Below are 56,501 nucleotides of genomic sequence, written 5' to 3'. Positions count from 1 at the left end.
CATAATGATTATGGGAAAGGCGAGACATTCGCCTTTCCTGCACTATTTTCCCCAGAGCGGATGACACAATGGATCAGGCAAACTTTCGACCGATGACGATATTTCCCCCGGAACCGAAAGACCACGACACGTTCATCGACCTCGACAAGCTGTGGTCTGCGGCCATGCGCCGGTTGGGTGTGATCGGTGCCTGCGTTGCTGCAATGGTCGTTCTGGCCGGGCTTTATCTGGTTTTTGCCCAGCCGATGTATACGTCGATGACGAATATTCTCATGGACGACAATCTGTCCCGTTACGCGGAAGAAAACGCGTCGGACAATCAGTCCGCGCAGATGCTCGACAACCGCATGTCCAGTGCTGTGGAAATCCTGAAGTCGAAGGAACTGGCACTCAGCGTCGTTGACAAGGCGAAGCTCGACCAGAATGCCTTGATCGTCGACCCGCCAAAGTCGCCTGTCGATCTTGTGAAGGGCATGCTGCGCGGTGTCACATCGATTTTTTCCGCCGATACTCCGGCCTTGACCGAAGAGCAGATCGCAGCAGGTCGCCGTGAAAAGGCCGCCGCGATCATCCAGCAGTGGCTGACCGTCGAACGCGTCGGTCGCAGCTCCGTCATCGCTGTTTCCGTGCGCTCGCCGGACAAGCTTCTCTCGGCGCAGATCACCAGGACCTATGCCGAATCCTATCTGACGGAACAGCTCAACGCCAATTTCGACGCCACCGAACGCGCCAGCATCTGGCTGCAGGAACGTCTGAACGATCTGAATACCCGTTCGCAGCAGGCGTCGCTCGCCGTCGAACAGTTCAAGCGCGACAAGGGGCTGATTTCTCCGCGCGGCGAACTTCTGTCAGCGCAGCAGCTCTCCGATTTGAACAGCCAGTTGATCGTGGCTCAGGCTGATGCGGCAACCGCCGCCGCCCGGTACAACCAGTACAAGGCAATCATCGAAAAGGGGCCGGAAGCGGCCGTGCACAATGCGGTCGTCTCCAACCGCGACACCGACAACACGGTGATGCAGGATCTGCGCAAGCGCTATATCGGCATCAACGATCGCGAACAGGCGATCATCCAGCAGTTCGGCGCCGATCATCCGCAGGCGATTGCGATGAAGGCCGAGAAGCAGGACGTGACCAACCAGATGTTCCGCGAATTGCAGCAGCTGACGGGCAGCTTCAAGAACGAGCTGGACGTGTCCCAGTCGCGCGTGGAATCGATGCGGGAAAATATCCAGCGCGTCGCAGGCAACAATTCCGATGCCAACGTGAACATGGTTCAGCTGCAGGAGCTGGAACAGAAAGCTTCGGCCCTCAGAACGCTTTACGAGTCCTACCTGCAGCGTTTCGAACAGGCCTCGCAACAGCAGTCCCTGCCGATCGCCAAGGCGCGCGTGATTTCCGATGCCGGTGTGCCTGTCTCGCCGTCCAGCCCGCGCAAGACGTTGACCATAGCGCTGTCGGTCATTCTCGGTCTTTTGATCGGCTGTGCCGCCGCCGCCGTTCTGGAACTGCGTGAACGCTTCTTCCGCACCGGCGAAGACGTGCAGCAGAAGCTTGGCATGCGCTTCCTCGGCTACCTGCCGCGCATTGCCGGTGCCGCGCGTGAAGACGCGCCGAAGCCGAGCGCCGTGCCGGAACAGGGCGAAGCCGCCAACCAGCCGGTTGGCGATCCGATCTCCTTCCGCCGCATGATGCGTGTTGCGGTCGAGGCTCCGCGTTCGCAGTTTGCCGAAACGCTGCGCAACACCAAGCTTGCCTGCGATATCGTGCTTCAGGGCAAGAAATGCGCCGTCATCGGTGTCGTTTCCTGCCTGCCGGGCGAGGGCAAGTCGACGGTTGCCGCAAACTTTGCGGGTCTCATCGCATCGAGCGGTGCCCGCACGCTGGTCATAGACGCCGACCTTCGCAATCCGGGTCTTTCGAAGATGCTGGCAAGCGAACCGGAAGTCGGTCTTGTCGACGTCATCCTCAACAAGACGTCGTGGACCAGCGTTGCCCGTGTCGACCGCCGCTCGCGCCTCACCATCCTGCCGATGACGACGCGTGGCCGTCAGGTTACCCATACGAGCGAGCTTCTGGCTTCCAGCGGCATGAGCCAGTTCCTGGAAAGCATCAAGGATACGTTCGACGTCATCGTCGTCGACCTTGCGCCGCTTATCCCGGTCATCGATGCCAAGGCGTTCGAGCCTTACGCGGATGCCTTCGTGTTCGTCACCGAATGGGGCGCGACGCCGGCCAAGGCCGTGCAGAGCGTGCTGCAGTCGGAACCGCAGATCGCCGCAAAGACGATCGGTGTCATCCTCAACAAGACGGATCTTTCCGAACTGCACAAATATGCAGATCCGGGTGCACCGGAGCGTCTGCGCAGCAACTACCTGTCCTATTACCGGGACTACAAGGAAGTCGCCGCCGAATAACGGCGCGACGATCTCCATCAAAGAGAAGCGGCCCGGTTTTCCGGGCCGTTTTTGTATCTCGATTATGGTTCAGCGCTGAACGCGCAATCCGTCCATCAGGAGGCCGATCAGGCGATTGGCGCTGTCGCGCCATTCGGGCGTGTCGGGGATGGAATAGATGCTGGACATGGCGTGCATCAGGTCCGACTGGCCGATATCCTTGCGGATGAGGTTCTGCTCCTGCGCGGCCGTCAAAAGCTTGTCGAAGGATGAGCGGATCCGCCCGAACCCTTCAGCGAACATGGTGGAGTTGGAGCTGGCGATGATTTTCAGGCTGCTCGCCATGCCGCGCTTGGTCGCCATGTAATTGACGAAGCGGCGCATCCATTGTTCGAGCGCGATGTCGGCGGCTTCGGTGCGCGACAGTTCGTCGGCCGCATCCGCCAGATTCTGCAGCTCTCGCCGATAAACGACCTCGACCAAATGTTCGCGTGTCGGAAAATGCCTGTAAAGCGTGCCGATGCCGACACCGGCCTTGCGGGCGATATGTTCCAGCGAGGTCTCTACACCATTGTCGGCAAAGGCCTGAGCGGCGATTTCAATCAGCTTGTCGCGATTGCGGCGTGCATCCGCACGCAGTTTCGGCGGCGTCTGATCTGCATTTTCCGGCGTGGCCGAGGCCAAAGTCATGCTCCTGCGCGATCGTCACCTGACGCTTGGCATCAAGTCACTGGTTTGAATGGAGGAGCCTCCGAATTGGAAGTCCTCTTCGTTTTAAACCGGAAGCAGGGTGAATGTCATGCGTGAAATGCGATATGTCGAGCGAGCAGGAAATAAGGGCTTGTTCACGCGACTTAAGGCGGAAAAACCAGTCCGTAGATGACAGCATAGATTTCCGCGGTTCTCATCTCCCTAGCTGGCGCCAGGCAATGACATTTCCCGAAGTGACGCTGGGATCTCCGTGGACTGGGTAGGTGTATCCCGTATTGGGTTTGGCATTCGGCATCCGAGAAGGAAATGTCGTTCGCGCATACTGCATGTACCGTGCATCGGCTTTGGGATTGCCCGTTGAATCCCGCATGGATACGGATGCCATTTTGCCATTCGCGTCGGTTCTGACCAGTACGGTTCCTATACGTTTGGACAGGGGACTGCAGCCCGCGACAAACAGGCTCAGGAGGAAAACCACAATCAGGCGCATAAATAGCTTTCTGGAAATAGACTGAATTATCTATGGTGTTGATCTGTAATGGCTCTCGTGAAAATTGCAATCTGCTGAGACGTCGCGACTGCATCCTCTGATGCCATAACGCGACCGGCTTTCAATCCTCCGAATACCGCTCTTCCGCCCACGGATCACCGCGCATGTGATAGCCGTTTTTCTCCCAGAAGCCGGCATGATCCATGCCGTTGAAATCGATCCTTTTCAGCCATTTGGCGCTTTTCCAGAAATAGAGATGCGGCACGACGAGGCGCACGGGGCCGCCGTGTTCTTCCGTCAGCGGCGCGCCTTCCCAGTCGGTGACGATGATCGCATCGGGCGAGGAAAAGTCCGAAAGCAGAAGGTTCGTCGTGTAGCCGTCGTAGCTCGTCAGCATCACCGAATGAGCCTCCTCCCTCGGATCGACGAGATCGAGGAAATCGCGGGTGGAGACACCCTTCCAGTTGTTGTCGTAGCGCGACCATGTGGTCACGCAGTGGATATCGGAGAGCATGTCCGACTGCGGCAGGGCCCGGAATGCGGCCCAGTCGAGCGTCACAGGATTGTTGACGAAGCCGTGGACCTCAAGTTTCCATTGAGCCGTGGAAATGCTTGGCTGCTGACCGAGATCAAGCACCGGCCAGTTTTTCACCAGATGCTGGCCGGGCGGCAGCCTGTCGGTTTCCGGCCGGGCATGGTGGCCGGTGAGGAATTTTCCTTCATCGGCCCATTTGCGCTTGGTGATGGTCAGCTTGGAATCTTGCTGTGCCGGGGTGTCGTCGGCCATTTGCGGTTCTCTCGTGGGTGCCGGAGGCGATGTTCAATGCGGTTCCGCTTGCGTCATCGGATAATCTGATGAAGAAGAAGAGCAATTCAATTGCCTGTCTTTTAAAATCTTCTCCGGAACATCATGCTCGCCTCAAATTCCCGCTTCAATCCGCTCGTCGACAAGCTTTCGCTTCCGCCCGTTCCTTCGGTTGCCGCATGGGGCCGCGCCTATGATGGCGCGAAAGGGCCGCTGATCGATCTTTCGCAGGCCGTGCCCGGTTATCCGGCGCATCCCGAGATGCTGCGGCTGCTCGGCGAGACGGCTTCGTCCATCACCTATACCGGTTATGGTCCGATCGAAGGCGACCAATCGCTGCGTGACGCCTATGGTGCGCATGTCGCCGATGTCTATGGGGCTCCGCTCGCGGCTGCCAATACGCATGTCACTTCCGGCTGTAACCAGGCCTTTGTCTGCGCCGCGATGACGGTGGCAGGTCCCGGCAATACGGTGCTGATGACCGAGCCCTTCTATTTCAACCACGAAACCACTTTGGCGATGATGGGCATCAAGACCGCCTTCGTGCCCTGCAAGGCGGAAGACGGTTTCCTGCCCGAGCTTTCCGCGATCGAGGCGGCGATCACGTCCGAGGTGAAGGCGCTCGCGCTCGTTTCGCCCAACAATCCGACCGGTGCGATCTATCCGCCGGCGCTGCTCGAGACGATCTTCAAGCTCTGCCAGCAGAAAGGCATCTGGCTGATCCTCGACGAAACATATCGCGATTTCCTTCCCGAGGCGGGCCAGAAGCCGCACGGCCTGTTCAATCTCGCAGGCTGGGAAGAGACGCTGATCAGCCTCTACAGTTTCTCGAAATCCTTCTGCATTCCCGGCCACCGCCTCGGTGCGATCACGGCGAGCGAAGCGGTGATCGGGCAGGTCGCCAAGATCATGGACAACCTGCAGATCTGCGCGCCGCGTGCTGCCCAGGGCGCCGTTGCCGCAGCATTGCCGCTGCTCGCCGGATGGCGTGAGGAAAACCGGCAGGAAATCGGCCGCCGCGCCGAGGCTTTGAAGGCCGTCATGCAGCAGCTTCCCGATTGGAAGCTCGATGCGATCGGCGCCTATTTTGCCTTCGTCCGTCATCCTTTCGCGGGTGCCGGTTCTGCGGAAGTCGCCGAAAAGCTCGCCAAACGTGCCGGCGTCACCTGCATTCCCGGAGTCTATTTCGGCGAGGGCCAGCAGAATTATCTGCGCTTTGCCTTTGCCAATGCGGACGCGGAAACGATCGGTCGACTGACGGAACGTTTGAAGAACTTTTCGCTGTCGTAATCCGCACGGCGCGCCTATAACGGGGCATGGCTCAACGTTCAGGCAGTGCCGATCTTCCGCTTCACAGCGGCCGGGTTCCCCGGTGGCTCGGCGAACGCATGACCCGGCTCGGTGCGGTGATCACCGAAGCGATCGTCATCCACTACGGCCGTGACGAATTGCTGGCGCGGATGGCGCATCCCTTCTGGTTCCAGTCTTTCGGGGCGGTGATGGGTATGGATTGGCATTCGTCGGGCATTACCACCAGCGTCATCGGCGCGTTGAAGCGCGGGCTGACGCCGATGTCGGGCGAACTCGGCATCCATGTCTGCGGCGGGCGCGGCAAGAACTCGCGCCAGACGCCGGAGGAGCTGATCGCCATCGGCAATCGCGTCGGCATCGACGGCGGAGCCCTCGCCCAGACCAGCAAGCTCGTCGCCAAGGTGGACAGTGCCGCCGTGCAGGACGGGTTCGACCTCTATCTGCACGGTTTCATCGTCACCGACGACGGAAAATGGGTGGTCGTGCAGCAGGGCATGAACGATGCGCGGCGACAGGCGCGGCGGTATCACTGGCATTCCGAAGGGCTGAAGAGCTTTCTCGATTCACCCCATGCGGCCATCGAAGGCAGAGGGCAAGGCGAGATCGTCAATCTGGCGGATCATCGGGCGCTTGCCTCGCGCAGCGGCCAGCTCGATCTGCTTGCCTCGCTCGGGCCGGACAGAATAGTCCGCGAAGTCATTACGCTCGATCCCTCGCGGATGAGGAAACCCTCAGCGCAGCCGATGTTGCCGCATATGATCATGCCGGAGCATCACGATGTGCGCGAAGAGGATGTCAACATGCGACGCCTTCACGGTACGCTCGCCGCCGCTGCCGATCGTGGGCCGAAGGATTTCGAGGATCTGCTGATGACGCCCGGTGTCGGCGCCCGCACCGTTTCGGCGCTCGCCATGGTGGCGGAAGTCGTGCATGGCGCGCCCTGCCGTTTTTCCGATCCCGCGCGTTTCTCGCTCGCCCATGGCGGCAAGGACCGGCATCCGTTTCCGGTGCCGCTTAAAGTCTATGACGAGACGATCAGGGTTATGAAATCCGCCGTCGGCAAGGCAAGGCTCGGCCGCGAAGAAGAGCTGCAGGCTTTGCGTCGCCTAGACGACCAGGCGCGGAGCCTCGAACGCTACGTCACCGGTCCGGATTTCAAGGAAATCATCGCCGGCGAGTTTCGCCATTCGCATGAATGGGGCGGCCGCAGCGTTTTTGGCTGGGAGCCGCCGGAGGAGGAGAGCGACAGGCCGGAGCAGGGCGGAAAGCTCGCCCCTTAAGACCTTTCCCGATATTTGACAGCAATCACTTTGGCCTCCGACACAGTGTCGCGGCATGGGCTTTACTGCGGCCCTGCGGCATGTCGGCCGCTTGTCACAATCCGGCTACTCCCTAGGCTGCACATCAGGAGTCATGTGAAAGGGAGTAATCATCATCATGCCAGCCTTATTGGATCGCCGTCAGCTTCTCACCGCCGTCGCAGCCTCTGCGCTTTTGCCGGTCGCCGCACTTGCACAGAATTCCGGCACAACGCCGGTTGCTGTTGCGGGAAAGCCGGGTGAGATACCGCAGGGGATGAAGCTTCCGCTTCTGCCGCAGCTCGAAAGTTTTCCGATCTGGCCGGAGGGCAAGGTTCCGGGCAGCGCGGGAGTGGCGGCGAAGGAGGAGTGGATCCTGCGCAATCCGAAGGACGGTGATCCGAACGATACGGCCGCCATGCATGTCACCAATCCGATCCTGATGGTACAGCGGCCAGCCAAGCCGGATGGCTCGGCCATCCTGATGATTCCCGGCGGCAGCTATACGCGTGTCGCGGTGACCCGTTCCGGCAGCAGTATCGACAAGACCTTTGCCAGCCTGGGCTCGACGGTCTTCATCATGACCTACCGCCTGCCGCATGACAGCTGGGCTGCCGGCCCGGAAGCGCCGCTGCAGGATGCCCAGCGCGCAATCCGGTTGATCCGCCACCGCGCCAAGGAATTCGGCATCGATCCCGCCCGCGTCGGCGTTGCCGGTTTCTCTGCAGGCGGGCATCTGGCCGGCTGGCTGACGGAAAGCTTCGGCCGCGAAACCTATGCGCCGGTCGATGAGGCCGACAAGCTCCCGACCAAGCCGCTCGTCACCGGCATGTTCTTCCCCGTGATGACGATGATGTCGCCCTATGCGCATGAGACCTCGGTCAAGAACATGTTCCCCAAGGGCGGTACGGATGAGGAGAAGCGCAAGATTTCGCTGGAATTCAACCTTCCCGCCGACATGCCGCCAACCTTCCTGGCCCATGCGGGTGACGACCCGGCCGTTGCGCCGGAAAACAGCCTGATCCTGTTCAATGCCCTGCGCGCCCAAAAGACGCCGACCGAACTGCATCTCTTCGAAGTCGGTGGGCATGGGCTGATCGAAAATGGCAAGGATCTTCCGCATCTGGCGCTGTTCGAGACTTTCGCGAAACGCCATGGCTTGTGGAAGTAAGACAAGCCGCAGCCGCCGGACAGTCTGCAAAAACTCCCGCGGGGCATCCGCGGGAGTATTGGCGCATGCCGTGCGGCCGACATTGGAACCCTCTGCCGGCCTGCGGTGTTATCGCATTAGCCTGGAGGAGGACATGATGACCCGTGAAAGCACATCGGAAGAAGCCACCCGCTTCGGCAGCAGCCAGCCAAGTGTCGCCCGCAGTTGCGGCACCGGCGAGGCCATGCTCAAGACAAGACCGAGCGCAGAGAGTATCGAACTCAACAAGGCCCGCAAGGCATGCGGCGTCGGGGCCGATTCTGTCGAGCGCGACGAGCGTGTCGCCGATGCCGGTGATGCGGGCTGACACGGTTTGACGTGATGGCCGGAACAGGCGTTAGGTCGGCGCTCCTCTTGGAAATGTGCGCCTCACTGGGCTAACCTTGCCGCATGACGAATCCGGTTTTCATTGGTGCTGCTTCGCCACTTTTTGCAGCGGCGGGCATTTATCTGCTCGTCCGCTGTATTTCGAGACTGTGGAAGATCATTTCTCCGAAGGTGAAATACCGCTTCCCGGCAGGAAGCACGCGGTACCGCATGAACCTGCCGATCGCGGGGCGGTATGTGGTCAGCGTAGTCATTCCGGCAATGACGTTCATCACCGGGGTTTCCTATTTTTCGGCCCGCTTTTCTATCACGCAGCAGCCGTCAGGTGTCGAGCTTGACTATCGCTCCTATGGCCGTTCGCTGTTTCGAACCGAGCGCACGGATATGAGCGGTCGCAAATCGTTTCCGCTGGGAGCATTCGAATGCCCCACGCCCGGTGATTTCGAGATCGCCTGCGTCAATCCGGAGACGATACGGGAGAGTTTCCAGCTGGAAGTCTCGCCGTATGTACCGGCGCTCTATCTCGTCTCCCTGATCCTGACGACAATCCTGTCTTCATTCATGGCAATCGGCGGAGCGATCATCTCCATCTTATGGCTGGCGGGCAAACTGTGAGGCGCCCGCCGCCATCAGGTTTCGATCAGCGGATATGCAGCGGCGCTTCCTTATGCGCAACGATGCGTCCGGCCAGTTCGCCGATCCGCTTCATCGCGGTTTCCAGCACGTCTTCCGGCACGGTCAGCGAGATGCGCAGAAAACCTGCGGCCTGATCGCCGAAGGAAGTGCCCGGCATGACCGCGACCTTTTCCTCGCGCAGCAGTTCCCAGGCGAATTCCTCGCCGTTGAGGCCCGTTGCCGTCACGTCGAGCAGGATGAACATGCCGCCTTCGGGAGGCATGGGTTTTACCAGATTGCTGCCGGCAAACGCCTTTTCGACGATTGCGGCGCGGCGGGCGTAATTCTGGCGCATCACGTCGGCGGTATCGAAATGCTGAGAAAGCGCCAGCGCCGTCATGTCGGAGATGAAGGGCTGCACGCCGAAGAGCATGGTTTCGGAGACAGGCAGAAGCCGTTCGCAGAATTCTTCCGGACCGGCGGCCCAACCGGAGCGGAAACCGGGGGCCGCATGGGACTTCGAAATCGAGGAGACGGCAATCGTCCGCTCGGCCAGTTCCGGCATGTCGAAGGGCGAGGCGAATTCGGTGCCGTCGAAGATCAGCTGTTCATACACTTCGTCGGAAATGATCCAGAGGTCGTGCTTGCGGCAGACCTCGCCGATCGCGGCGATTTCGGCTTTGGTCAGCACGGCCCCCGTCGGGTTATGCGGCGTGTTCAGAAGCAGCACGCGGGCTTCCGGGGTGATGGCGCGCTCCAGATCTTCGGCCTGAAGGTGGAATTTGTTCTCGGGCCTGAGCGGCACCGGGATCATGTGGGCGCCGGTCGAGGCGATCACGCCTTCATAGGTCGCATAAAGCGGATCGCCGACCAGCACGCCGTCGCCGGCCTCGACCAGTCCGGTCATCACGCCATAAAGCGCCGTCTGGGTACCGGGGAAGCAGAGGAAATTCTTTTCAGTTACGCCCTTGCGGCGCTTCGAATATTTTTCGACCAGTGCTTTCAGAACTGCGGGTTCGCCGCGGCCGTTGGAATAACGGGTGCGGCCGGCATACATGGCGCGTGAGGCTTCATCCAGCAGTGCGGTGTCGGGCGCTACATCCGGCTCGCCGATCGTCAGTTCGATGATCTCTTCCCCCTCGGCCTTCATCCGCCGGGCGGTGAGATGCAGGGCCCAGCGGCCGGAGCCGAGATGGGCAAGGCGGTCGGTGATCGAAGCATAACGCATGCGTGGTTTCCTTACTTTTCCAAGGCCAGTTCGCCCGGGGTCAATCTCAACAGCGCCTCAACGGAGGCAAGCGCCGCATCGGCGAGTTCGTGTTCGTCAAACAGATCGGCGGCAAGCGTGCCTTCCAGCCACAATCCATCGATCAGCGCGTTTAGCGAGATAGCGAAGCTGCGGCATTGTTTTGGCGAAAGCGCGGTGCCGCGTTCATCGAAGAATGCCGACAGAAGTGTTTCGACTTCCCGCAAAAACGCGAGATAGTTGTCACGGTGAATGGCGGCAAAACTCGGGTCTATCTGGATGTGGTTGATGAAGGCGGCCCAGAGCGATAGTGTTCGGCTGTCGGTTACAGGCGGCGTCAGGTTGGCGATGATGAAACGGCGAAGCCGTGCCCTTGGCGCCTCGTCCTCACGGGCGGCCTCGATCGCTGTCTGTGTCATGCCGCTCATCACTGCGCGGTATGCCGCCTCCAGCATCTGGTCCTTGCCGGTGAAGTAATGCCGGATGAGGCCAGCTGTCACACCGGCGCGGTTGGCGATCTGGCGCACCGTGGCACCCTGAATGCCGACTTCCGCTATGCAGTCGAGCGTCGCCAGGATCAGGTCTTCGCGGCGCTCAGCCTCGCTGGCGCGGGTATAGGAGCGGCGGGCTGGTGCCATATCGTCCTCACGCTCTTTTTCTTGCTGCCGATCCTGCCGTTATTATACGACTGAATAATTTCCGTATAGCAGCAACTCGGTGGTCTTGTCCTTTCGTTGCGGAAGTCGCTTGTCTCCTATATGAGCTGAAGGTCTACTATCTGAGACGGTTCGGATGCATGGAGCTTTGGTGAAATGGAGCGTGATCCTGCGGACGCGATAGCTTTCATGCTTAAGCAGGAGAGGGAAGCGCGCAAATGGTCGCTTGCCGATCTCGCCCAGCGATCGGGCGTATCCAAGGCAATGATCAGCAAGATCGAGCGCCGGGAGGCAAGCCCGACTGCGACAGTGCTCGGCAGGCTTTCCGGTGCTTTCGGTGTGCCCCTGTCGGTTCTGATCGCATCGGCCGAAAAGGCTGCCGAAAGGTTGAGCCTTTCGGAAAGGCAATCGATCTGGACGGATCCCGAGACGGGTTATCTCAGAAGAGCGATTTCGCCCGCCGGTGCGCCGGCAGAGCTGATAGAAGTCCAGCTACCTGCAGGTGCCTGCATCACCTATCCCGCCTCGGCATTCGCCTTTCAGCGGCAACAGATCTGGATACTCGAAGGGTGTCTCGATTTTTCCGAAGGCGGTGTCGAACATGAACTGAAAGCGGGCGATTGCCTTCTACTCGGCCCTCCCAGCGATTGCGCTTTCTCGAACCGTGGTCCGTCGCCGGCACGATATCTGGTCGTCCTTTCTCGCAGCTAGATCCCGTTTTCGTGTTATGCTGTCGGAACAATCGGCTGATGTTACCGCTTTGTCCTTGAGAATACGAAAAACTCTGGGAGGAGGAATTTCATGCAGGCTGAGCCCCATCCATCCGGTCTTACCGGGCGTAACTTGGCGGGACGCGAGCTGGCTGACCAGCTTTCGGCGCTTTCTCTGGAGCGTATCGTGCTTGTGGCACTTTCTCCCGAAAGCGTCGATCTTGCCTTCAATGCCGCGCAGCGTCTCGGTTGCGAGCTGGACCTTCTGCTTGTCGGGCGAATTCCTGCGCCGGGTCACCCCGAAAAGACGATCGGCGCGGTTCTCGATTTCGAAGTGCCGCAGGTCGTGATCGATGAGGATCTGGCGCGCGCGTCGCATGTGCCTCCGGGTTATCTCAATACCGAGCGCCAACGACAGCTGTGGGATCTCGAACGCCGCCACGTCATGTATCTCGGCGATAATGATGGCCCCTGCCACGATCATGCCGGAAAACACGTGGTGATCGTCGATCATGGGGTTGAGGCATCCATTCTCCAGCTGGTGCTGAAGCGGCTCGGCGAGATTGGTGCACATTCCGTTCGCGTCGCCCGGGTTGCTTCAGCCGGCGAGCCGCCGGACGATCGGGCAGTTACGCAGTTCCTGAAACAGGCGCGACGGCTTCAGAAGCTGCTGCACTAGATTTCGATTGTCGCCAGAAGCGGCAGATGGTCCGAAGCGAGCCTTGCGAGAGGGTTGGCAATGATCTCTACCCCTGTCACCGAAACTTCCTTCGATGCGAATATGTGGTCGAGCCTTAGCAGCGGAAAGCGTGATGGGAAGGTCGGGCGCAATTGCCCGGCCATATGGGTGCGCACATCCCTCAAGGCACCGGCGAGCCGTTTGTAGGGCGGGCTGGAGGGGATCGAGTTGAAATCGCCGAGCATAACGACCGGCTGGTCGGACATACGGTCACTGCCCAGCCATTCCGGACCGAGCAGGATTTCCGCCTGACGCATCCGGTCGATGCGTCTCAGGCCCAGATGGGTATTGATGACCTGCAGGCGCGTTTCACCGACCTCGACTTCGATCCAGATTGCGCCACGCTGTTCCCCCACCGAAGGCAGAGGACCTGCCTTGACCAGTTCCGCCGGCAGGGCAGTCAGGATCGCATCGCCGTAGCGTTCTTCCTCGACATCGAGGGCAGCGTGGAAATGATGCTTCATCTTGAGGATTTCGGCGATCGTGTGGGCCTGATCGATACCGCCGGTTCGTCTCCGTCCGACATCGAGTTCCTGCAGGCCGATGATATCCGGTTGTGCCGCGGCGATTACTTCGGCAACGCGCTCCGGCGCAAGCCGGCGATCGGTGCCGATACAACTGTGCACATTATAGGTCAGAACTTTCAGGCGACGGGAAGCCGGCGATCTGGCGGGTGGTGATTGCATAGGGCTGGGAACACCTGTCGCACGTTTTCGTTCCCCACCTGTAAGAAGGCAGGAGGCATAATGATCGGCAGGAAGCATATTTTACAACTGGGTGTCCTTGCTGCTGTCTGCATTGCTGCCTTTCTCGTCTATCGCAGCCTTGGTCGCTATACGTTCGATGAAGTGGCGGATGCGGCGCAAGCGATCCCTCTCGACAGGCTTGGCGCTGCACTGATCTTCGTCGCGGCATCCTATTTATGCCTTACCGGCTTCGACACGCTTGCGGTCCGCTATGTCAAAAGACCACTCGTCTGGAGGCAGGCGGCGCTTGCATCCTTCTGTGCTCTGTCGATTGGTCATAATGTCGGCATGGCGGCGCTCAGCAGCGGTGCGGTGCGTTACCGGTTCTATTCTCGCTGGGGGCTGACGGGTGGGGAGATCGCCAAGGTCATCGGCTTTTGCGGAATTACCGTGGGGCTGGGGCTTTCGAGCCTTGCCGCGATCGTCCTGCTTTTCGATCTCGGACCGGATACGGATCTTTTCGGTATTGGTCAGGAGACGAGGGTGGCCGCAGGTCTTGCCTGCCTCGCCGGTCCGGTTGCCTATCTGCTTGTCTGCCTCTTCAGGATCCCGGTGCGATTCCGCAAATGGCGTCTCGATCCGCCGTCGCCCGGTCTGGCGATGGCGCAGATCAGTATCGGCACGCTGAATTTCGCCTGTGTCGCGGCAGCCATCCATCAGCTCATGGCGGTGTTTGGCGAGATCACCTATTTTGAGGTCGCCGGCGCCTATGTCACGGCCAATGTCGCTTCACTCATCAGCCATGTTCCGGGCGGGCTCGGCGTGCTGGAGGCGACGATGCTCGGCATTATTCCCGGGGCCAAGATCATCGGTGCGCTCGTCGCCTTCCGGGTACTCTATTTCTTCGTGCCGCTGATGATCGGCCTGCCGACATTTCTTGCCAGCGAGGCCTATTATCGACGCCGCCCGGACAGCTTTTCAAAACATTCGATGGGGTGAGAAACGCGAGACGAGGCGGCGGAAACCGGCCTGAATCTGCGGGACCGGCCAGAAGGGCTGTTTCGGATCGATGATGCTGGTGCCGGGGATGGATTCGGTCTCGCCCTTTTCTACATCGACGTCGAAGGGCTTCAGATGCCGGCCATTGACGTTCAGCATCTCGATCGTGCGGATCAGCGATCCTGTCTCTTCGAAATGCTGGCGCACCAGCGCCGGATCGGCCGCCAGGTGTTCGGCAAGCAGATCGATCCGCAGTTCCGCAATGGCGGCGCGGCCGGCGGCATCCTGCGGTTCCATCGCCAAGTCGCTCTCGGTGTCTAGACCTTCTGAGCGGTTGTTGAGGTTGGAAGATCCGACACGGACGAAATGGTCGTCGGCGATGATCAGCTTGGAATGGACGATAATTTCCCGCTCGCCACCCTTTTCGTCCGGCGTCACCGCATAAAAGACCCTCAGCCGGTCATATCGGTCGGCGCGCTTCAGCCGGCGGATCAGCCGTGTGCGGTTATGGCCCATCATCAGCTTTTCGAGAAAGCCGTGGGATTCGCGGGTGACGAGCACGACGATCTCGGGGCCGTTCTGTTTGCGCAGGCGCCGTGCGAGCGTTCGCGCGACACCGAAGGAGGCTAGATATTGTGTCTCGATGTAGAGATGCTTTTCGGCAGCCTTCAGCGCATCGTGGGTCAGGCGGATAGCCTCGCGATGACCGCGGCGGCCTTTCCACTTCCATGGCTCGGTCAGCGCCAGGCCGGTCGGGCAATGGGTGAGTGCTGGCACGAGATCGGACGGCCAAGGCGCGGGGCCGGGTACGTCAACGGATGCAAGTTCCTCGCCATGAGTCTTCCTCCACCGGCGGCGCGCGACATCGCCGATCAGCTTTGCCATGTCACCGGTAACGATGGTCTGCATGTCGTGGACAGGGCCATAGGAGGTGCCATCCGGCGAGACGCGATCAGGATTGACGATCGTGTGCTGTCTATCGTCCCAGCGGCGTGCGGTCAGGTCAATGCCGCCGAGAAAGGCGGTCTTGTCGTCTATCGCGACGATCTTCTGGTGGTGGCTTGCCCTTAAAGGGTGGCGGAAGTCGAAGCGCAGATCGATGCGCGGATGATCCGCCCAGTCAATCTTGCCGAACATCCGAAAACTCTTGCCGGAATAGATCGGTCCCATGCCCCAGACGAGAATGCGGATTTCGAGTTCCGGCTTCTCCTCGACCATGCGGCGCAGCAGCGTGCCGATCGTTTCCGAACCCTCATCCCGCGGGCGCAAGCGGATGTCAGGATTAAAGTCCCAGCCCACGATGAAGATCGATCTTTGCGCCTGACGCAACACGTCGTCGAGACGGAGGAAATAGTCTTCGCCGTCTATCAGGAACGCAACGCGTTCCGCTTTCGCCGAGCGCCAGACGTTTCTGCCGGGCTTTATGACCCGCGTGCGATGAAGCACCGGATCAATCAGATCAGAATTGGAAAAATTGCTCACGTCCACCTTGCGCCACCTCGTCATTTCTGACGGATGAACGCCACGATTTCGGTTTTTGTTCCCGCTCCCGCTTCCTGAGCGCTCTTCAAAAGGCTTAGCCGGCCTTCTGGGTCTGCTGCGTGGAGACCTTGGTATCGAACGAACCGACATAGGTGTCGTCGACCATCTGCATGGCAACGAATACGGAGGCCAGGATACCGGCGGTCACTACCAGCAGCTTCCAAAGGCACGGTTTGAACTCGGCTGGCTGCTGGGACCGAGCTGCAACGCTGCTCGGCATGCTCTTACTCGATACTGTCATGTCGTTCTCTTCTATGCCGCCGGTTACACCGCATTTCCTGGCGGCATGTATACGGGCGGTCTGTTTGTCTCATACGGATTGGGGACTGGCGCCTCATCGGGCAGCCTGTCGGGTTCCGGCTCGTTGATCGGTGGATCTGGAGCCCATCCTGGCGCCGGCATGGGCGGCTGCTCTGTTGGCTCTCTTGGATCTTCGATCATCGGCGCCTCCATTAATGCATCGGTAACCCCGGGCGCAAGTGATGGTTCCCATCTTTTTAACAAGTGCTGATATGCCGCAGATGCATCCCTTGAGGGCATCTCGAGGCAATTTCGCGTTCAATGTCAGGGAACTTCCCGTTATGGTTCGGGGTTGCCATTGGCGATCACGAGCCCGTGTATTATCTGTGGATGAGACGAGGGAGGAGCTGCATGACCCATGCGAAGGACAATTTCATTGCCTGGCTGAAAAGCGCCCATGCGATGGAGGAGCAGGCGATCACCTCTTTGACCGCGCAGACACGGCGACTGGAAAACTACCCGGACCTCAAGGCACGCATGCTCGAACATCTTGAGGAAACGCGCAGCCAGGCGGACGCGCTGCAGAGCCTTCTCAACGATTTTTCCGGTGCGCCGTCGACGCTCAAGGACATTGCCGGGCGCATCGCCGCGACCGTGCACGGAATTCCGGCGCTGGTGATGAATGACGAGGTGGTGAAGTTCACTGCTCAGGCCTATGCGTTCGAACATCTGGAGATCGCGACCTATCGCATGCTGATCGCGGCTGCAGACGAGCTGGGAGAAACCGAAGCCCAGGCCGTGTTCGAACGCATCCTTGCGGAAGAGATGTCGATGGCAAGCTGGCTGGAAGACAATCTCGATCCCATCACCCGGGTTTTCCTGATGCGCGATGAACGGGATTTGCAGGCGAAGCGTTAGCCTTGTTCAACCATAGAAGCTGTGCCCATCGAAGTGACGATGAAGGCTCTTTTCGTCCTTCACGCCGCGCTGATAAAGCTGAATCATCTCAACCGCCACATTGCTTGCCGCAGCACTGCTGCCGGGCAGGCCGTGTTCCATGCAAACGTCATCGAACACGCGCTTCAGGAACGCAAGCTCGTTAGGGTCGAACGTATGTGTTGCTACTGCGGGTATCATGTCTTGCCTCCATCATGGGGGCGAAAGAACTTCAGTGACGACCTGTCGTCTTTCAGTCGCCGGCGCCCTACACATCAGCCAGCGATGGGGTGAGATTACTACCTTCTGTGGCCGTTTCAAGCGGGGTCAGGTTAAATCGAAGTAATGATTCGGTGACCGGATTTTATCTGCTGTTCACGGCTCTGCAGGCTGGCTTGCAGCAAGTCGGATTACGGGTTCCGGTTGCACAATCGGGCTTAAATCAGGGCTCAGCGGGCGCTCGTTGCCATGGCGGTATCATAAGCATCCGTGGCTTGATCGGCATCGCGGCTCACTTCCGCATCGGGTTCGCCGAGAAGCCGGCTTTCGATCCAGGAACGCGGGTTGCGGCGTGGCGTGATGTAGCCGACCGGCAGGGCGATCGCCTGAAGAAAGCGGACGATCACCGTATAAAGACCTGTCTTCAGCCGTCCGGTGCGCAAGGACGTGACGGCCACGACAAAACCAAGGCCTGCGGCGATGATCAGAGCGGGCATGGTGACGCCGGGCATTGTTGCGACAAGCAGCATTGAGCCGAACATGAAGCTCCAGGCAAGCGCCAGGACGCCAAGCTCTGGCAGAGCGCGCAGCAGCCGATAGAAATAGGGCTTGCCGGTTGCTGCCCGCAAGAGCTCTCCGATGCCGAAAGGCTCCTTGGTTTTCACCTGTTGCAGAAGCAGGTCACGAGAGCGAGCATCATGGCCGTGATGGCGGGCAAAACGGCGATCCAGCCGATGCAGTTTCCAGCCGGCACTGCGCAGGCGAATGCCGAGGTTCAATTCCTCGTAGCCATGCAGGTTGCGGTCGGCCATATAGTCGATCTCTTCGATCGCGCGGCGGCGATAAAGCCCGCCTCCGGCCAACTGGTCCACGGCGCCGATACGCCGATCGGGCAGGAAGCCGTTGCCGGATGCCGCTCCGGTTTCGATATGGCCGGTAACACCGCCGGTACGCGTATGGCGCTCCAGAAAAGCAATCGCTTCCGGCAGAAATGCCGGATCGAGTTCCATGTCGGCGTCGATCAGGCAGATGAAGTCGTGGCGGGCATATTGATAACCGAGCTGCGAGCCGGCACCGCTGCGAAAACGCGCGGGACGGGCGATCTGGGTCAGCCGCACGGGATAGGTCGACGCGATCTCGATCGTGCGGTCGCGGGAACCGAGGTCGGTGACGATGATTTCGCCCTCACCATCCGGCAGAGCTTTCAGCGCGCACTCGATCGTGCGAGCAATGCGCTTTTCGTCATCCAGTGTCTTGATGATGATCGATACGGTCATGGTGGTGAAACTCCCTGACTTGGTAGCGACTGACTGGGTCGCGATTTGTGCCCACGGGTCCCGATCGTGGCGCGGCGTGCTGGAAGGCTTAAAGGCAGGCTCTTCCGATCCTCATAAAGACAATACTAAAATTTTATCGATCACGCGAGCGTGAGAGGCAAAACCGCGTATTTTCGGCCTTAAAGCGAGCTTTTGGACAGTGCCGATATTTTTGTAACCAATTGTTTTTTGGCAAAATTCTCGGCCCATAACTGGGTTGAAAGAATTCCGACAAACGCGGCATTATCGCGAAAACCGGCGACAGTTTGCTTGCGGCATTTTCCGTGAAGCCTTGAAACCGCCACCGGATCGAACAGTCCGGTTGCCGAGACGGCACGTTCGGACAGCATCTCGGAGACGTAAGCCTGCTCATCGGTGCCCGGGCCGGTAAAGGAACTGCTGTCAGGTGCGCGGTATGGCTGTTTCTGACGCTCGATGACGCTGTCGGGTAACAGACCTTTCGCCGCTTCACGCAGGATATGTTTTTCACGCAGGCCCTTGAGCTTCGCATCGGGCGAAAGTTTCGTGGCAAACTCCACCAGCCGGTGATCGAGGAAGGGGAAACGGCCTTCTATGCCATGCGCCATCGCCATCCGGTCGCCCTGGCTGGAGAGGATGTAGCCCGGCAGAAGAAGACGGGTTTCGAGATATTGTGCCTGATGCAGTGGATGCCAGCGGCGGAAACGCTCCGGTAGCCGCGTGCTCAGCTCTTCGGCGGCATCGTAGTGGCCGAGCGTTTCTCGCAGGTCTGCGGAATAGAAGATTTTCGTCGCCGCCGTGCTTTTCATCCGCGGTCGGTGCGAGAAAAGCGGATCGGACGGATCGGTGCCGGAGACGTTGAAGAAGGCCGAAAGATATTCCGCCGACTGCTGCTTCAGCCCGGGCAGATAAGGATAGAGCTTGCGGAAGAGATGCGGCCTGATCTTCGAGCCGGGCTGGCGGGCGCAGAAACGGCGCACCTTCGCTTCCCGAAAAATGTCGTAACCGGCAAATACTTCGTCTGCGCCTTCGCCGGTCAGGACCACCTTCATGCCGGTTTCTCGAACGAGACCGGCCAAAGTGTAAAGCGGGGCAGGGGCGGTGCGCAGGATCGGGCGTTCGGTAAACCGGATGATGTCAGGGAAGGCGGTCGCGATCGTTTCAGGCGATGAGGCGATCGAGTTATGACGGGTGCCGAGCACCGAGGCTACCTGCTGCTGAAAGCTGCTTTCGTCGTGTTCGGTGCTATCGAAGGTCACGGAGAAGGTGTTCAATCCGCTCGGCGCCATCGGGGCGGCGAGCGCCGAGATCAACGAGGAATCGAGACCGCCGGAAAGATAGGAGCCGACCGGCACATCGGCGCGCATTCTCAGCCGCACGGCATCGGCCAGCAAGGCGCGCAATTCCTCGGTGTGATCTTCATCTGTCGCCCCATGCTCGCCGACATCGGGGAAGTCGAGCGTCCAATAGGGTTTCAACCGGTTCGCTCCGTTCTCGCGAACCAGCATCTGGCCGGGTTCCAGCTCGAAAATGTTGCGAAAGGCTGTGCGCGGCGCGATCGGCGCCCATAGGGTGAATATCTGGTCCAGCGCGACAGCATCGAGTTCGGCCTCGATGCCGGGCACGGTCAAAAGCGCCTTCACCTCTGATGCGAAATAGAGCGTGCCTTTGTGCTCTGTGTAAAAGAGAGGCCGCACGCCCATGCGGTCTCGCGCCAGCAGCAATTTTCGCTCCGTCGCGTCCCAGATGGCGAAGGCGAAATCGCCGTTGAGCTTTTGCAGGCAGGCCTCGCCGTCATGGGCGTAAAGCTGCAGCAGCACTTCCGTATCCGAGCCGGTACGGAACGTCGCGTCGCGCGCCTTCAGTTCATCGCGCAGTTCGACATAGTTGAAGATCTCGCCGTTGAAGGCGATCGTGTAGCGCCCGTCGGGTGTCGTCATAGGCTGCTGGCCATCGGAGAGCCCGACGATCGACAGACGGACATGCGACAGGCCTATGCCGGAGCCGGTCCAGATGCCGCTGCCATCCGGGCCGCGATGGGCGATCGCCTGTCCCATGGCAGAGAGAAGAGAAGGCGCGCGTTCCGCACCCAATCCTTCTCCCGCGTAACCTGCAAATCCGCACATCTCTTCCATCCCGACAGGATCATCCGATCCCGTTGATAAGCGGAAAAGCTTGCCGATCCCCTTATGCGGGCTTCATAGATAGGACGACTGTCGGCCAGAGTTCGGAAACTGTCGGGTGGATCGGCACCGCCCAGCGCAGATCGTCGTAAGTCGCACCGACATTCATCAGGTCCAGCACGCCGTGGATCGCCTCGTCACCACCGGTGCCGAGCAGGGCCGCGCCGAGGATTTTTTTCGTCTTTGCGTCGGCGACGATCTTCATGAAACCCTTGGTCTCGCCCTTTTCGACCGCACGTCCGACATTCGTCATCGGCCGTGTGCCGACCAGAACCTCATGGCCCGCCTTGCGTGCCTCTTCCTCGCCCATACCGACCCGGCCAAGCGGCGGATCGATGAACAGCGCATAGCCCAGCAGTCGTTGCGATACTTTTCGGTCCTCGCCGTCGAACAGGTTGGCGGCGACGATCTCGAAGTCGTTATAGGCGGTGTGGGTGAAAGCGCCTTTACCATTGCAGTCGCCCATCGCCCATATTCCGCCGACATTGGTGGCAAGCCGCTCGTCCACCTTGATGAAGCCGCGCGCGTCGAGTTCGATGCCGGCCTTCTCCAGGCCAAGATCGTCGGTATTGGGCCGCCGGCCGACTGCCAGAAGCACATCCGAGCCGATCACTTCGGGTTCGCCTTCGTCGCAATTCACGCCGACTGCTATGCCGTCTTCATGCTTGCGGAAACGGATACATTCGGCATTGGTGCGGATATGGATGCCTTCCGCCTCAAGGATCTCGCGAACCGCTGCGGAAATGTCCTCGTCCTCGCGGCCGATCAACCGCGTGCCTTTTTCGACGACCGTTACCTCTGCACCGAAGCGGCGATAGATCTGGGCGTATTCCAGGCCGATATAACTGCCGCCGACAATCACCAGATGTTTCGGCAGTCGGTCGAGCATGACGATATCGGTATTGGTCATGTAGGGAATGTCGCCCACACCGGCGAAATCCGGGATTGTTGCGCGCGAACCGACATTCAGAAAGATCTGCGGCGCGGTCAGCAATTCATCACCGACGCGAATGACATCCCTGCTTTCGAAACGGGCGTGGCCACGGATCAGGCTGCAGTTCGGCATGCCCTCCAGCCAGTTCTCGTTGCCGCGGCGGCTGTCGAGCGTGACCTTGTGAGAGCGGCGCATCACCGCCTGCATGTCGACCGAAATGTCGCCGCGGATGCCGACACCATAATCGGCGGCGCGGCGGGCAAGGTGGGCGGCATAGGCGCTGGCGACAAGCGTCTTGGTCGGCTTGCAGCCGGTGTTGACGCAGGTGCCGCCAACATGTTTGCGCTCGATGATCGCGACCGTCTTTCCCGCATCATTGAACCGGCCGGCAAGCGAGGGGCCTGCCTGGCCGGCACCGATGATGATCGCGTCGAAACGCTTCATATCGTTGCGGCCGCGGGGAGAGACAAAATGATGATAAAGGCCACGACGAAGGCCACGCCATCCTCGATGAAGGCGGCCGGTGCATCCTTGCCGAAAATCTCGGCCAGCTTGGCGCGTGCCCAGGCCCCGCCATAGGTGCCGGCCACGGCGCCGAGAACGCCGGAAACGAGGCCGGCCAGCCACAGGTCGTAAGGAATGCCGATCGCGGCGCCCGCCACGCCGCCGGTGACCAGCCGGGTGATGAACTGCTGCGGCACCTTGCGGCTCGGCGTGTTCGGCAACTGGTCGGTCACCAGTTCGAACACGGCGAGAATTGTGAAGATGAGCACGGCCCACTTGGAACCGAGGAAGGACAGCCAGGAGCCGGACAGATCAAGCCAACCGAGCGCTGCCGCCCAGGTGACGAGGGCCGGGGCCATCATCGCCCTGAGACCGGCGACGCCGCCCATGAATAGCGCAAGCAAGGAAACCATCTGAACCCCTATTTCCGCCCGAAGCGGTCTGCCCTCATTGATTGCACAACGACGTGATATCCTACCGCAAGTCAAGCGTCTTGCACGGGATTGCTGCCTGTGACGGTGCTACATAGCAGTCTTCGCTTTCGCCAAAATATCCAAACGCACCCGTCATACGAGAAGTCATTGGAAAATTCCGCGGCGCTCCGTAAGATATGCGCGTTATGGTCGAGGGAGGAGGAGCCCTTCGGACGTGAAATATCGTATCGCGGCAGTGTCTGTCCTCTGTCTTGTGCTCGGCCTTGTGCTGACATGGAAGGTGCATGGGTTCGTGGCGCGCAGCGCCATGGACGAAGCGGAGCTGCAGGCAGGCACCACGCTGAGGCTGGCGGTTTCGGCGCTTGACGGGCATCTGAAGCGCTATGAGGCGCTGCCGGCGCTGACTGCCGATGACGAGATCATCGAGGTTCTCATAGAAGACCCCGGCAACGAGGCGCTGCGGCTTTCCGCCAACCGGTATCTGAAATCCGTCAATGCGCTGCTGAAGTCTTCGGACATCTACATCATGACCATGGACGGCACGACGATTGCCGCCAGCAATTACGATTCCCCCGTCAGTTTCGTCGGCGAGAATTTCAGCTATCGGCCCTATTTCCAGGAAGCGGCGCGGGGCGAAAGGTCGCGTTTCTTCGCGGTCGGTACGACATCGGCCAAGCGCGGTTATTATTTCAGTTCGCCGATCGTGATGGATGGAAAAATCCTCGGGGTGATCGTCTTCAAGGTCGATCTCGATACGATCGAGGCCTCCTGGGCCGGCGGCGACGACCGGATCTTCGTCTCCGATCCGGAAGGCATCATCTTCATGACCGGCAGCGACGAATGGCGTTTCGCCGCCATCCTACCGCTGACGCCGGATCGCGTGGCCCGGACAGAAACCTCAAGGCGATATGCGGATGTGAAGCTGCATCAGCTGCCGCTCGCCTATGGCAGTTTCGCAGGCCATGAAACCATGCTGATCCGGAACGGCAATACGGAGCGGGAATATCTCTACGTCTCGCAATCCATGCCGGAGGCCGGATGGACGGTGAATGTGCTGATGGACACAGCCTCGGTGCGCTGGCAGGCGCAGACGATGATGGCCGCCGTGTTTCTGGCGCTCTGCCTTGCCGGGCTGGTTTCGGCAATCGTCTTCCAGCGCCGGGCGCGGATGACTGAGCGCATGCAGCTGCAGGCCGAGGCGCAGAACGAGCTGGAGCGGCGGGTAGACGAGCGCACCGCAGCCCTTGCCCGCGTCAACAGCCGTATCGAGAAGGAGATCGCCGAGCGCCGCCTGACCGAGCGCCGGTTGCGCAAGACACAGGCCGATCTGGTGCAGGCCGGAAAACTCGCCGGCCTCGGCCAGATGTCGGCAGCGCTCTCCCACGAACTCAACCAGCCGCTTGCCGCGGCGAAGACCTATGCGGAGACGACCGGCCTTCTGATCGAGCGCGGCCGCGTTGAAGATGCGAGCGACAATCTCAAGCGCATCTCGGCGCTGATCGACCGAATGGCGTCGATCAGCCGGCACCTGCGCAATTTCGCCCGCAAGCCGAATGAAAAACTCGGCGCGGTCAGCGTCGAGGATGTCATCCGCGATACGATCGAGATCGTTTCCGCCCGGCTCAAGGCGGCGGATGCGGAGCTTTCCATCATGGTAGAGCCGGGCCTGCCGCGGGTGATGGCAGGCGCCGTGCGTCTGCAGCAGGTGCTGGTCAATATCGTTACCAATGCCGCTGATGCGGTGGAGGGACTGGAGGACAGGCGTATCGATGTGTCTGCCTCCGGTGCGGCCGAGAAGGTGATGATTATCGTGCGCGATCGCGGGCCGGGTGTTCCGGCCGCCATCCGCGAACGCATTTTCGACCCGTTCTTCACCACCAAGGGTGTGGGCAAGGGGCTGGGGCTTGGCCTGTCGATCTCCTACAATATCGTCAAGGATTTCGGCGGCAGCCTTTCGGTCACCGATCATCCGGAAGGCGGGGCCGTGTTTGCCATCGAACTCGATGTCGCCGATGCAAGCGTAATGGAGGCGGCCGAATGACGCTTGCGCAACGGGTACTGCTTGTCGATGACGAGGAGGAACTGCGCCGCTCCACCGCGCAGGCGCTGGAGCTGTTCGATCTCACCGTCGACACGTTTCCGAATGCGGAAAACGTTCTGGAGCTTTCCGGCTTCGGCTTCGATGGCGTGATCGTCAGCGATATTCGCATGCCGGGGCTGGACGGGATGACGCTTCTGCACCGGGTGCGCGAACTCGATGCGGAAATCCCGGTCATTCTCGTCACCGGCCATGGCGATGTGCAGCTTGCCGTGAAGGCAATGCGCGAGGGCGCATACGATTTTCTCGAAAAGCCGTTCACCCCGCAGCATCTCGCCGGCGTCATCCGCCGTGCGCTGGAGCGGCGCGCGCTGATCCTTGAAAACCGGCGGCTTCGGGCCGTTGCGGGAAAACGTGACGATGTGGAAGCCCGCATGCCGGGCCGCACGCAGGTGATGGTCGATCTGCGCTACCGCATTCGTGCGATCGGCGCGACGGATGCCGATACGCTGGTCATCGGCGATACCGGCGTCGGCAAGGAAGTGGTGGCTCGCGCCCTGCACGATATCAGCCCGCGCGCCAACCGGCCGCTGATCGCCATCAATTGCGCCGCTCTTCCCGAAACGCTGATCGAAAGCGAGCTTTTCGGCCACGAAGCCGGTGCCTTTCCCGGCGCGCTTCGGCCGCGATACGGCAAGTTCGAGCATGCGCGGGGAGGGACGATCCTGCTCGACGAAATCAGCTCCATGCCCTTCGACCTTCAGGCGAAATTCCTGCGGGTGCTGCAGGAACGGGTCATTACCCGGCTCGGATCGAATGAGACGGTCCCGCTCGACGTGCGTTTTATTGCCACCAGCAAGGTGGATCTGGAGGCGGAAGTGGCGGCTGGTCGCTTCCGTGCCGATCTTCTCTACCGGCTGAATGTCGCGACGGTGCATGTCCCGGCGCTTTCGCAAAGACGGGCGGATATTCCGCTGCTCTTCCTCCAGCTCGTGCGCGAGGCGGCGGCGCGTTACGGCCGCGAGGATATTATCGTGCCTCCGGATATCCTTTCGCTGATCGCCCAGCGGGACTGGCCGGGCAATGTGCGCGAGCTGCGCAATGCCGCTGACCGGCTGGTGCTGGGTCTCGATCCGGGTTCGGGAGAGCCGGGCGGGGCTGCAAAGGAAAACGGCGGCCGGCTGGCGGAAAAGGTTGCCGCCTTCGAGCGCAATCTCATCGCCACCGAGATTGCTGCCCATGGCGGGGCGCTGAAGCCGGTCTATGAAACACTCGGCATTTCGCGCAAGACTCTCTACGAGAAGATGCAGAAATACGGTCTCGACAAGAAGATGCTGAAGTCCTCCCAAGTTGGCGATGAAGACGAGTCGGGAGCGTTCGCCGACTTTTCCTGAGTTGAATTGGCGGATATTTTGCCGCTGCGTCACTATTACTCAAGGCAGTTGGGTGGATTTCCACCCATGCCGGACGCCCGTTGTTCCCAAATCCACCCATGCTGCGCTGCGGTTAAGGAAATATCCTGCCTTCGCTTGCCGTTAGCCAATTGCCAGCGTTTCCGCGCCGCCCGCTAATGGATCCCAAGCAGGTGCCGGAGGAGATGTGCATCTGCAGCTACAGGCTGGATATTGTCCTTGGAGGAGGAAATTCATGAAACTGTTTAACGCCGTTCTCGGCGCAACGGCGCTTGCCGCCATCTCGATGTTTTCCGCACAGGCGAGTGCTCAGGGCTATCCCGAGCGCCAGATCACTATGGTCGTGCCGTTTGCCGCCGGTGGCCCGACCGATACGGTTGCCCGTCTCGTTGCCGAATCCATGTCGAAGGATCTCGGCCAGCAGATCGTCGTCGAAAATGTCGGCGGTGCCGGCGGAACACTCGGTGCCGGCCGTGTCGCTGCAGCCGAGGCGGATGGTTACACGGTTCTGCTCCACCATATCGGCATGGCGACCAGCGCCACGCTTTACCGCAAGCTTGCCTATGACACGCTGAATGCCTTCGAATATGTCGGTCTCGTCACCGACGTGCCGATGACGATCGTCGCCCGCAAGGACATGGAAGCAACTGACCTCAAGGGTCTCGTCGAATATGCCAAGGCGAATGCCGACAAGGTGACCGTCGCCAATGCCGGCATCGGGGCTGCCTCGCATCTTTGCGGCATGCTGTTCATGAGCGCCATCCAGACCCCGCTCGTTACCGTTCCCTACAAGGGCACGGGACCTGCGATGACCGATCTTCTCGGCGGCCAGGTCGATATCATGTGCGACCAGACCACCAACACGACGAAGCAGATCCAGGGCGGCACGATCAAGGCTTACGCCGTCACTTCGCCGGAACGGCTTGCGATCTTCAAGGACCTGCCGACGGTGAAGGAAGCCGGGCTTGAAAGCATGACGGTCGGTATCTGGCACGGCATCTATACGCCGAAGGACACGCCGGCCGAGATCAATGAACGCCTGTCGAAGTCCCTTCAGGGCGCGCTGAAGGACGAGAATATCGTCAAGCGTTTCGCCGAACTGGGCACCGCGCCCTCGCCGGAAGGTGATGCAACGCCGGCAGCCCTGAAAACCAAGCTGGAGACCGAAATCGCCCGCTGGAAGCCGATCATCGAGTCTGCCGGGCAGTATGCGGACTAACGCCTGACGCTCCTGCGTATCAATCTGCCCCTCACCCTAACCCTCTCCCCGCGCGCGGGGAGAGGGGACGCGTTTGCCGCTACTCTTTCCAATTCTCTTTGATGTGGAGAGTGGGCGAGTGGGTGCGGCAATGGTCCTTCGCCCCGCCTGCGGGGAGAAGGTGCCGGCAGGCGGATGAGCGGCCGAGGCCGTGGCAAGTGGCAAGGCAGAGGGGGCCGAACGTGCTCCAGCCATCAACGCTAGACCATCTCCCACTCAAACGGAGACACCATGAATTCCAAGTCATTCGACAAAGCCAATCTGATCTGCGGCATCCTGCTGATCCTGACCGGCATCTTCTTCGCCTATCAGTCGATCGAACTCGAACTCGGCACGGCGTTTCGCATGGGGCCGGGTTATTTCCCGTTCATCCTGGCGCTGGCGCTCATCCTGTTCGGCGCCATCATCCTGTTTCAGGCATTTCGCGTGGAAGGAGAGCCGATCGGGCCTATTGCCTGGCGCGGTATCATCTTCATTCTTGCCGCCCCGATCTTCTTCGGCATCACGGTGCGCGGCCTCGGTTTCGTGCCGTCGCTGTTCTTCGCCGCGCTGATCGCCTCTTTCGCCTCCCACAAGATGAAGCCGCTGACGGCCGTTATTCTCGCTGTGCTGCTGACCGCCTTTTCCGTGCTGGTTTTCAGCTATGGCCTCGGGCTGCCCTTCCAGCGCTTCGGACCCTGGGTTCGCTTCTAGGATTTGACTGATGGATCTTTTCAATAATCTTCTTCTCGGCTTCCAGACCGCAGGATCGATCGAGAACCTGTTCTTCTGCCTGATCGGGGTGCTGCTCGGCACGCTGATCGGCGTGCTTCCCGGCATCGGCGCCACCGCGACGATCGCCATGCTGTTGCCGATCACTTTCCAGCTCGAACCCGTTTCGTCGCTGATCATGCTCGCCGGCATCTATTACGGCGCGCAATATGGCGGCTCGACCACGGCGATCCTGATCAACATGCCGGGCGAATCCTCGTCCGCCGTCACCGCGATCGACGGTTACCAGATGGCCCGCAAGGGCAAGGCCGGGGCGGCACTTGCGATCGCCGCGATCGGCTCGTTCTTCGCCGGCACGGTGTCCACCTTCCTCGTCGCCATCTTCGCGCCGCCGCTCACCGCCATCGCGCTGCAATTCGGCGCCGCCGAATACTTTTCGCTGATGGTCGTCGGCCTGGTCTCATCGATCGCGCTGGCACATGGCTCGGTCATCAAGGCGCTGGCCATGGTGGTGCTCGGCCTGCTGCTCGGGCTTGTCGGCACCGATATCTATACCGGCGCGCCGCGCTTCACGCTCGGTATCCGTGAATATGCGGACGGTCTGAATTTCGTCGCGGTCGCGGTTGGCGTGTTCGGTATCGCGGAAATCCTGCGTAATCTCGAAAACGAACGGACGCGGGAAGTGCTGATGGCGAAGGTTTCCGGCCTTCTGCCGAGCCGCGAGGATTTTCGGGCGATGATCGCACCGGTGCTGCGCGGCACGGCGATCGGCTCGGTGCTCGGCATTCTGCCGGGCGGCGGAGCGATCCTTGCCTCCTTCGCCTCTTATACGGTTGAAAAGAAGGTTTCGAAAAACCCGCAGGAATTCGGCCATGGCGCGGTTGCTGGCGTGGCGGGGCCGGAATCGGCAAACAATGCCGGTGCCCAGACCTCGTTCATTCCGCTTCTGACGCTCGGTATTCCGGCCAACCCGGTGATGGCGTTGATGGTCGGAGCGATGATTATCCAGGGCATCGTGCCGGGGCCGAATGTGGCGGCCGAACAGCCAGCGCTGTTCTGGGGCATCATCGCCTCGATGTGGATCGGCAACCTGATGCTCGTCATCCTCAACCTGCCGCTGATCGGGCTGTGGGTGAAATTGCTGACGATCCCCTATTACCTGCTCTTCCCGATCATCATGGCCTTCTGCTCGATCGGCGTCTACAGCGTCAACTCGAACGTCTACGACCTCTACGCTGTCGCATTCTTCGGCCTGCTCGGTTACCTGCTCCTGAAGCTCCGCTGCGAGCCGGCACCGCTTCTGCTCGGCTTCGTGCTTGGACCGTTGCTCGAAGAAAACCTGCGGCGGGCGATGATTTTGTCGCGCGGTGATCCGAGCACGTTCGTCACGCGGCCGATCAGTGCCACGCTGCTGTTCATTGCCGTTGTCGTTCTCATCGTCGTCTTCCTTCCAAGTGTAAGGAAGAAGCGCGAAGAGGTGTTTGTCGAAGAGGATTGAGATGAGGGTAGGGGGGCCGTCGGCGCGTGCTGGCCCCCCTCTGGCCTGCCGGCCATCTCCCCCACAGGTGGGGAGATCACACACGGCGCTACCTTCGCTTCCTGTTGAGCGTAGAATGGTAGCGGCGCCAAAAATGAAGTTTGCTTGAGGCGAGGAGCTGGCGCCCAGCTGATCTCCCCTCTTGTGGGGGAGATGCCCGGCAGGGCAGAGAGGGGCCTCCACGATAGCAGCCTCACACCTCCAGCACCGCCTGCAATTCACTCACCGGCGTCGCCCCCGCGATTCGTTTTAACAGCAGCCCGGCCATCAGCCTTCCGGCTTCCGATAGGTCCTCGTAGATCGTCTCGATCCGCGGCCGTACCTGATCGAACAGGCCGGATGTCTGTTTTGCCACCAACCTCACATCCCGCCCGATCTCAAGCCCGAGATCATGGGTTGCCGACATCACTGCCATGGCCGAAACTTCGCCGCCGCAGATGAAACCGTCTGGCGGATCGGATTTCGCCAGCCTTGCCGCAACATGATCGCGAACCGCATCGGCCTTGCTGTCGAGCGTGATGCCCTGAGCTATCTCGAAGGCTACCCCTTCTTCGCGCACGGCGGTCATGAAGCCGTGGCGCATGTGGTGGTGGAAGGTGAAGCGTTCGGGGGGAAGGATGATGAACAGCCGCCGACAGCCCGAGGCGATCAGCTTTTTCGCCGCCTGATAGGTGAAACGGTAATTGTCGTAGTCGACATAAGGATGCGGCGTCGCAAGCTCCGTCCTGCCGTGGCAGACGAAGGGAAAGCCTGTTTCCAGCAGGAATTTCACCCGCTCGTCGGAAGGTTCGGTGCGGCTGAACAGGATGCCGTCGGCCATGCGGTTGCGGACGATATGGCGGACTGGATCGATCTGCGGCGTATCGGAAAAATGCGGGGTGATGACGAGGTGATAAGGCGTGCCGCGCAGCGTCGCCGTCATGCCCCTGATCATCGAGGTGCCGTAGCCGAGGATTTCCTCATGCGGATCCAGAACGAGGCTGATGACGTTGGTGCGGCCGGTGCGCAGGCGCTGAGCGGCCCGATCGGGCAGGTAACCGACCTGGGCTGCCGCTGCCTGAACACGCTGGCGGGTTTCTCGGGCAATCAGCGGATCGTCGCCCAGAGCGCGCGACACGGTGGTCACCGCAAGCCCGGTCAATTCGGCGATCGTCTTCAGCGTCGGCTTTCGGTGGGGGCCGGGAGTTGAAGTCGAAGAGCCAGCCGTGTTCGGTTGGCGTCCGTCCTCTGCATCGTCCAGCGGCATGTCTCATCCTCCATCCGGCGGCTTAACCGCTGCCGGAGCTCCATATATATCGTTGCAAATTCCGTGACGATTTCCAGAATTTTCTTTCAAGTGGACGAACATTCCTCTGAAAATCGATATTTGTCGAGCCGGATCAATACTTTAAAAAATTGATCACGAGCAATTCGAAAACCTTCATCCATGGGTTGACACTTGCTCGGGTTATAACGTTATAAATTGCCTATCCGGAGAGGAGCCCGGATTTGGAGGAGATCATCAATGAATATTCGTGCCATTACAAAACTGGCCGCCGGTGCCGCGTTGATCGCGATGACAGCCGGCGCCGCCAAGGCCGCTGAAGTCGAAGTCCTGCACTGGTGGACGTCGGGCGGTGAAGCTGCAGCACTCAACGTGCTGAAGGAAAACCTCGCCAAGGAAGGCGTCACCTGGAAGGATATGCCGGTTGCTGGTGGTGCCGGTTCCGCCGCCATGACCGCACTTCGCGCCCGCGTCACTGCAGGCGATCCGCCGACTGCGGTTCAGCTGCTCGGCTTCGACCTGCGCGACTGGTCGGAAATGGGCGTTGCCGCCAACCTTGACGATCTCGCCGCCAAGGAAGGCTGGGACAAGGTCATTCCGCCGGCTCTGCAGGAATTCTCCAAATATGACGGTCACTGGGTGGCCGCACCGGTCAACATTCACTCGACCAACTGGCTGTGGCTGAACAAGGCCGCACTCTACAAGGCGGGCGGCAAGGTTCCGACCAATATCGACGAGCTGTTCGCGCTGCTCGACAAATTCAAGGCTAACGGCATCGTCCCGCTCGCCCATGGCGGCGTTCCGTGGCAGGATGGCACGCTCTGGGAAGCCGTGGTTCTTTCCCGCGGTGGCCCGGATTTCTACAAGAAGGCGGTGCTCGAAGCCGATCCGGAAGCACTTTCCAGCGACACGATGAAGAAGGTCTTCGACGACATGTCGAAACTTCGCACCTATTTCGACCCGAACTTCTCCGGCCGCGAATGGAACCTGTCGACGGCGCTCGTCATCGAAGGCAAGGCTGGCGCGCAGGAAATGGGCGACTGGTCTAAGGGCGAATGGCTGCGCGCCAAGAAGGAGCCGGGCAAAGATTTCGTCTGCATCCGCTTCCCCGGCACGCAAGGCTCGGTTCTGTTCAACGCCGACCAGTTCATGATGTTCGACGTGGGCGGTGATGCCGCCGCCGCGCAGATGAAGATGGCATCCGCCGTCGAAAACCCGGCCTTCCAGATCGCCTTCAACAAGGTGAAGGGTTCGGTTCCGGCCCGTACCGACATCCCGGATACGGATTTCGACGATTGCGCCAAGAAGGGCATGAAGGATCTGGCTGAAGCCTCGTCCAAGGGCACGCTGATGGGCTCGCTGGCTCACGGCTACGCCCAGCCGGCCGCCATCAAGGAAGCCATGCTCGACGTCATCACCCAGCATCTCAACGGCCAGCTGACGACGGATGCGGCGCTGAAGCGCCTGCCGGAAGCGGTTGCTGCGGCGAAGTGATTGTCTGACGCTGGAGTGCGGGATTTGTCCATGTGGCGGGTCACGCACTCCCTCATTCCTGTGCTTGTCACAGGAATCCAGCCACGCGAAGTCTTTTGCGTGAAAAGACTCTTCCGCACCGCAGACGCGGCGCTGCTGGATCCCTGTGACAAGCACAGGGATGAGGGTGGAAATGGCAGCGTCCGCCTCCAAACAACTGGCATTGGCGACCGTGAGGTAATTCTCGGTTCCTAATTTTTCTATTCAGCTCCGACCGGAGACCCCCATGACGACAATCGAACCGATGCCGGTCATCACCCCGGAACGGCCGCGGAAATCCTTAGGCGACACGTTGCGCAACGGCCTGCCGAAACTTGTTCTGGCGCCGTCCTTCGCCGTCATCCTGATTTTCGTCTACGGCTTCATCCTCTGGACGATCACGCTTTCCTTCACCACGTCGCGCATCCTGCCGGTCTATAAATGGGGCGGGTTTGATGCCTATTTCCGGCTCTGGTCGCAGCCGAACTGGTATGTGGCGATGCAGAACCTCGCCATTTTCGGCATTCTCTACATCGCGCTCTGCACCGCGATCGGGCTTTTCATCGCCATCCTTATGGACCAGCGCATCCGCGCCGAAGGCGTTCTGCGGCCGATCTTTCTTTATCCGATGGCGCTCTCCTTCGTCGTCACCGGTACGGCGTGGAAATGGTTCCTCAATCCCGGCCTCGGGCTGGAACACACGATGCGCAATCTCGGCTGGGAGAGCTTTACCTTCGACTGGCTGGTAAACCCGAACATGGCGATCTACACCGTCGTCATCGCCGGCGTCTGGCAGGCGTCGGGCTTCATCATGGCGATGTTTCTGGCCGGTCTTCGCGGCATCGATGGCGAAATCATCAAGGCGGCGCAGATCGACGGGGCATCGACGGTATCCATCTATCGCCGTATCATCATTCCGCTGCTGCGGCCGGTATTCCTCTCGGCCTTCATCGTGCTCGCCCATATGGCGATCAAGTCCTACGATCTCGTAATCGCACTCACCGGCGGCGGGCCGGGCAATGCCACCGAGTTGCCGTCCACTTTCATGTATTCCTACACGTTCAATCGCAACCAGATGAATGTCGGTTCGGCCAGCGCCGTGATGATGCTGATGGGCATTACCGCGATCATCGTGCCCTATCTCTATTCGGAACTGCGGGAGAAGAAGCAATGAGCGCCGCGCCCGAAACTATCAGCGCCGGCTCGGCGCGCTTCACCCGCTATTTCATCTATGCGGCGCTGATCATCCTTGCGGTGGTCTATCTTCTGCCGCTCTACGTAATGCTGTCGACCTCGCTGAAATCGCTGGACGAGATCCGCGGCGGAGACATGCTGGCGCTGCCGACCGACCCGTCGATCGCCGCCTGGACGAAGGCCTGGGGCGAGGCCTGCATCGGCGTTTCCTGCGTTGGTATCAAGGGTTACTTCTGGAATTCGATCAAGATGGTGGTGCCGGCCGTCATCATCTCAACGCTGCTCGGCGCGCTCAACGGTTACGTGCTGACCAAATGGCGGTTTCCGGGCCACAAGATCGTTTTCGGCATGATGCTGTTTGCCTGCTTCATCCCGTTCCAGGCGGTGCTGATCCCGATGGCGCGGCTGCTGGGACTGATGGGCCTGTCGAACTCGACGACCGGGCTCGTTATGGTCCATGTGATCTACGGTCTCGGCTTCACCACGCTGTTTTTCCGCAATTATTACGAAGCCTTTCCGGACGAACTGGTGAAGGCCGCGATGATCGATGGCGCAGGGTTCTTCAAGATCTTCTGGCGCATTCTTCTGCCCAGTTCGGGGCCGATCATCGTTGTCACCGTCATCTACCAGTTCACCAATATCTGGAACGACTTTCTGTTTGGCGTCTCCTTCTCGTCCGGCGAAGCCTCGCCGATGACGGTGGCGCTCAACAACCTCGTTTCGTCCTCCACCGGCGTGAAAGAATACAATGTCGACATGGCCGCGGCCGTCTTTGCCGCGCTGCCGACATTGTTCGTCTATGTCGTCGCCGGACGCTATTTCGTGCGCGGCCTGATGGCCGGCGCCGTCAAGGGATAAATCTTCATGAGCTTTCTTCAGATCAAGAACATCCGCAAGAAGATCGGCAGCGTCGAGATCCTCAAGGGTATCGATATCGAGCTGGAAAAGGGCGGCTTCCTCGTGCTGGTCGGCCCGTCCGGTTGCGGCAAGTCCACGCTTCTGAATGCGATCGCCGGTCTTCTGCCGCCGTCCTCGGGTGACATTGTCATCGACGGCCAGGTGGTGACAGACCTGCACCCATCGAAGCGCGATATCGCCATGGTCTTCCAGTCCTATGCGCTTTATCCGAACATGACTGTCGAAGAGAACATCGCCTTTGCGCTGGAAATGCGCGGCGTCGACAAAACTGAGCGTGCAAAGGCTGTGGCGCAGGTGGCGAAAACCCTGCAGATCGAGCATCTCCTGACCCGTCGCCCGAGCCAGCTTTCCGGCGGTCAGCGCCAGCGTGTGGCGATGGGCCGTGCGCTGGTGCGCAAGCCGCGCGTCTTCCTGTTCGACGAGCCGCTTTCGAACCTCGATGCCAAGCTGCGCGTCGAAGTGCGTGCCGAGATAAAGGCGCTGCATCAGAACACGCATGCGACGATCGTTTATGTCACCCACGACCAGATCGAGGCTATGACGCTCGCCACCAAGATCGTCGTGCTGAAGGAAGGTATCGTCCAGCAGGTCGGCACGCCGGCGGAAATCTACAACCGTCCGGCCAATCTCTTCGTCGCGGATTTCATGGGATCGCCGGCGATGAACATGTTGAAGGGCAGGGCGGTTTCAGGCGGTATCCAGCTGTTCGGCGCCGGTGGCCAAGGCGTGACCGTCAGGGTTCCGCCTTCGGTCACGACACCGCTCGCCGAGGGGAAGGAGGTCATCGTCGGTCTACGCCCTGAGGCGATTTCCGACGAAGGCTCTGCCGATGCCGCTGCCTTGGCCAGTGCGCAGATCGATGCGGAGGTCACCATCGTCGAACCGACCGGATCGGATACGTTCGTAACCGGAAAACTCGACGGCACGACGTTTACCGGTCGCGCCCGCGCGGAAACCGTTGTCGAACCCGGCCAGACATTCCGCTTCGTCTTCAATCTCGACAAGGCAGTGGTTTTCGATCCCCAAAGCGGGCAGCGGATTGGCTGATCTTCGTCGGGCAGGCTAAGTTCCACACATTTGTCGATTGTCCCGAAACGATACGGCAGACACGTTTTCGCAACATTGTGGGGCAACGCACAGCTCAGTTGTTCCAAACACATGTTGGCGCGATCTGCAAAAGCAGTTAGAACCGTTTTGGCTAAGATGTATTAGCGTAGGGCGGGACGACTGATGATCAGTGACAGCGGGCGGGCTTCTGCCTGCAGCTTTATTATTGGCTTAAGATAGCGGAATGTTTAAGTTTTCGCGTCTTTTCCCCACAGCCTCGATCGGCGCCTATCTGATGGCGCTGGTGATTGTCGTCGCCTTGCCGTTGCTGGCTTTTGTCGGTTTTCTTGTCCTGCAACTCGAGGGGCAGGAACGCGAAGGACTAGCCAACGAGACCGCCGAGGATGCGCAGCTGATTGCGCGCTCCGTCGATCGCGAATTGCAGGACATGGCGACGACGCTTCGCCTTCTGATTACCTCGCCGGAGCTTGAAGCCGGTGACCTGAGAGCCTTCCACGACCGCACCCAGCGCAGCCTGCGCTCCAATTCGCTTTATGTCATCGTCGTCGACAAGGATGGCCAGCAGCGGCTCAACACCCGTTCGCCCTTCGGTGATCCGCTGCCCAGCATGTCGAACATGCCGGCACTGGAATCGGTGCTCAGGTCGGGCATTACCGAAGTCTCCAGCGTGTTTTACGGCAAGACGAGCAACAGGTGGGTGTTCAACGTTGCCATGCCGCTGCCGGATGCGCTTTCGCATTCCGGTTCTGCGATCATCATGACGCAGAATGCCGAAGACATGGAAAAGCTGATTTCCATCGAGGGACTTCCTGCAGGCTGGTCGGCTGCGGTCATCGACGGACAGGGGCAGGTCGTGGCTTCTGGTGGGGCCGACAGAATAGCATCCGGCAAGCCGTTCGATCCCGATACGCTAAGGTTGATGACCGGCTTCAAGGGCACGATCGAAGATGTCGAAGGTGATGAGAGGCAGATGTACGGCTATGCCCAGATCACCGGCTGGACATGGAAGGCCGTCGTCTGGGGGCCGATCGCCTCGGCGCAGGAAGGCATCATCACCACATTCAAGCAACTGGTCGCGGGGGGCGTGATCTTTCTCACGCTGGCGGTTCTGTTTGCCTATACGATTGCCCGTCAGCTTCGCACGCCGATCCGGCAGATCGCCGACATGGCGGACAGGATCGGCAAGGGTGAGATCGTCTCGCCGGTCGAGACGCGTATCACCGAGGCCAATCAGGTGGCGGTCGCGCTGTCGAATGCGTCCTTCGACCGCAGCGAGGCCGAAGACCGTATCCATCTCATCCTGCATGAACTGGTGCATCGCACGAAGAATATCCTGACGCTGGTGCAGGCGATGATGCGCCAGCTCGGCCGTCAGGACACGACCATGCCGGAATTCCAGAAGGCGATCAGCACACGCCTGCACGGGCTTGGAAAATCCATCGAGGCGCTGGCCAAGGAGCAATGGGCCGGTGTGCGGCTGATGCGCGTCATCGAGATTCATCTTTCGACCTTCGAGGCCGGTGACCGGCTTCTGGTGTTGGGCGAGGATTTCATGCTCAAGGCAGAGGCGGTCCAGAATCTCGGCCTCGTGCTGCACGAGTTGGCGACCAATTCGGTCAAATATGGCGCACTGTCGGTGCCGCATGGGCGTGTACGGATTTCGTGGGACGATGTCGCTCCCGACGATGACGGCGAGCCGAAGATCAGGCTGGTCTGGGAAGAAAGCGGCGGGCCGCTGGTTAGCGAGCCCTCCCGCAAGGGGTTTGGAACGACCATCATCCAGCGCCACGCAGTTGCTGCCTTTGGCGGTCAGGTGGATGTCGAATTCCGCCCGGAAGGCCTTGTCTGGAGACTTGTGGCGCCGCGCGCCAATCTGGAGCGCGACGATGCCGTCGACGAGCGGCGCAGTCTGGCAATGTAGTTCGACGTGATTTGATCGGTTCGCGCAGGAACGAAGCGTGGTTCGCGTCGTTTTAGCGCTCATGGATCTGTCGCTCAAAACAATCGAAATCGACGCCGCTTCGCTCAAAGCCATCGGGCTTACCTATGTCAGCGATACGGAGCCGGGCATTCGCCGACTAAAGCGCGGCAAGGGCTTTTGCTACAAGCTGCCGGACGGATTGCTTCTGACAGATGAAGACGACCGGCTGCGTATCTCGGCGCTGGGGCTTCCTCCGGCCTATGACAATGTCTGGATCTGCATGGACCCGCAGGGGCATCTGCAGGCGACGGGTTACGATTCCCGCGGGCGAAAGCAGTATCGGTATCATGCCGACTGGCAGAGCTTTCGCAGCGAGCAGAAGTTCGATCAGTTGGCCCGGTTCTGCGAGGCCTTGCCGCGCATTCGCCGCAAGGTGAAGCGCGATCTTGCGCTCGGTCTCGACAAGTCCGATTGCGTGCTGGCCGCCCTCGTGGCGCTGATGGATGTGACGCATCTGCGCGTCGGCAACAAAGCCTATGCCAAGGAAAACCGTACCTACGGGGCAACGACGCTTCTGAAACGTCATATGATCCTGTCCGGCGACGGTGTGCTTTTGAAATTCACGGCCAAGGGCGGCAAGCGCGTGCAGCACACGCTCAAACATCCACGACTGCAGCGCATTCTGGAAGAGATCGCTGATCTTCCCGGCCGCCAGCTGTTTTCATTTCCAGACGAGCACGGCACCGCCCGTTCGGTCGATTCCGGCAGGCTCAACGCCTATCTCGCCAAGGCTGCCGGCTTTCCGGTTTCGGCCAAGACCTTTCGCACCTGGGGTGGCAGCTTGGCCGCTTTCATGACGGCATGGACGATCTTGGAGGAAGAGGGCAAGCGGCCGAAGATAAAGGCGCTGACCAAAGCCGCTTCGGATGTGCTGCAGAACACGCCCGCCGTCTGCCGCTCAAGCTATATCCATCCGAGCATTCTCGATCTTGCTGAGGATGATGCGCCGTTGCGTCGGATCATGGAGGCCGGAAAAACATCCAAGTCTCCGCCGCGCGGATTGCGGATGAACGAGGCGCGTTTACTGGCATTTTTGAAGGAAGAGTAAGGCCAGGTGGCGCTGGATTGCAGCTAAGCTCTTGCGCTCGTCCAGTTGCCCCTCGCTCTCTCCCCGCGCGTGGCGAAATGACGTTCCTGATATAGGCGGTAGGGAGAGCCGGCGCCGGTGCGGCATGTTCCTTCCCCCCGCAAGCGGGGAGAAGGTGGCGGCAGCCGGATGAGGGGCCTCCACCAGATCGAAGTAGGGCAATCAGGCAGCGCGGCGCTGGTGCAGGCCTTCTTCAACTTCCTCGACGATCTTGTCGACGAAGGCTGCGAGGTCTTTTGGCGAGCGCGATGTGATGATGCCGCTGTCGACCACGACGGCTTCATCCTTCCAGTTGGCGCCGGCATTGCGCAGGTCGGTGCGGATAGATGCATAGGAGGTTGCCTTGCGTCCGCGCAGGGCATCGGCCTCGACCAGCAGCCATGGACCATGGCAGATGGCGGCTACCGGTTTGCCGCGGCTGATGAAATCGCGAACCAGCTGTACGGCGTCCTCGTTCTTGCGCAGGACATCCGGGTTGATCTGGCCACCGGGCAGAACGAGCGCGTCAAAATCCTCCACCTTCGCTTCCTTGACATCGAGATCGACGGTCACACTGTCGCCCCAGTCTTTCTCGTCCCAGCTCCTGATCTCGCCGGATTTGATCGAGGCGATTTTCACTTCGGCTCCGCGCTTTTTCAGCTCGTCGTAAGGTACGCGCAGTTCCGAACGTTCGTAGCCATCGGTGGCCAAGATGAGGATATTGGCGGAATCGATATTCGCCATGATAAGCTCCTTTTGGGATTGTTCTTCTTGAGATGAGCGGTGGCTCGTCAGTCTCTAGAGCCTGCCGGTCGACAGGTCGCGTCCGTTGATTGATGCGGGCACGCTGATTTCTTCACGCGGTGTCTTGGGAAGCGGAAGCGCAACGGCTTCCGGAACCACGACCTGAAGATCTTGCGGGCGGGCGACATGGAATGTCGACTGTTCCCGCCGGGTCAGAAAACGGTTCCTGAGCATTCTGAATAAGTGCAGCATGGCAGTCTCCCGTATCAGTCGCTCGCGATAACAAGTGGCGACCTGTCACGAGGGCTAACAAGCCCGGGCGGAGAAACGTTCCCACAATTTTACATCCGGCAATGGATCGCGAGGCTGTTCTGGATGGCCTTTCGCCTCAAGCATAATGCTCCCGCGGCCACTAGGCCACGAGAGCTTGGGGCCTCTTTTGTCGAGGCCTCATTCCCCTCCTCGGGAAACTTCAAACCGGAATAACGAACATATAGCAGGCGGCAATGACCAGCGCGAAACCTGCAACTTCAAACCATTCCCTGACCATGGTCGCCTCCATCGAACTCTGGACCAAGAACGTGCTGTTGCCATTCTAGTTCCATGAAATTGCCATAAAGATGGCAGGACGGCCACAAATATTAAAATGTGCTGAAACACGATGCCGACATGGTATCTAGCTCGCGGAAGCCCGCGCCCGCGCGGCTTCCAGTATGGCGCGAATTTCACGGGCGGAGGCGTTTTCGATCGCGAAAGCGCTGTCCGGCATGACGCCTGGATCTTCCTCGTTATCCTTGAAGGTCGCGTCATCGCGCAGTTTCTTGAGGAATGTCGTGATTGTCACTTCGCCACCGATCATGGCTGACAGCATTTCGATCATCAGTTCGCGATGAGCGTTGAGCCGACCTTCGAGTTCCTGTGGTGTCAGAGATGTCATATTTTTACCCTCCTGTCGCAGCGTGAAAGATAGACGGGACGCGAAGCGGAGAACGATCCTGGCGACGATCTCGTTCCGCGCAAAACGAAGGCGGAACCAAATGCCGCGCTGCACGATTGTAGGGCAGATTTTCTCGATGGCGATCTTACCGCGAAGGGGCGTTGCATGGACATGAAGAGCAATCAGTTCACGATCGAATCCGGCGACTGGACACGGCTCGGCGCCAATTTCGATGGTGAGGGCGTCAATTTTGCAATCTTCTCGGCCCATGCGACACGGGTAGAGCTGTGCATTTATGATCCGAGCGGAAAGATCGAAATCGCCAAGCTCGACCTGCCGGAATATACGCACGAAATCTGGCACGGTTATGTGCCTGGGCTGAAGCCTGGTGCGCTATACGGGTTTCGCGTCCACGGTCCGTTCGAGCCGGAGGCCGGCCATCGTTTCAACCCGAGCAAGCTTCTGATCGACCCATATGCTCGCGAGCTTGTCGGCGATATCGAGTGGAACGAGGCGCATTTCGCCTATGATCTCCTTCACGAGGACAAGGACCTCACCTTCGATACGCGCGATAGCGCGCCATTCACGCCGAAGGCCAAGGTGATCGACCCTTACGCATTCGACTGGCAGGACCAGAATCGTCCCAATATCCCCTGGCCGAAGGCCGTTGTCTACGAGACCCATGTGAAAGGTTTTACCCAGCTCAATTCGGCGTTGCCCAACGAGTTGCGCGGCACGTTTGAGGGTATGGGCCACAAGGCTTCCGTCGATTATATCAAGAGCCTCGGCATTACCTCGGTCGAGCTTCTGCCGGTCCACTGGTTCCCCGACGACCAGCACCTGCTCGACAAGGGGCTGAAGAACTTCTGGGGCTATAACTCGCTCGGTTTTTTCGCGCCGGCGTCACGTTATTACGGTCCGCGCGGTATCCAGGGGTTCCGCGATATGGTGCGGTCCTTCCACGATGCCGGCATCGAGGTCATTCTCGACGTGGTCTACAACCACACGGCGGAAGGCAACGAGCTTGGACCGACTCTGTCGTTCAAGGGTATCGACAACTTCTCCTATTACCGCACCCTGCCGGATAACCACCGTTATTACATCAACGACACCGGCACCGGGAACACGGTGAACACCTCCCATCCGCGCGTGCTGCAGATGGTGATGGACAGCCTGCGCTACTGGGCCGAGCACATGCATGTCGATGGTTTCCGCTTCGATCTCGGCACCATTCTGGGCCGCGAGCCGGAAGGGTTCGACCAGCGCGGCGGCTTTTTCGACGCGATGACGCAGGATCCGGTTCTCTCCAAGCTGAAGCTGATCGGCGAGCCATGGGACATCGGCCCGGGCGGTTATCAGGTCGGCGGCTTTCCGCCCGGCTGGGCCGAATGGAATGACAAATATCGCGACACGGTGCGCGAATACTGGAAGGGCGACAATGTCTCGACAGATTTCGCCGCACGCCTGCTCGGCTCGGGCGATCTCTACGACCAGCGCGGCCGCCGGCCCTGGGCGAGCGTCAACTTCATCACCGCCCATGACGGGTTCACGCTGAATGACCTCGTTTCCTATAATGAGAAACACAACGAGGCCAACGGCGAGGACAATAACGACGGTCACAACGACAATCGGTCCTATAATTACGGTGCTGAAGGCCCGACAGAAGAGGAAGGCATCAATGCCGTTCGCGACCGGCAGAAGCGCAATTTTCTCGCCACGCTTTTCTTCTCCCACGGCACGCCGATGCTGCTTGCGGGCGACGAGTTCGGCCGCAGCCAGATGGGCAACAACAATGGTTATGCGCAGGACAGCGAGATTTCCTGGGTCCATTGGGACGACCTGCCGGAAACCTGCGAGGAATTGCGCGAGTTCACCCGCCAGGTAATCAAGCTCAGGGCCGAGCAGCCGCTCCTGCGCCGCGAGAACTGGCGCGACGGCATGGATATCAAGTGGTTCAATGCCGGCGGCGGTTTCCAGCAGCCGGACCAATGGGACGAGGGAACAACGCTCGGGGTCTATATCGGCCGCGGCGACCTGCAGGAAGAAGAAGGCGTCTGGCACGACGTGCTTCTCTTGTGCAATCCGTTCGAAGGCAACGTCCCCTTCCGTATCCCCCAGTTCGGGGAGGGCGGCTGGGTGCTGGAACTGACCACATCCGACAGCGCCAAACGCGGGCTTACGATCACTAAGGAAAAGGATTTCGAGCTGGAAGGTCGAAGCCTGGCCCTGTTCAGGCGGCCTTGAAGCCTTGCGCACGAGTTGAGCCCTTGTCCGGTTGACAAGGGCTTCCTGCTTTCCTAGCAGTCGAACACCCTACCGCGCCATTTCCCTTTTCCGCTCCATGGAGCGTAACCCCTCCCGGATCTGGCCTCTCAACAAGGATCAGGCCAGATGTCCCAGGTGACGCGTATCGTCCATCGGCGCGCCAATGTCGGTTGCGAAACGCAGTATGAAGAGCTTGCGCGGGGCATGCTGGAAGCTTCGTCGAAGTCGAAGGGTTACAGATTTTCGACATTGATCCCGCCGCGGGTCGAAGGCGAGGAATTCCATATCGTCCAGGTGTTTGCCACCCAGTCGGATCTCGATGAATGGCGCCAGTCCGATGTTTCGCATGAATGGCATGAGCGGCTGAAACAGGTTTCAGACCATCCGCCGGAATACCGCATCTTCAATACCGAGGATCTCTGGTTTTCGGCAACCGGTCTCGCCCTTCCGCCCAAGCCGCCGGCACGCTGGCGCATGGCCTTCGTCATCTGGATGGGGATCTTTCCCACCGCATCATTCTATGTTTATTTCCTCTTCCCGTGGCTCGCCGACATCCCGTTCCTTTTGAAGATGTTCATCGCCACCGTCTTGATCGTTCCGACCATGTATTTCGGTATCCTGCCGCATCTTTTGCGGTGGATGGGCTGGTTTCTGAAGCGGTAAGCTTTTCCGCCCGGACCGATCTCACCAGAATTTCAGGCGTCGCAGGCCTGTGTTCGGCGAGGCTTTCTGGACGAGGCTGCGGTAGACGGCGGCATATTGCTGGCCGCTGCGCTCCCAGGAGAATTTCGTCTTCATGCCCTGGTTCTGCAGCCGCGCCCACATCTTTGGCTGCTCGTAAGCATGGAGTGCACGCCTGAGCGCCAGCCGCAGGCCGTTGGTCGTTACCGGATGGAACTGGAAGCCGGTTGCCACGCGCGCGGACATGGCCGCGTCATTGGCATCGATGATGGTTTCCGAAAGTCCGCCGGTGCGCGAGACGACGGGTACGCAGCCGTAACGCAGGGCGTATAGCTGGGTCAGGCCGCAAGGTTCGAAACGCGAGGGCTGGACGATCGCGTCCGCGCCGCCCTGGACGAGATGCGCGGTCGGTTCGTCATAACCGATATGGACTGCCATGCGACCGGGATAACGTGCTGCCGTTTCCAGCAGTGCCTGTTCGATGTCGTGGTCACCCTCACCAACGATAATGACCCTGCCGCCGTTGTGGATCACCTCGTCCGCCGTCTCGGCCAGCATGTCGATGCCCTTCTGCCACGTCATACGGCTGATCGCGGCAAAGATCGGTCCCCTGTCGTCAGGATCGAGGCCGAAACGGTCGAGAAGCGGCTGCCTGTTGTCACGCTTGCGGCGCAGGGTGGCTATGTCGAAGGTCTGAGGCAGGAATTCGTCGGTAGCCGGATCCCAGACATCAAGATCGATGCCGTTGACGATGCCGCGTAACACTTCCACTCGTTCGTTGAGCACGCCGTTGAGGCCCATGCCGAAACGCGGCGTCAGGATTTCGCGGGCATAGGTCGGGCTGACTGTGGTGATCACATCGGCCGTCTGCAGCCCACCTTTCAGGAAGCTGATATCACCGAAATATTCCAGCTGGTCGATGGAATAGGCTTCCGGCGGCAGTCCAAGCCAAGGTAGCAGATCGGCGGAATATTGCCCCTGAAAGGCGATGTTGTGAATGGTGATGACGACCGGGGTGCTGCAGCCGTTCTGGCGCATGTAAACCGAAGTCATTGCCGACTGCCAGTCATGGGTATGGACGAGGTCGGGAACCCAACCGGGCAATGCGCCTGCGGCGATCTCGGCTGCGGCGAGTGAAAGGACGGCAAACCGCTTCCAGTTGTCCGCGTGATCCTTGCCGAATTGGTCGACATAGGGGCCGCCGGGGCGGTCGTAGAGGGCAGGGGCATCGAGCACCAGAAGATCGAGACCTTCGACCGAGCCGTGTCTAAGCGTTGCCTTCTCGCCAAGAAGGTCTTCGAATTCCATCAGCGTGGTCGATTGGCCAAGCTGTTTCATCACCTTTGGATAACCGGGAATGAGCGATGTGGTTTCGATCCCGAGCGGTGCAAGCGCCTTGGGAAGCGAACCGGTTACGTCTGCCAGTCCGCCGGTCTTGATCAGCGGATAGATCTCCGACGTGACCGACAATATCTTCATCTTGGCACTTTCCCCCTGGGCCGCGACAGAATCAAAGCCTACTCGATTTCGCCGCCGGGGATAGAGGGTATTATGTGTGTCGATCGAAACATAAGCACTCATCGGCTCGTGTCCTGCAAGATCGCGTGATCGCGTTGCGATTTGTCAAAATGTGCCGGTTTTCGCATTTGAGATCGGATAGTTCCGGCGAACGGTCCCAGGCTCTGGCGAACAAACCGGTTGCTTGGCCGGTTGCATGAATGTCGGGGAGTTGCATTCGTGCCGGTTTTCGAGCCCATATCCTCATCCCATAAAAATACAAAAAGAATTGCCCGGCGACAGGGTCGCCGGTTACTGCATCATTCCGGTGTTTAAAATTGGCTCTGACGTTAGAGCCTATTCGGCGTCCGCTTTCTTGGGACGCTTCTTGGTTTGCTCCGGTTTTACCGCAGCAGCGGCAGCCGGAACCTTAGCTTTGGCGTCGGCCTTAGCGGCCGTCGTAGGCTTGTCCGTCTTCTTTTCCGCTTTGGGGGCGGCAGTCTTGGTCGTTTTCGTGGCTGTCGTCTTTGCCGGGCCTGCCTTGGCCGGTTTAGCTTCTGCTGCCTTCGGAGCCTTTACCGCGGCGCCATTCTTCGGCGCGTCAGTCTCCCCTGCCGTGGGCTTGAGCGTTGCATATTCCAGCTTTGCCCGCTCCCAGTGCTCCATGTCCTTGCCGGAAGGATACCCCTCCTGCTCCCACAATTGATACGCTCTGTGCTTGATCCAGTTTTCCTGAGAAGCCGCCATCATCGTCTCCATTGCCCAAATCGAAAAACTCATGCACTGCAAAAAAGTTCCGAGGAAATGTTAAAAACTGCAATGTCGCGTGAAGACATTGCAATCCATCAGTTGAATTCTTCCCGAAATGCTGGAACCTTTGCGCTGTTGCTCGGTTCCGTTATCGGGAAGGAGATGATCGTCATGCACAACTACTGCGATATAATGCCTCATGCGACCGGATGGGTCTATGTCATCGATGGCGTTCAATCCGCGTCATTCTATCACAGTTACGAATTAGCGCTTGATGCGGCCCGAACTCACCTCGCAACGCGTGGCAGACGCGATGGCCGTATCTTCAGATGCCAGGCCCTTAACGGGAATATGCTGCCAATCGACATTGCCGCCGTGATGCAGCCCCCCGGTACCGGGATAGGACCGGTTGCTTATCGTTGAACCAAGCAAAGCCCGGAGTGATCCGGGCTTTGCTTTTTCAAGCATTTGTCTCGTCACGCGGCTTTCTTCGCTGCGGCGTTGACGGCGCCTTCGGCGAGATTGGTCAGCAGTTCGTCAGTGCTGGATTCTTCCTGCAGCGTTTCATCGAGCAGCTTTGCAACATCCTTCATGCCCAACTGCAGAGCCCACGCACGAAGTGTGCCATATCGGCTGATCTCGTAGTGTTCGACCGCCTGGGCGGCGGCAAGAAGGCCGGCATCGAGAGCGGGCGTGCCCTTGAATTCGTCCAGAATTTCCTCGCCTTCCGACAATATGCCTTCGATCGCATCGCAGGTCTTGCCCTGGGCGCGTTTGCCGAGGATTTCGAAAATCTGTTTCAGCCGCTCGATCTGACCCTCGGTTTCTTCCCTGTGGGTCTGGAAAGCAGCCTTCAGTTTAGGGTCCTGAGCGCCACGCGCCATTTTCGGCAGCGCCTTCACGATCTGCCGCTCAGCGTAATAAATGTCCTTGAGGGTTTCGTAGAAAAGGTCGTCCAGCGTCTTTGACGTCGCCATCTTGGTTCTCCCTATCGATTGTCCGATTGACATTGCGGCGATCTAACTGCGGGAAGACGGCGTTAGTTCCGTGTCTGTACGGTTGCGGACAAAGGGGGAGGTGGTCTGTCCGAAAAGGCTTATCGTGCGAGCTTGTCGTTAAGCGCAGTCTGCAGCTGTCGGGCGAGGTCGAGCAGTCGATCGGGAATGTCTTCCTTCTCGATCTCCGTCAAAAGGCTTGAGACCTTGCCATTGACGCGGCGTCCCATTCTTGCCTCGCGCTCATCGACCTGAGCATTTTCCTTCGCCATTCCGACCCCTAGGTTCAGAGGCGCCGCACGCAGACCCGGCAACCGATATCCAGATGTGAAGTTTATATCAGACTTCCATACAGCAAGACCGGTCGTCCCAAAATCCCGAAAATGTCACAGATGAATACAAACGAAAATAATGGGCGGCCTACGGTGCCAGCCGCCCGTTCGGGGCATGCCCTATCTCAATGTTTCGGCGGCTTTGGCGTGCCGGCCGGAATGGACGTCGTGCTGGTGGCAACCGGATCGCTTGCCGGGAAGGTGTCTTCCAGCCCTTCGTTCAGTTGCTCCTCCAGATCCTGCCTATTTCCTTTCTCGCGTGCGGATTTCTCGACCCGCTTCTGGCTATCGTCGCGCGATGTCGTGTTCGGTGATCCGTTGTTCATGCCCATGATCTCGTCTCCTGTGCTTGAATGGTCCCGACGATAAAAACGGGCGTCGGGTGGGCTTTGTTCCGCCACGGCAAAACAGGTCCCGAGTTTTCGGAACCAAAAGGCGAATGCATGCGTTTGCCACCCGTCAATTCAGCCCTGATGAGTAAGGAGAGGTAGGCAACGGTGTCTGACTCACAGTTGAACGGTGACCCTGCTCGTCAAGATATTGTCAGGCTTATACCGGCTCTTCGCGCATTTGCCCGCACCTTCTGCCGCAACCCCTCGGATGCGGATGATCTGGTGCAGGAAACCCTGATGAAGGCGCTCGCCAATCTCGACAAGTTCGAGCGTGGTACCAGGCTCAAGTCGTGGCTTTTCACGATCATGCGTAACACGTTCTATACACGATCCAAAATTCTCGGGCGCGAGGCGCCGGGCATAGAGGAGAATGTGTCGGGCGACACGCCGATCGCGGCTTCACAGGAAATGGCGGCGCGGGCGCGTGAAGTGCAGCGTGCGTTGCAGAAGCTTCCACCGCATTACCGCGAAGTGCTGACGCTGGTGGCGATCCTGGGAGAAAGCTACGAAGCGACGGCGGTAATCTGCGATTGCGCGGTCGGTACCGTCAAGAGCCGGCTCAATCGCGCTCGCCACCAGATCCTGCAGGAACTGGGGGAAGAGACGGGCTGACGGCCCGCCGCATAAAACCAGGAGGAAACCATGAAATATCTGCTGACTGCAGCTTTCGCAGCTGCCGCCATCACCCTGCCGAGCATGGCGATGAGCCAGGATGCTTCGAAGGCAACGGCCAGATTTGTCGGCTCAGAAGGCAAGGAGATCGGCAAAGCCGACCTTACCGGGACCAAGGCCGGCGTAATGATCGCTGCCGAAATCAGCGGATTGCCGGCCGGTCAGTGGGTTGCCTTCCACGTGCATCAGACAGGGACCTGCGATCATACGACCGGCCATGAATCGGCAGGCGGTCATTTCAACCCCACAAATAAGGAACACGGCTATCTTGCCGCAAACGGCCAGCATGCCGGCGACATGCCGAACCAGTATGTGCCGGCCGACGGCACGCTCAGGGCGCATGTGTTCAATACGGGTGTTACACTGGAAGATGGTGAAAGTGCCATCAAGGGCAGGGCGCTGATGATCCATGCCGGACCCGACGATTATTCCGGCCAACCTTCCGGCAATGCCGGCAAGCGCCTTGCCTGTGCGGTCATCGAATAGGATCAGCTCGTCAGGTCGAGTTCGGGATAATGACGGAAAATTCCGGACTCGCTGAAGGGAAGGCGACGTTCGGATTTCAAATAGGCCGCAATGGACGGACGTTCGGCGACCCTGTCACGAAGAGCAGATAGGTGCGGATAGTCGTTCTCCGCAGCCCCCATCGCCTTTGGAAATGCGTAGTGCAGGCCTTCCATTACCTGAAACAGTGACAGGTCGACATAGGTGAGGCCATGTCCGACGATAAAGCCTTTGCCTGCCGGATTGGTGGGAAGCATCCGTTCGAAATAGCCGAGGAATTTCGGGATGCGATCCCTGATGAAGGCGATTGAGCGGGCCTTGGCTTCCGCCTTCTGATCCTCGTAATAGTCGCCGGTGCTGATCGGATGGTGCGTATCATGGACCTCTGCGATGAAATCTGTGATCGTCAGCTGCAGCCCGTTCGTGATCAGGCGGCTCTTTTCGTCGTCAGCAACGAGCCCGAGCTTCGGGCCGAGATATAAGAGGATGTTGGCGACATGCGAGATGACCAATTCGCCATCCTTCAGGAAGGGTGGGGCGAAAGGCGTCTGGTCATGGCCGTGGCTTCCCTTGAGGAACTCCATCATCGCCTGCGTGCCGGTCGAGCTGCGGCACTTGTCGATATATTTGGCGCCGGCCTCCTCGAGGGCCAGACGGACAAATTCTCCTCGTCCCTGAATGCCGTCCCAATAATAAAGTTCATAGGGCATGCTGTCTGAAAACTCCCTCACTTCAAGAAAAGACATAGGGGTGCCATGAGGTTTTCAAGGCGGCAGTTTCGATCTGCTCGCGATGATTGGTACAATCCTCTCGCATTGAGTGTTCCAACCTCTGTCCTTTCCAACTGTTCCTCCTAATTTACCTTTTGCGCGGGGCCGGTTCGGATATTCACCAAAGGGTCAGGTCCAGGGCGCGGGCGGACAGAAGGCCTTCTGCCGCTTTATCGAGACATGACGAGGGTGCTCATGGCTATTCGGATCACGGCAATCATCATCGCGCTGATGGGGATCGCGCTTGCAGGCGGCGGGGCCTACCTGCTTTCACTCGGCGGAAGCGCCTATTATCTTCTCTGCGGACTTGGCTTTCTCATCGTCGCGGCGCTTCTCATTGCCCGCAAGCTTCTGGCGCTGCATGTCTATGCGGTGATCGTCGTTGCCTCGCTCGTCTGGGCGATATGGGAGGTCGGCTTCGACTGGTGGCAGCTCGGCCCGCGCGGCGGAGTGATCATTCTGTTGGGCATGTGGCTGCTCACGCCGTGGATCCGCCGTCCGCTCGGCTTCATCAGCCCGACGGGCGCACGTTATGGCGCAAGCGCCAAGCCGCTTGCTCTTGCGGTATCGGCTGCTGTTGTCATTGCTGTCGTCTCGATGTTCTTCGATCCACTCGGCCAGAGCGGCGATCTGCCGGAAGAAAAGGTTGCGGCAGCGCCGGTGCTCGGCGGCAATGTGCCGGATGGCGAATGGCATCAATATGGCCGCACGCCCTATGGTCAGCGTTATTCGCCGCTCGACCAGATCAATGTCGACAATGTCGGCTCACTGCAGGAGGTCTGGCGTTATCAGACCGGCGACGTGAAACGGCCGGATGATGTCGGCGAAACCACCTATCAGGTGACGCCGCTGAAAGTCGGCAACGCCCTTTATCTTTGCACGCCGCACAATCTGGCGATCGCGCTCGATGCGGCGACCGGCAAACAGATCTGGAAATATGACGCCAATTCGGGGATGAATCCCGACCGGCAGCATCAGACCTGCCGTGGCGTCAGCTATTACCGGGATCAGGCCGCGCAAGCTGGGGCGGCATGCGCAGAGCGTGTTTACCTGCCGACTGCGGATGCACGGCTGATCGCGCTCGATGCGAAGAACGGGGAGGTCTGCGCATCCTTTGCCGAGGGCGGCACGTTGCATCTCGAAAAGGGCATGAAGTACAATCCCGCCGGCTACTATTATTCCACATCGCCGCCGGCGATCGTTGGCAACAAGATCATCATCGGCGGGGCGGTCAACGACAATTATTCGACTGAGGAGCAGTCGGGCGTCATCCGCGCCTTCGACGTCAATTCCGGGCAACTGATCTGGAACTGGGATTCGGGCAATCCGACCCAGATCCAGCCGTTGCCGGAAGGTCAGACCTATACGACCAATTCGCCGAACAGCTGGTCGGTCTTCTCGGTCGATGAGGAACTCGGTCTCGTCTACATCCCGCTCGGCAACCAGGTGCCGGACCAGCTCGGTATGGGCCGTTCGGAAAACGTCGAGAAATACTCGTCATCGATCGTGGCGCTGGACATCAATACCGGTGCAGACAAGTGGGTGCGCCAGACGGTGCATCACGATTTGTGGGACATGGACGTGCCGGCCCAGCCAGTGCTGATCAATATCACCAAGCCGGACAATACCGTCGTTCCGGCGCTGGTCGGCCCCACCAAGCAGGGTGATATTTATGTGCTCGACCGTCGCAGCGGCGAGCCGATCATTCCTGTCACCGAGCAGCCGGCGCCGGGCGGCACGATCCCCGAGGATCACGCTTCGCCGACACAGCCGATCTCGGCGCTGAATTTCCGGCCGCGCACGCTGGAAGGCCGGGACATGTGGGGCGTCACCATGTTCGACCAGATGGTGTGCCGCATCCGGCTGGAGCAGATGAACTATGAGGGACAGTACACTCCGCCGTCGCTCAACGGCACGATCGTCTATCCCGGTAATTTCGGAACGTTCAACTGGGGTTCGGTCGCGGTCGATCCCGAGCGGATGGTGATGTTCGGCATGCCGACCTATCTCGCTTTTACTTCGAAACTGGTGCCGCGTGCCGACATTCCGCCGAAGGGGCAGGACGAAAAGGGATCGGAGCAGGGGCTGAATCGCAATGACGGCGCACCCTATGGTGTGTTCATGGGGCCGTTCCTCGGACCGCTGAAAATCCCCTGCCAGGCGCCGCCATGGGGTTATGTTGCCGGTGCCGACCTGCGCACCGGAGAGATCGCCTACAAGCATCGCAACGGCACCGTCATGGACATGACGCCTCTGCCCCTGACGTTCAAGGTGGGCGTGCCGGGGATCGGCGGGCCGATGATCACCAAGGGCGGCGTCGCTTTCCTCGGTGCAGCTGTGGATGATTACCTGCGGGCCTATAACCTGACCAATGGCCGACAGCTTTGGGAAGCCCGGTTGCCGGCGGGCGGGCAGGCGACACCGATGACCTATGCGGTGGAGGACGGTCGCCAGTTCGTCGTCATCGTTGCCGGTGGTCACGGGTCGGTCGGGACGACACCGGGCGATTACGTGATCGCCTATGCGCTGCCGAGATAAGTCAATGTGGCTGCGGCGAGATTTGTCGCAGCCATCGCCCTTTTTACGCACGCTAACTTAGGCGTTGTTCACGCTTTGAAATGTACAGTCACTTAATATGACTTCCTATTCCGTGCCATTCCGGTCATGAGACTGTCGACACCCTTTCCGAGTGACGACTCGAAGACCAATTTGACTAAAGAGCTGACAGCATGAAGAACCCAGTCGCAGTAAATCGCCTCGCAGAGAACACCGTCTTTCGTAAGGGCGACGTTTTCGTTCTCTTCGGCGAATTGTTCGGTCGCGGATATGCAACCGGCCTTCTCGACGAAGCAAAGCGGGCCGGCATGACGATCGTCGGTGTGACGGTCGGACGGCGCGACGAGAACAACGCGCTTCGCCCGCTCAACGCCGAAGAACTTAGCGAAGCCGAAGCGCGTCTGGGCGGCAAGATCATCAATATCCCGGTCATGGCCGGCTTCGATCTCGATGCACCTGAAGGCGGCCCGACACCGACCGAACTGCTGACCAAGCTGACCCTGGACAACTGGCAGACAGAAAAGCTCGACTGGGATTATATCCAGAAGTGCCGGGATGCAGGTACCGCGCGGTTCAAGAAGGCCGTTTCCGAAGTCATGACCGTTCTCGACGGCATGATCGGCGAAGGCCGCAACGTGTTCTTCGCCCACACGATGGCCGGTGGCATTCCGAAGGCGAAGGTCTTCCTCGTCATCGCCAACCGCATCTACAAGGGTACGGCCGCCCGCCACATGTCTTCGCAGGCGCTGATCGAAAGCGATCTGGGCAAGCTCATCCTGCAGAATTTCGACGAAGTTTCTGCCATCACCTTCCAGCATCTGATCGATGCAAGCGCCGCGATCCGTGCGCGCGTCGAGGCTGCCGGCAATCAGGTTCGTTACACGGCCTATGGTTACCACGGCACCGCAGTGCTGATCGACGGCGATTATCGCTGGCAGACTTACACGAACTACACCCAGGGTTATGCCAAGATGCGTCTCGAAGGCATCGCGGAAAAGGCCTGGGGTGCAGGCATCAAGGCCAGCGTCTACAATTGTCCCGAAATCCGCACCAATTCTTCCGACGTCTTCACCGGTATCGAGCTTCCGCTGATCCCGCTGCTTCTCGCACTGAAGAAGGAAAATGGCGGCGCATGGGCTGAAAGCCAGTGGCAGGCCTGCGAGAAGCTTCTCAAGGACGAGTTCTCGATGAAGGACGTTCTGCAGAAGATCACCGACATGCAGGGCAGCGCCGTAATGCGTCCGTTCTACGATTTCTCGGCATGGCCGATGGCCAACAGCCAGGAACAGGCTGACCTCACCATCTCGACGTCGAACGAGATTTCCCAGATGCACCGTGACGGAAAGGCTCTGATCAGCGATCTGCTGAGCGTCTTCGTGGTGGAAGCCACCGGCAAGCTCATCTTTGCCGAATCCTCCGAGCCGACCGGCCCGGTCCAGTGGCTCAACCACGACATCGTCGCCCGCCGCCTCAATGCATCGCATGCCGAGGCTGCCGCAGAAGTTGCTGCCTGAGGCATTTTCAGCCCTGCCTGAAAGCAGGGCTATTGGATTTCGATATTGGATCAAGGGTGCGGCGGTTTTCGTCGCACCCTTTTTTGTTGGGCTTTTATCAGTCCCAGGCAGGGACGGTCAGATCGCCAAAATGCTTCTTGAGGATGGCGCGGACCTCCGGCGAGTTCTGGTATGTCCTGACGAATTCCTGAACGCTTTTGTTGGCCTCATCTTCCTTTCGAACGAAGAAACGCAGGGCGTAGCGGGTCTGCACGCCGTCGAAGACGAGAGCCGAATTCGGATCGACACCGAACAGTCCCATGCCGGACGGATATCCCTGGCCGAGATCGACATCATCGAGCGCGCGCGGGATCTGCTGGTTCGGCAGTTCGACAATGTCCAGTTTCTTCGGGTTTTCGACGATGTCGGCTGGAATGGCTGCGGATGTCAGGCCATCCTTGAGCTTGATCAGGCCGATCGACTGCAGCAGTTCGAGTGCCCGGCCGCCGTTGACCGGATCGTCGGAGATCGCCACTTTCGCGCCTTCCGGCAGTTCTTCGATCGACTTGTATTTCTTCGAGTAGAGGCCAAGCTTGGTCAGCGTGCCGACGCCGATCGAGACGAAATCGTAACCGGCCTTCTTGGCATTCTGGTCGAGAAACGGCTGGTGCTGGAAGTAGTTGACGTCGATTTCCTTCGATTTCAGCGCCTCGTTGGGAACGACCCAATCGGTGAACTCGATGACCTCAACCTTCAATCCTTTTTCGGCAGCTTCCTTGGCTGCCTGATTGACGGCATCTGCCGAAAGCCCGGCATTTATGCCGATCCTGATCGGGGCAAATTCTTCAGCCTGGGCAAATGTGGGGGAAGAAATGCCGGCCAGCAGGGTAAGGCCAAGCACGGACAGGATCGCGCTGCGGCGTCCGAAAGGGAGTTTCATGATCAAATTCTTTCCTGTTTTTGAAATGTCGTTCAGCCGGTGACGAGCGGACGATCATGGTCCGAGGACCAGTCCAGCAGCGAGCCGTCGTAGACAACGGAGCGCGCGCCTGCGCCGCTCAGCGTGCGGGCAAAAACGACGTTGCTGGCTGCGACGCCCGCGCCGCAATAGGCGATCAGCGGCGCATCTGGTTTCACACCTGCATCGGCAAATATCTTTTCGATCTGTTGTTGAGAGAGGTAGAGGCCGGTGTCGGGGTCGACGAGAGAAGATGTCGGGACATTGACGCTGCCGGGAATGCGCCCCGGTCGACCATAGGCAATCGGTGCCTCGCCGCGGAAGGAGTCGGCGCCAAGGGCGTTGACCAGAGCCTCGTCTTCCGTGCGGGCGACCACCTCGTCGCTTGCGACGAAGAAGCCGGGTCGATAGGTCCAGCCGAAGGGTTTCAAGGCTGCAGGCCGGGCCTTTGCGGCGCCGGTTTCAACCGGCAGGCCGGCATTGGTCCATGCCTTCCAGCCACCATTCAGCACGGCGGCGTTTTCGAAACCGAAGGCGCGGAGCATCAGCCAGACGCGTGCCGCCCAGCCGGGCTGGCCGGTGGAATAGAGGATGACGCGGCTTTCTGCTGCAATACCGAGCCTGTTCAAGGCATTACCGAATTGTTCGGCCGAGGGGAGGGTGAAAAGCAGGTGGTCGGACGGCGTGGAAAGGTCGCGCTCAAGATCGACGAATTGTGCGCCGGGGATATGGCCCGCTTCGAATGCCCCGCGGCCATCGGCGACCGCAAAGCCGCTACCTCCATCCGTCGGGATGACTGTTGAGGTGCAATCAAGGATGACAACGTTCGGATCATCCAGTTGCGTGCCGATTTCCTCGACCGAAGCGAGGTTTCTTGGATTTTGATAAGTCATGACAATTCTTAGGTTTTTGCTGAAATCGTCATGAGTCTACACAGCCGTTACGCGGCTGGCGGCAATGCGTGTTCCAAAAATCCGGGCGATCTTAGAAAAAGCGTTACAGTCCCTCTCGATCAGATTGATGCGGAGTGTCGAGAGGGCCTGTTGGCGATATCAGATGCCGCGCTGAACCTGATCGAGGCCGGTCACTGCGATGTCATTCCTGACCTCGGTGACACCCTCGATACTACGAGCGATTTCCTCCGCGCGGGCAAGCTCTTCCTGTCTGAGGACGGAGCCTGAAAGCGTGATGGCCGTGCCGCTTGCGGTTACCATGACATCGCTTGCATCGATGCCGCCGGATGAGGCGAGGGCGTCGGAAACGGTTGCTTCCAGCGTTGCCCGGCCGGGAAACTCAACCTCGATTTCCGGCGGCGCCTCGTAGAATTGCTGATGCTTAAAGACCATGTCGATGCCTCCCGTGTTGGAACGGGGAGACAACGCATGGCGTGGTGAATGGTTCAGCGTTGATTTGTCAGGCGCGGGTGCCTGTCACCGTGCCGATCATTTCGCTCAACTGCTGTTGCGAGAAAGGTTTGGGCAGTCGGGGCAGGTGGCTGCCACTGCCGTCGGGCAGTTCGGCATAACCGGTGGCAAGCACGACGGGCAGGCCCGGCCATTCTGTGGCGATCTCGGCGGCGAGTTGCGCGCCAGTCATTTTCGGCATGGAATGGTCGGTAATGACGAGATCGATGCGATTGTCTTCCTGCCTCAATGCCGACAGCGCCTCCGGGCCGCTATAGGCCTCGATCACCTGGTGGCCGAGATCTTCCAGCATCAGGGTCGTGTTCATCAGTACGAGCGCATCGTCGTCGACGGCAAGCACGATAAGCGGGCGATCGCCGAGCTTTTCGCCGTTGCCCGGGGCTTGCGCCTTTTCCTTGGGGCAATCCTCTTCATCAATCGTCGGCAGGAAGAGCGACACGGCGGTGCCTTCATGCCTGACGCTTTCGATCGAGAGCATGCCGCCCGATTGTTCCGTCAGTCCCTGAACCATCGACAATCCCAATCCTGTTCCCTTGCCGACACCCTTTGTCGTGAAGAAGGGGGTCGTCGCGCGCGCGACCGTCTCGGGATCCATGCCCTCGCCGGTATCGCGGACGCATATACGCAGATAGTCACCGCTGCGGAGTTTTCCACCCTCTTCGCCAATTTGGTGACGTTCTGCGCTGATCGTCACTGTTCCGCCTTCGCCCATCGCATCGCGGGCATTGACCACGAGATTGAGCAGGGCGGTTTCGAGCTGCACGCCGTCGGTGAGGACATGTGGCAGGTTCGGTGGGAAGCGGGTTTCGATACGCATCGATGAACGCAGCGAGCGTTCGAGAAAGTCCATCATGCCGGCGACCAGCGACTGTACGTCGACCGGGCGCATGTTCAATTCCTGCCGGCGGGAAAAGGCGAGCATGCGCTGCGTCAGGGCCGCGCCGCGTTCTGCACCCTGAAGCGCATTGTCTATCAGCGGGCGAAGGGTCGGGTCGTCGGGCATGCGCTTGCGCAGGATTTCGAGACTGCCCATGATCGCCATCAGCAGGTTGTTGAAATCGTGGGCGATACCGCCGGTCAGCTGGCCGA

General features: G+C 59.7%; 54 protein-coding genes (1 of these 54 running past the window's edge). 28 read left to right on the top strand and 26 right to left on the bottom strand.

From position 1 onward, the window contains the following. Positions 1–68 precede the first annotated feature (68 nt). Complete coding sequence (locus JZX87_RS02430; RefSeq protein WP_206823550.1) at positions 69–2,414, top strand: polysaccharide biosynthesis tyrosine autokinase; 2,346 nt, start codon at positions 69–71, stop codon at positions 2,412–2,414. Between the two features lie 69 nt (positions 2,415–2,483). Here JZX87_RS02430 and JZX87_RS02425 read toward each other — a convergent pair whose 3' ends face one another. After that, positions 2,484–3,077, bottom strand: a complete 594-nt coding sequence (locus tag JZX87_RS02425; protein ID WP_502711292.1) for a TetR/AcrR family transcriptional regulator — start codon at positions 3,075–3,077, stop codon at positions 2,484–2,486. A gap of 638 nt (positions 3,078–3,715) precedes the next feature. Further along, on the bottom strand, positions 3,716–4,381 hold the full coding sequence (locus tag JZX87_RS02420) for a sulfite oxidase-like oxidoreductase (protein WP_183820901.1): 666 nt from the start codon (positions 4,379–4,381) through the stop codon (positions 3,716–3,718). Between the two features lie 123 nt (positions 4,382–4,504). Here JZX87_RS02420 and JZX87_RS02415 point away from each other — a divergent pair, with 123 nt between their 5' ends. From JZX87_RS02415 to JZX87_RS02395, 5 genes are all read left to right on the top strand, one after another. Then, positions 4,505–5,689: an aminotransferase gene (locus JZX87_RS02415; RefSeq protein ID WP_206823541.1), complete on the top strand. Its 1,185-nt coding sequence runs from the start codon at positions 4,505–4,507 to the stop codon at positions 5,687–5,689. 26 nt (positions 5,690–5,715) lie between these two features. Next, positions 5,716–6,990 carry a DUF763 domain-containing protein gene (locus JZX87_RS02410; protein ID WP_206823538.1) on the top strand — a complete coding sequence of 425 codons (1,275 nt, stop codon included), beginning with the start codon at positions 5,716–5,718 and terminating at the stop codon, positions 6,988–6,990. Positions 6,991–7,147: 157 nt separating this feature from the next. Continuing rightward, positions 7,148–8,179, top strand: coding sequence for an alpha/beta hydrolase (locus tag JZX87_RS02405; RefSeq protein WP_206823535.1), 1,032 nt, complete (start codon positions 7,148–7,150; stop codon positions 8,177–8,179). A gap of 136 nt (positions 8,180–8,315) precedes the next feature. Beyond that, positions 8,316–8,525, top strand: a complete 210-nt coding sequence (locus tag JZX87_RS02400; protein WP_206823533.1) for a hypothetical protein — start codon at positions 8,316–8,318, stop codon at positions 8,523–8,525. An 83-nt stretch (positions 8,526–8,608) separates the two neighbouring features. Then, positions 8,609–9,160 (top strand): hypothetical protein, encoded by a 552-nt coding sequence (locus JZX87_RS02395; protein WP_206823531.1) that lies wholly within the window; start codon positions 8,609–8,611, stop codon positions 9,158–9,160. Between the two features lie 25 nt (positions 9,161–9,185). Here the strand turns inward: JZX87_RS02395 and JZX87_RS02390 are convergent, their stop codons facing one another. Continuing rightward, positions 9,186–10,388, bottom strand: coding sequence for a pyridoxal phosphate-dependent aminotransferase (locus JZX87_RS02390; RefSeq protein WP_206823529.1), 1,203 nt, complete (start codon positions 10,386–10,388; stop codon positions 9,186–9,188). Positions 10,389–10,399: 11 nt separating this feature from the next. Then, on the bottom strand, positions 10,400–11,044 hold the full coding sequence (locus JZX87_RS02385; RefSeq protein WP_206823526.1) for a TetR family transcriptional regulator C-terminal domain-containing protein: 645 nt from the start codon (positions 11,042–11,044) through the stop codon (positions 10,400–10,402). 207 nt (positions 11,045–11,251) lie between these two features. Between JZX87_RS02385 and JZX87_RS02380 the strand changes: the two genes are divergently transcribed. Together JZX87_RS02380 and JZX87_RS02375 are read left to right on the top strand one after the other, a co-directional pair. Next, positions 11,252–11,773, top strand: a complete 522-nt coding sequence (locus JZX87_RS02380; protein WP_286194045.1) for a helix-turn-helix domain-containing protein — start codon at positions 11,252–11,254, stop codon at positions 11,771–11,773. A 90-nt stretch (positions 11,774–11,863) separates the two neighbouring features. Continuing rightward, on the top strand, positions 11,864–12,451 hold the full coding sequence (locus JZX87_RS02375; protein WP_206823514.1) for a hypothetical protein: 588 nt from the start codon (positions 11,864–11,866) through the stop codon (positions 12,449–12,451). Here the strand turns inward: JZX87_RS02375 and JZX87_RS02370 are convergent. Then, positions 12,448–13,197 carry an endonuclease/exonuclease/phosphatase family protein gene (locus JZX87_RS02370; protein ID WP_206823512.1) on the bottom strand — a complete coding sequence of 250 codons (750 nt, stop codon included), beginning with the start codon at positions 13,195–13,197 and terminating at the stop codon, positions 12,448–12,450. The two genes, JZX87_RS02375 and JZX87_RS02370, sit on opposite strands and share 4 nt — an antisense overlap. Before the next feature lie 60 nt (positions 13,198–13,257). Between JZX87_RS02370 and JZX87_RS02365 the strand changes: the two genes are divergently transcribed. Then, positions 13,258–14,196: a putative bifunctional lysylphosphatidylglycerol flippase/synthetase gene (locus tag JZX87_RS02365; protein ID WP_206823500.1), complete on the top strand. Its 939-nt coding sequence runs from the start codon at positions 13,258–13,260 to the stop codon at positions 14,194–14,196. Here the strand turns inward: JZX87_RS02365 and JZX87_RS02360 are convergent. After that, positions 14,176–15,684 (bottom strand): phospholipase D-like domain-containing protein, encoded by a 1,509-nt coding sequence (locus JZX87_RS02360; protein WP_353654156.1) that lies wholly within the window; start codon positions 15,682–15,684, stop codon positions 14,176–14,178. The genes JZX87_RS02365 and JZX87_RS02360 overlap by 21 nt on opposite strands. An 88-nt stretch (positions 15,685–15,772) precedes the next feature. Then, positions 15,773–15,979, bottom strand: coding sequence for a hypothetical protein (locus JZX87_RS02355; RefSeq protein WP_183820914.1), 207 nt, complete (start codon positions 15,977–15,979; stop codon positions 15,773–15,775). Between the two features lie 410 nt (positions 15,980–16,389). Here JZX87_RS02355 and JZX87_RS02350 point away from each other — a divergent pair, with 410 nt between their 5' ends. Then, positions 16,390–16,896: a ferritin-like domain-containing protein gene (locus JZX87_RS02350; RefSeq protein ID WP_206823493.1), complete on the top strand. Its 507-nt coding sequence runs from the start codon at positions 16,390–16,392 to the stop codon at positions 16,894–16,896. 6 nt (positions 16,897–16,902) lie between these two features. On the opposite strand, the gene JZX87_RS02345 is transcribed toward JZX87_RS02350, so the two are convergent. From JZX87_RS02345 to JZX87_RS02325, 5 genes are all read right to left on the bottom strand, one after another. Then, positions 16,903–17,115, bottom strand: coding sequence for a hypothetical protein (locus JZX87_RS02345; RefSeq protein WP_148143075.1), 213 nt, complete (start codon positions 17,113–17,115; stop codon positions 16,903–16,905). 248 nt (positions 17,116–17,363) lie between these two features. Further along, positions 17,364–18,410: a glycosyltransferase family 2 protein gene (locus JZX87_RS02340; protein ID WP_206823491.1), complete on the bottom strand. Its 1,047-nt coding sequence runs from the start codon at positions 18,408–18,410 to the stop codon at positions 17,364–17,366. 179 nt (positions 18,411–18,589) lie between these two features. Then, on the bottom strand, positions 18,590–20,554 hold the full coding sequence (gene asnB, locus JZX87_RS02335; RefSeq protein ID WP_206823489.1) for an asparagine synthase (glutamine-hydrolyzing): 1,965 nt from the start codon (positions 20,552–20,554) through the stop codon (positions 18,590–18,592). Positions 20,555–20,615: 61 nt separating this feature from the next. After that, the gene (locus JZX87_RS02330; RefSeq protein ID WP_206823481.1) at positions 20,616–21,989 is read right to left on the bottom strand and encodes an FAD-containing oxidoreductase; all 1,374 of its coding nucleotides are present in this window, start codon (positions 21,987–21,989) and stop codon (positions 20,616–20,618) included. Next, positions 21,986–22,462 carry a DUF4126 family protein gene (locus JZX87_RS02325; protein WP_206823479.1) on the bottom strand — a complete coding sequence of 159 codons (477 nt, stop codon included), beginning with the start codon at positions 22,460–22,462 and terminating at the stop codon, positions 21,986–21,988. Before JZX87_RS02325 ends, JZX87_RS02330 begins: the two co-directional genes overlap by 4 nt. A gap of 235 nt (positions 22,463–22,697) precedes the next feature. Between JZX87_RS02325 and JZX87_RS02320 the strand changes: the two genes are divergently transcribed. The 5 genes from JZX87_RS02320 to JZX87_RS02300 all read left to right on the top strand — a co-directional run bounded on the left by JZX87_RS02320 (position 22,698) and on the right by JZX87_RS02300 (position 29,400). Beyond that, complete coding sequence (locus tag JZX87_RS02320) at positions 22,698–24,524, top strand: sensor histidine kinase (protein WP_502711288.1); 1,827 nt, start codon at positions 22,698–22,700, stop codon at positions 24,522–24,524. Next, positions 24,521–25,915, top strand: a complete 1,395-nt coding sequence (locus tag JZX87_RS02315) for a sigma-54-dependent transcriptional regulator (protein ID WP_183820919.1) — start codon at positions 24,521–24,523, stop codon at positions 25,913–25,915. Before JZX87_RS02320 ends, JZX87_RS02315 begins: the two co-directional genes overlap by 4 nt. 253 nt (positions 25,916–26,168) lie before the next feature. Continuing rightward, positions 26,169–27,152, top strand: a complete 984-nt coding sequence (locus JZX87_RS02310) for a tripartite tricarboxylate transporter substrate-binding protein (RefSeq protein WP_206823477.1) — start codon at positions 26,169–26,171, stop codon at positions 27,150–27,152. A gap of 270 nt (positions 27,153–27,422) precedes the next feature. Next, positions 27,423–27,884 carry a tripartite tricarboxylate transporter TctB family protein gene (locus JZX87_RS02305; RefSeq protein WP_148143082.1) on the top strand — a complete coding sequence of 154 codons (462 nt, stop codon included), beginning with the start codon at positions 27,423–27,425 and terminating at the stop codon, positions 27,882–27,884. Between the two features lie 10 nt (positions 27,885–27,894). Then, positions 27,895–29,400, top strand: a complete 1,506-nt coding sequence (locus JZX87_RS02300; protein ID WP_206823471.1) for a tripartite tricarboxylate transporter permease — start codon at positions 27,895–27,897, stop codon at positions 29,398–29,400. A 232-nt stretch (positions 29,401–29,632) separates the two neighbouring features. Here the strand turns inward: JZX87_RS02300 and JZX87_RS02295 are convergent, their stop codons facing one another. Then, positions 29,633–30,685 (bottom strand): LacI family transcriptional regulator, encoded by a 1,053-nt coding sequence (locus tag JZX87_RS02295; RefSeq protein WP_206823469.1) that lies wholly within the window; start codon positions 30,683–30,685, stop codon positions 29,633–29,635. Between the two features lie 264 nt (positions 30,686–30,949). Here JZX87_RS02295 and JZX87_RS02290 point away from each other — a divergent pair, with 264 nt between their 5' ends. From JZX87_RS02290 to JZX87_RS02265, 6 genes are all read left to right on the top strand, one after another. Further along, positions 30,950–32,197 (top strand): ABC transporter substrate-binding protein, encoded by a 1,248-nt coding sequence (locus JZX87_RS02290; RefSeq protein ID WP_206823901.1) that lies wholly within the window; start codon positions 30,950–30,952, stop codon positions 32,195–32,197. 265 nt (positions 32,198–32,462) lie between these two features. Then, positions 32,463–33,389 carry a carbohydrate ABC transporter permease gene (locus JZX87_RS02285; RefSeq protein ID WP_206823459.1) on the top strand — a complete coding sequence of 309 codons (927 nt, stop codon included), beginning with the start codon at positions 32,463–32,465 and terminating at the stop codon, positions 33,387–33,389. Continuing rightward, positions 33,386–34,267: a carbohydrate ABC transporter permease gene (locus JZX87_RS02280; RefSeq protein WP_206823456.1), complete on the top strand. Its 882-nt coding sequence runs from the start codon at positions 33,386–33,388 to the stop codon at positions 34,265–34,267. Before JZX87_RS02285 ends, JZX87_RS02280 begins: the two co-directional genes overlap by 4 nt. Positions 34,268–34,273: 6 nt before the next feature. Continuing rightward, complete coding sequence (locus tag JZX87_RS02275) at positions 34,274–35,374, top strand: ABC transporter ATP-binding protein (protein ID WP_183820925.1); 1,101 nt, start codon at positions 34,274–34,276, stop codon at positions 35,372–35,374. A gap of 244 nt (positions 35,375–35,618) precedes the next feature. Then, positions 35,619–37,316, top strand: a complete 1,698-nt coding sequence (locus tag JZX87_RS02270; RefSeq protein ID WP_206823454.1) for a sensor histidine kinase — start codon at positions 35,619–35,621, stop codon at positions 37,314–37,316. Positions 37,317–37,404: 88 nt separating this feature from the next. Further along, positions 37,405–38,424, top strand: a complete 1,020-nt coding sequence (locus tag JZX87_RS02265; RefSeq protein ID WP_183822224.1) for a DNA topoisomerase IB-related protein — start codon at positions 37,405–37,407, stop codon at positions 38,422–38,424. Between the two features lie 201 nt (positions 38,425–38,625). On the opposite strand, the gene JZX87_RS02260 is transcribed toward JZX87_RS02265, so the two are convergent. The 3 genes from JZX87_RS02260 to JZX87_RS02250 all read right to left on the bottom strand — a co-directional run bounded on the left by JZX87_RS02260 (position 38,626) and on the right by JZX87_RS02250 (position 40,123). After that, on the bottom strand, positions 38,626–39,186 hold the full coding sequence (locus tag JZX87_RS02260) for a type 1 glutamine amidotransferase domain-containing protein (RefSeq protein WP_183820927.1): 561 nt from the start codon (positions 39,184–39,186) through the stop codon (positions 38,626–38,628). A 54-nt stretch (positions 39,187–39,240) separates the two neighbouring features. After that, positions 39,241–39,438, bottom strand: coding sequence for a hypothetical protein (locus tag JZX87_RS02255; protein WP_148143091.1), 198 nt, complete (start codon positions 39,436–39,438; stop codon positions 39,241–39,243). A 424-nt stretch (positions 39,439–39,862) separates the two neighbouring features. Further along, the gene (locus tag JZX87_RS02250) at positions 39,863–40,123 is read right to left on the bottom strand and encodes a hypothetical protein (RefSeq protein WP_183820928.1); all 261 of its coding nucleotides are present in this window, start codon (positions 40,121–40,123) and stop codon (positions 39,863–39,865) included. Between the two features lie 165 nt (positions 40,124–40,288). Between JZX87_RS02250 and glgX the strand changes: the two genes are divergently transcribed. Both glgX and JZX87_RS02240 read left to right on the top strand, forming a co-directional pair. Then, positions 40,289–42,367 carry a glycogen debranching protein GlgX gene (glgX, locus tag JZX87_RS02245; protein ID WP_206823451.1) on the top strand — a complete coding sequence of 693 codons (2,079 nt, stop codon included), beginning with the start codon at positions 40,289–40,291 and terminating at the stop codon, positions 42,365–42,367. Positions 42,368–42,514: 147 nt separating this feature from the next. After that, positions 42,515–43,051 carry an antibiotic biosynthesis monooxygenase gene (locus JZX87_RS02240; RefSeq protein WP_206823448.1) on the top strand — a complete coding sequence of 179 codons (537 nt, stop codon included), beginning with the start codon at positions 42,515–42,517 and terminating at the stop codon, positions 43,049–43,051. A 21-nt stretch (positions 43,052–43,072) separates the two neighbouring features. On the opposite strand, the gene glgA is transcribed toward JZX87_RS02240, so the two are convergent. Together glgA and JZX87_RS02230 are read right to left on the bottom strand one after the other, a co-directional pair. After that, positions 43,073–44,548 carry a glycogen synthase GlgA gene (glgA, locus tag JZX87_RS02235; protein WP_183820930.1) on the bottom strand — a complete coding sequence of 492 codons (1,476 nt, stop codon included), beginning with the start codon at positions 44,546–44,548 and terminating at the stop codon, positions 43,073–43,075. 375 nt (positions 44,549–44,923) lie between these two features. Then, on the bottom strand, positions 44,924–45,313 hold the full coding sequence (locus JZX87_RS02230) for a DUF2934 domain-containing protein (protein ID WP_183685272.1): 390 nt from the start codon (positions 45,311–45,313) through the stop codon (positions 44,924–44,926). Positions 45,314–45,385: 72 nt separating this feature from the next. Between JZX87_RS02230 and JZX87_RS02225 the strand changes: the two genes are divergently transcribed. Beyond that, positions 45,386–45,739, top strand: coding sequence for a hypothetical protein (locus JZX87_RS02225; RefSeq protein ID WP_148143096.1), 354 nt, complete (start codon positions 45,386–45,388; stop codon positions 45,737–45,739). 53 nt (positions 45,740–45,792) lie between these two features. On the opposite strand, the gene JZX87_RS02220 is transcribed toward JZX87_RS02225, so the two are convergent. The 3 genes from JZX87_RS02220 to JZX87_RS02210 all read right to left on the bottom strand — a co-directional run bounded on the left by JZX87_RS02220 (position 45,793) and on the right by JZX87_RS02210 (position 46,975). Beyond that, positions 45,793–46,293 (bottom strand): YciE/YciF ferroxidase family protein, encoded by a 501-nt coding sequence (locus JZX87_RS02220; protein ID WP_183820932.1) that lies wholly within the window; start codon positions 46,291–46,293, stop codon positions 45,793–45,795. Between the two features lie 119 nt (positions 46,294–46,412). Beyond that, positions 46,413–46,583: a hypothetical protein gene (locus JZX87_RS02215; protein ID WP_183685317.1), complete on the bottom strand. Its 171-nt coding sequence runs from the start codon at positions 46,581–46,583 to the stop codon at positions 46,413–46,415. 185 nt (positions 46,584–46,768) lie between these two features. Further along, complete coding sequence (locus JZX87_RS02210; protein WP_183820933.1) at positions 46,769–46,975, bottom strand: hypothetical protein; 207 nt, start codon at positions 46,973–46,975, stop codon at positions 46,769–46,771. 165 nt (positions 46,976–47,140) lie between these two features. On the opposite strand from JZX87_RS02210, the gene JZX87_RS02205 reads away from it, so the two are divergent. Both JZX87_RS02205 and JZX87_RS02200 read left to right on the top strand, forming a co-directional pair. Further along, positions 47,141–47,647, top strand: coding sequence for a sigma-70 family RNA polymerase sigma factor (locus tag JZX87_RS02205; protein ID WP_343062176.1), 507 nt, complete (start codon positions 47,141–47,143; stop codon positions 47,645–47,647). A gap of 30 nt (positions 47,648–47,677) precedes the next feature. Next, a complete protein-coding gene (locus tag JZX87_RS02200; RefSeq protein WP_206823438.1) occupies positions 47,678–48,193 on the top strand; it encodes a superoxide dismutase family protein in 516 nt (171 codons plus the stop codon). A 2-nt stretch (positions 48,194–48,195) separates the two neighbouring features. Here JZX87_RS02200 and JZX87_RS02195 read toward each other — a convergent pair whose 3' ends face one another. Then, positions 48,196–48,921, bottom strand: a complete 726-nt coding sequence (locus JZX87_RS02195) for a glutathione S-transferase (RefSeq protein WP_206823436.1) — start codon at positions 48,919–48,921, stop codon at positions 48,196–48,198. 255 nt (positions 48,922–49,176) lie between these two features. On the opposite strand from JZX87_RS02195, the gene JZX87_RS02190 reads away from it, so the two are divergent. Both JZX87_RS02190 and JZX87_RS02185 read left to right on the top strand, forming a co-directional pair. Continuing rightward, positions 49,177–51,519 carry a glucose/quinate/shikimate family membrane-bound PQQ-dependent dehydrogenase gene (locus tag JZX87_RS02190; protein WP_206823433.1) on the top strand — a complete coding sequence of 781 codons (2,343 nt, stop codon included), beginning with the start codon at positions 49,177–49,179 and terminating at the stop codon, positions 51,517–51,519. A 191-nt stretch (positions 51,520–51,710) separates the two neighbouring features. Beyond that, entirely contained in the window at positions 51,711–53,051 is a 1,341-nt protein-coding gene (locus JZX87_RS02185; RefSeq protein ID WP_206823429.1) for an enoyl ACP reductase FabMG family protein, read from the top strand. A 97-nt stretch (positions 53,052–53,148) separates the two neighbouring features. On the opposite strand, the gene JZX87_RS02180 is transcribed toward JZX87_RS02185, so the two are convergent. The 4 genes from JZX87_RS02180 to JZX87_RS02165 form a co-directional block, all read right to left on the bottom strand. Continuing rightward, positions 53,149–53,970, bottom strand: coding sequence for a MetQ/NlpA family ABC transporter substrate-binding protein (locus JZX87_RS02180; protein WP_206823426.1), 822 nt, complete (start codon positions 53,968–53,970; stop codon positions 53,149–53,151). Positions 53,971–54,002: 32 nt separating this feature from the next. Next, positions 54,003–54,881 carry a sulfurtransferase gene (locus tag JZX87_RS02175; RefSeq protein ID WP_206823419.1) on the bottom strand — a complete coding sequence of 293 codons (879 nt, stop codon included), beginning with the start codon at positions 54,879–54,881 and terminating at the stop codon, positions 54,003–54,005. 159 nt (positions 54,882–55,040) lie between these two features. Then, positions 55,041–55,334 (bottom strand): BON domain-containing protein, encoded by a 294-nt coding sequence (locus tag JZX87_RS02170; RefSeq protein WP_148143105.1) that lies wholly within the window; start codon positions 55,332–55,334, stop codon positions 55,041–55,043. Between the two features lie 67 nt (positions 55,335–55,401). Continuing rightward, positions 55,402–56,501: the 3' portion of a hybrid sensor histidine kinase/response regulator gene (locus tag JZX87_RS02165; RefSeq protein WP_502711287.1), read on the bottom strand. The gene runs 838 nt beyond the window's last position; only the last 1,100 of its 1,938 coding nucleotides appear in the window; its start codon lies off the right edge, out of view — the gene reads right to left on this strand; it ends in the stop codon at positions 55,402–55,404.

The organism is Agrobacterium sp. Ap1 (assembly GCF_017313375.1).
In the GTDB taxonomy this organism is placed as follows: domain Bacteria; phylum Pseudomonadota; class Alphaproteobacteria; order Rhizobiales; family Rhizobiaceae; genus Neorhizobium; species Neorhizobium cellulosilyticum.
The sequence above is the reverse complement of the archived record's forward strand: the minus strand, read 5'-3'. Positions and strand labels throughout refer to the sequence as shown.

Coding starts and splice junctions, on each gene's coding strand:
- JZX87_RS02295 (WP_206823469.1), bottom strand. CDS start 30,685: ATGCCGCTGGACGATGCAGAGGACGGACGCCAACCGAACACGGCTGGC.
- JZX87_RS02305 (WP_148143082.1), top strand. CDS start 27,423: ATGAATTCCAAGTCATTCGACAAAGCCAATCTGATCTGCGGCATCCTG.
- JZX87_RS02310 (WP_206823477.1), top strand. CDS start 26,169: ATGAAACTGTTTAACGCCGTTCTCGGCGCAACGGCGCTTGCCGCCATC.
- JZX87_RS02420 (WP_183820901.1), bottom strand. CDS start 4,381: ATGGCCGACGACACCCCGGCACAGCAAGATTCCAAGCTGACCATCACC.
- JZX87_RS02390 (WP_206823529.1), bottom strand. CDS start 10,388: ATGCGTTATGCTTCGATCACCGACCGCCTTGCCCATCTCGGCTCCGGC.
- JZX87_RS02260 (WP_183820927.1), bottom strand. CDS start 39,186: ATGGCGAATATCGATTCCGCCAATATCCTCATCTTGGCCACCGATGGC.
- JZX87_RS02355 (WP_183820914.1), bottom strand. CDS start 15,979: ATGACAGTATCGAGTAAGAGCATGCCGAGCAGCGTTGCAGCTCGGTCC.
- JZX87_RS02270 (WP_206823454.1), top strand. CDS start 35,619: ATGTTTAAGTTTTCGCGTCTTTTCCCCACAGCCTCGATCGGCGCCTAT.
- JZX87_RS02400 (WP_206823533.1), top strand. CDS start 8,316: ATGACCCGTGAAAGCACATCGGAAGAAGCCACCCGCTTCGGCAGCAGC.
- JZX87_RS02255 (WP_148143091.1), bottom strand. CDS start 39,438: ATGCTGCACTTATTCAGAATGCTCAGGAACCGTTTTCTGACCCGGCGG.
- JZX87_RS02240 (WP_206823448.1), top strand. CDS start 42,515: ATGTCCCAGGTGACGCGTATCGTCCATCGGCGCGCCAATGTCGGTTGC.
- JZX87_RS02175 (WP_206823419.1), bottom strand. CDS start 54,881: ATGACTTATCAAAATCCAAGAAACCTCGCTTCGGTCGAGGAAATCGGC.
- JZX87_RS02370 (WP_206823512.1), bottom strand. CDS start 13,197: ATGCAATCACCACCCGCCAGATCGCCGGCTTCCCGTCGCCTGAAAGTT.
- JZX87_RS02345 (WP_148143075.1), bottom strand. CDS start 17,115: ATGATACCCGCAGTAGCAACACATACGTTCGACCCTAACGAGCTTGCG.
- asnB (WP_206823489.1), bottom strand. CDS start 20,554: ATGTGCGGATTTGCAGGTTACGCGGGAGAAGGATTGGGTGCGGAACGC.
- JZX87_RS02215 (WP_183685317.1), bottom strand. CDS start 46,583: ATGGCGAAGGAAAATGCTCAGGTCGATGAGCGCGAGGCAAGAATGGGA.
- JZX87_RS02220 (WP_183820932.1), bottom strand. CDS start 46,293: ATGGCGACGTCAAAGACGCTGGACGACCTTTTCTACGAAACCCTCAAG.
- glgX (WP_206823451.1), top strand. CDS start 40,289: ATGGACATGAAGAGCAATCAGTTCACGATCGAATCCGGCGACTGGACA.
- JZX87_RS02385 (WP_206823526.1), bottom strand. CDS start 11,044: ATGGCACCAGCCCGCCGCTCCTATACCCGCGCCAGCGAGGCTGAGCGC.
- glgA (WP_183820930.1), bottom strand. CDS start 44,548: ATGAAGATATTGTCGGTCACGTCGGAGATCTATCCGCTGATCAAGACC.
- JZX87_RS02185 (WP_206823429.1), top strand. CDS start 51,711: ATGAAGAACCCAGTCGCAGTAAATCGCCTCGCAGAGAACACCGTCTTT.
- JZX87_RS02275 (WP_183820925.1), top strand. CDS start 34,274: ATGAGCTTTCTTCAGATCAAGAACATCCGCAAGAAGATCGGCAGCGTC.
- JZX87_RS02300 (WP_206823471.1), top strand. CDS start 27,895: ATGGATCTTTTCAATAATCTTCTTCTCGGCTTCCAGACCGCAGGATCG.
- JZX87_RS02285 (WP_206823459.1), top strand. CDS start 32,463: ATGACGACAATCGAACCGATGCCGGTCATCACCCCGGAACGGCCGCGG.
- JZX87_RS02280 (WP_206823456.1), top strand. CDS start 33,386: ATGAGCGCCGCGCCCGAAACTATCAGCGCCGGCTCGGCGCGCTTCACC.
- JZX87_RS02405 (WP_206823535.1), top strand. CDS start 7,148: ATGCCAGCCTTATTGGATCGCCGTCAGCTTCTCACCGCCGTCGCAGCC.
- JZX87_RS02225 (WP_148143096.1), top strand. CDS start 45,386: ATGTCGCGTGAAGACATTGCAATCCATCAGTTGAATTCTTCCCGAAAT.
- JZX87_RS02200 (WP_206823438.1), top strand. CDS start 47,678: ATGAAATATCTGCTGACTGCAGCTTTCGCAGCTGCCGCCATCACCCTG.
- JZX87_RS02340 (WP_206823491.1), bottom strand. CDS start 18,410: ATGACCGTATCGATCATCATCAAGACACTGGATGACGAAAAGCGCATT.
- JZX87_RS02415 (WP_206823541.1), top strand. CDS start 4,505: ATGCTCGCCTCAAATTCCCGCTTCAATCCGCTCGTCGACAAGCTTTCG.
- JZX87_RS02410 (WP_206823538.1), top strand. CDS start 5,716: ATGGCTCAACGTTCAGGCAGTGCCGATCTTCCGCTTCACAGCGGCCGG.
- JZX87_RS02395 (WP_206823531.1), top strand. CDS start 8,609: ATGACGAATCCGGTTTTCATTGGTGCTGCTTCGCCACTTTTTGCAGCG.
- JZX87_RS02210 (WP_183820933.1), bottom strand. CDS start 46,975: ATGGGCATGAACAACGGATCACCGAACACGACATCGCGCGACGATAGC.
- JZX87_RS02365 (WP_206823500.1), top strand. CDS start 13,258: ATGATCGGCAGGAAGCATATTTTACAACTGGGTGTCCTTGCTGCTGTC.
- JZX87_RS02170 (WP_148143105.1), bottom strand. CDS start 55,334: ATGGTCTTTAAGCATCAGCAATTCTACGAGGCGCCGCCGGAAATCGAG.
- JZX87_RS02190 (WP_206823433.1), top strand. CDS start 49,177: ATGGCTATTCGGATCACGGCAATCATCATCGCGCTGATGGGGATCGCG.
- JZX87_RS02330 (WP_206823481.1), bottom strand. CDS start 21,989: ATGAAGCGTTTCGACGCGATCATCATCGGTGCCGGCCAGGCAGGCCCC.
- JZX87_RS02375 (WP_206823514.1), top strand. CDS start 11,864: ATGCAGGCTGAGCCCCATCCATCCGGTCTTACCGGGCGTAACTTGGCG.
- JZX87_RS02430 (WP_206823550.1), top strand. CDS start 69: ATGGATCAGGCAAACTTTCGACCGATGACGATATTTCCCCCGGAACCG.
- JZX87_RS02350 (WP_206823493.1), top strand. CDS start 16,390: ATGACCCATGCGAAGGACAATTTCATTGCCTGGCTGAAAAGCGCCCAT.
- JZX87_RS02325 (WP_206823479.1), bottom strand. CDS start 22,462: ATGGTTTCCTTGCTTGCGCTATTCATGGGCGGCGTCGCCGGTCTCAGG.
- JZX87_RS02380 (WP_286194045.1), top strand. CDS start 11,252: ATGCTTAAGCAGGAGAGGGAAGCGCGCAAATGGTCGCTTGCCGATCTC.
- JZX87_RS02230 (WP_183685272.1), bottom strand. CDS start 45,313: ATGGCGGCTTCTCAGGAAAACTGGATCAAGCACAGAGCGTATCAATTG.
- JZX87_RS02195 (WP_206823436.1), bottom strand. CDS start 48,921: ATGCCCTATGAACTTTATTATTGGGACGGCATTCAGGGACGAGGAGAA.
- JZX87_RS02250 (WP_183820928.1), bottom strand. CDS start 40,123: ATGACATCTCTGACACCACAGGAACTCGAAGGTCGGCTCAACGCTCAT.
- JZX87_RS02180 (WP_206823426.1), bottom strand. CDS start 53,970: ATGAAACTCCCTTTCGGACGCCGCAGCGCGATCCTGTCCGTGCTTGGC.
- JZX87_RS02315 (WP_183820919.1), top strand. CDS start 24,521: ATGACGCTTGCGCAACGGGTACTGCTTGTCGATGACGAGGAGGAACTG.